A 57671-nucleotide genomic window follows, 5' to 3' on the forward strand; every position below is an offset into this window, starting at 1 on the left:
AGGATTACCAGATGGGCCTGCAGGTGGCTTTCGTGAGTGAGGGTGATATTTCATTCTACAGCACCTTTGCTTACCTGATGGAGCATATCCAGCAGTATAAGCTGGATGTGGAGGTGATTGCAGGTGTGCCATCTTTTTTGAATGGCGCAGCAGCGCACCAATTACCCTTAGGCGTGCTGAATGAGAAGATAGCGATTTTACCCAGGATGGAGGATGCAAGGCGGCTGGAACATTTACTGGATACTTTTGATACAGTGGTGCTGATTAAAGTGAGGAGTGTGATCAGGACTTTATTGCCCGTACTACATAACAAGGCTGTGCGGGTGATGTATTGTGAGCGATTGGGTACGCCGGATCAGTTCATCACAACAGATATAGAGGTGATTAAGGAGCGGGATGTGCCGTATTTTTCGCTAATTATATTAAAACGGTTATGATGGAGCCGCTTTCTAATACTGTTTATTGACCATTCTACAAAAATTATGAGATTAAGTGTAGTGGGCATAGGTCCCGGCGGCGCTGATTATATATTGCCTGTTGCGCAACAGGTATTGGCAGATGCAGATATTGTAATTGGATATAGTTATTATTTCCAGTTCATCGGTCATTTGCTTGCTGAGAAATGCGAATGCATTGGCAAAGACCTGACGGAAGAAGAAGCCCGTGCGGTACTGGCAGTGGATAGCTGTGCACCGGGAAGGCATGTGGTAGTCATCAGTTCCGGTGACGCAGGTATTTATGCCATGGCTTCACTGGTCTACCAGTATGCAAGCAGGCATCCTGAAAAAGAGATTGACCTGCAGACTATTCCAGGCGTCAGTGCATTTATAGCCGCTGCAGGAAAGCTGGGTGCGCCATTGGGCCATGATTTCTGTTGTATCTCTCTTTCTGATTTAATGACACCATGGACTACTATTGAGCAGCGAATTAAAGCAGCTGCCTTTGGTGACTTCGTCACTTCCTTATATAATCCAAGGAGTAAGAAACGGTTCTGGCAACTGGAGCGGTTTAAAGAAATCTTCCTGGAACATCGTTCTGCCGATACGCCGGTGGCCATCATCAGACAGGTGACACGCGCGGAAGAAAGCATTCTTATTACCACTTTAAAAGAACTGCCGGTTGAGGCAGTAGATATGTTCTCGCTGGTGATGGTGGGGAATTCACAGACCTACCAGTTTAAGAATTTCTTAGTCACCCCACGGGGGTACCTGGATAGAAAGCCGCAGAGCGGACAGGAGATCCAGGATGAAAGCTTCAGGCAGATAGCGGAACAAATGCAGCGTACGGATCTGTCAGCAGCTGATAAATGGGCGGTGATGAGGTGTATACATACGACTGCTGATTTTGAATATGAGGATTTGTATCATTCCAATGGTAATGCGATTGCCCGCTGGCAGACTTACCTGCAGGAAGGAGGTACGATTGTGACGGATGTGACAATGGTGCAATCTGGTATTACCCGTTCCTTTTTAGAAAAATACCAGGCGCAGGTACATTGTTACCTGAATGCGGAAGGCGTATTGGAACTGGCGGCCAGGGAAGGATTGACAAGGAGCCAGGCCGGTATGCGGCTGGCTATAACGAAACACCCTGAGGCTTTGTTTGTGGTAGGGAATGCACCAACTGCTTTATTTGAGTTGTGTGATCATTTGGGGAATGCGGATTTTAAACCAGCGGGAATCATTGGAGCACCGGTAGGTTTTGTGAATGTAGTGGAGTCTAAGTTGAAATTGCAGGCCATGAAGCATATCCCTTATGTAATTATCAAAGGGCGTAAGGGAGGAAGTAATGTAGCGGCGAGTATTGTGAATGCAGCATTTACTTATGAATAAATACGTAGTAATAGGGATTTCTGACCATGAACACTTTGTCTTGCCGGATGAGGTGCAAACCTTATTACCACAACACCAGTATTTCTCAGGTGGCCGGCGGCATCGCCACCGTATGCAGCAATACCTGCCTGCGGTGTATGAGTGGATTGATATTACAGGAGACATACCTGGATTGATTCAGCGATATAAGGAGCTGGAAGGTAGTGTGATCATCTTTGCCTCCGGCGATCCTTTATTTTATGGCTTTGCAAATAGCCTGCGCAGGTATGATCCGGAAGCATCGATGCGGGTATATCCTTATTTCAATAGTTTACAATTATTATGTCAGCGGTGTAATATTGCTTATGCTGGTTTGTATAACACTTCGGTGCATGGGCGTGGATGGGATGAATTGGATACTGCACTGATCAGAAGAGCGCAACTGATCGGGGTGCTGACAGATGGTACAAAGACACCTGCAGCGATCGCGAAAAGGCTGTTGGAATATGGGTATGACAACTATACGATGATTGTGGGCGAGGCTTTGGAAGGTGTGGATGAAAAAATCGGAACGTTCTCATTATCAACCGCTGCAACGGGGTTATTTCACGCATTGAATTGCGTATTATTAGTTGAAAATACCCCACGGCAGAAGTGGATGGGTATACCGGATACTTTATTTGAGGGTTTGCAGAACAGACCTAACATGATCACTAAGATGCCTATACGGTTATTAAGTTTAGGGCAGCTGGATTTGTTTCATCGGCAGGTACTTTGGGACATTGGTTTCTGTACCGGTTCGGTAGCTATAGAAGCAAAGAATAATTTTCCGGGGTTACAGGTAGTGGGTTTTGAGAAGCGGGAAGGGTGTGATGGATTGCTGGACAGGAATGCTGCAAAGTTTGGCGTGCCGGGAATAATAAAAGTGATGGGCGACATATTTGAGCAGGATCTATCTGCCTATCCCCTACCCGATGCAATCTTCATAGGAGGGCATGGAAACAGGTTAGGTGAATTGATGGAAGTCCTTGATCATTATTTGAAAGCAGGTGGCCGTGTGGTGATGAATGCAGTAAAGCCGGAAAGTAAAGTGCAATTTGAGCAGGCTGTGACAAGGCTGGAGTATCAATTGCATACACCTGTAGCAATTACAATAGACGAACATAATCAGATTACTGTCCTGACGGCAGAAAAAATAAAAACATGAATAAAACAGCGATCATTGCCAGTACAGACAGAGGCGTGGAATTAGGTTTGCGCGTCATGAAGGAGTTTCCCCATGCTGTAGTGGTGAGTACGCGGGTACATGAGCAGGCAACAACGATTTCTTCCATAGCGGGTTTCCTGCAGGACAATTACAGCAGGTTTGACAGCCTGGTATTTATAGGTGCATTGGGAATATGTGTGAGGAGTATTGCGCCTTTTTTACAGGACAAGCATACAGACCCGGCAGTGATCAATATGGATGACCATGGCAATTTTGTGCAGGCCGTAGTATCCGGGCATGAGGGAGGAGCGAATGAGCTGGCAACGAAACTGGCAAGGGCGATTGCAGGGCAGGCCGTGATTACCACCAGCAGTGACCTGCAACAGTTGTGGGCGCTGGATACGCTGGCGGCGCAATTCAACTGGAAGACGAATGTAAATAATGAACTGATTTCTTTATTTGTCAATAATAAGCCGACAGCCGTATTATTGGATCTTAAAGATAAAGGGACGTTATACCTGGAGCGAACAAAACCAGCGTTTGCAGATCTGTATTATGCTTATGAGGAGATTGATTTTTCTAAGTATGCGTTGCTGATTGCGGTGACCTATAAGGAATATGAGGCACCGGTACCTGTCTTGCATTACCATGCACCCGTTTTAAATATAGGGATGGGATGTTCACGGGATATCGAAACGGAGCTGCTGGAAGCATCTTTGCGTCAGCAGTTTCAGGTGCAGGGGCTCGCGATTGACTCTCTAAAAGCGATTGGCTCTATTGATATTAAGGCAGATGAAACGGCGTTTATAGAATTGGCGAAAAAGCTGGATGTGCCTTTTGTTACTTTCAGCGCTGACGCGTTGAATACCCAAACGGTACCGAATGCTTCGGAAGTGGTGTTGTCGAAATTAGGCGTGCATAGTGTATCAGAAGCATCTGCCATGTTGCTGAGTAGCAATACCAGTTTATTGCTGGAAAAACAAAAGATTACAGTTGCTTCCGGAAAGAAACATACATTGGCGATTGCTATAGATAAAAGTGCAGCACGCAAAGCGGAGGTGGTGATTGTTGGTGCAGGCCCTGGAGATGCGGAGTTAATCAGTATAAAAGGAAAGCAGTTGCTGGAAACAGCGGACCTGATCCTTTATGCGGGAAGCCTTGTTCCGGAGGAACTAACGCACTATGCAAAAGCAGGTGCAGTGGTACGCAACTCTGCGAGTATGACGCTGGAAGATCAGATCGCGCTGATGGAAGCACACTATGCGAAGGGACACCTGATTGTAAGATTGCAGAGTGGCGATCCTTCTATATACGGAGCCATCCAGGAACAGATGACTATCTTTGATGAGAAGGGAATGGACTATTCTATTGTGCCAGGGATCTCTTCGTTCCAGGCGGCAGCAGCTTATCTGAAATCGGAGTTCACTATTCCGGAGGTAGTACAGAGTATTATTCTCACCCGCGGTGCTGGTAAAACACCATTGCCGGAGCATGAGAAACTGAATGAGATGGCGAAGCATAAGGCAACGATGTGCATCTTCCTGAGTGCCACGATTGCTAAGTCTGTACAGGCACAGTTACTCGAACATTATGCGCCTGAAACACCCGTAGCAGTGTTGTACAGGGTGACCTGGAAAGACGAGGCGGTGTTTACCGGTCAACTGCAAGACCTGGCGCAAATTATCAGGGATAATAAACTGACCTTGACAACATTGGTGATTGTAGGCGATGCGATTGGTGCGAGGAAAAACCGGTCACATTTGTATAGTCCTGCGTGGAAGCATACATTCAGAACAGGGAAGACGATAAAAATTTAAAGAATGATACTCGTTTTTGGTGGAACTACAGAAGGAAGAAAAGTAATGGCCCTGTTGGAGCAGGCTGGTCTCCCCTATTGTTATTCCACTAAATCGGCCGTTGAGATACCCCCGCAGACTTATGGAGCGTACCGGTCCGGTGCGCTCACAACAACTGCATTACAGGAATTTTGTGCAGATAATAAAGTCCGGGTGATTGTGCATGCCAGCCATCCTTTTGCGACGGTGTTACATCAGACTATTGCGGATGCAGGATTACCGGTATTGCGGTTCGAAAGAGCATACCCGGCACGGACGGTGCATCCATTGGTGCATTATTTTGATAGTTATGATGCGGCGCTAGATTACCTGGCTGTACATCCGGTCGAAAAGTTATTGGCCTTGACTGGTGTGCAGACAATCAGTCAATTAAGTAATTACTGGTTAAAACATAAAACGCTGTTTAGGATCTTACCCAGAGAGAGTTCCCTTGAACAGGCCCTTGCAGCGGGATTTGTCCGGGAGGACCTGATTATGGAGATGCCTGGTAATGAAGCGGCATTGATCTCATTGCATGGCATCACAGGAATATTGACAAAGGAAAGTGGTGAATCAGGTTTATTATCAGTGAAGATCCATGAAGCATTGCAGGCAGGCATTCCTATTTTCATTATCTCCAGGCCAGCGCTGCCCGAAGGATTTATACCAGTGAATGAGCATGACTTATTAGATCACTTAAATGGGTACCTGGTATGTCACTGAGGACGGGATATACCACTGGTGCCTGCGCGACAGCCTGTACCAAGGCTGCCCTGACAGCCTTACTGACACAGCAGGCTGTGGGGGAGATAGAAATTACATTGCCATTAGGGCAAAAGGTATTATTCAAGGTAAGCTGTTCTTTCAATAAGCAGTATGCGACCTGTACAACGATAAAAGATGGTGGTGATGATCCGGATGCAACACATGGTGCTACGATAGGAAGTACTGTTTCATTAAATGCAGGTGATGATGTTGTGTTTCTCAGAGGTGAAGGTGTAGGAGTTGTCACTTTGCCTGGTTTAGCAATTGGTGTGGGTGAGCCGGCTATCAACCCGGTGCCGAGGAAGATGATGCGGGATGCGGTGAATTTTATCAGGCATCAGTATCAACTGGACCGGGGCGTGGATGTACAGGTATTTGTGGTGAATGGAGAAGAGATTGCCCGGAAGACGCTGAATGCCCGTATCGGTATTATAGGTGGCATTTCCATCTTAGGGACCACGGGCATTGTGAAGCCATTTAGTGCATCGGCATATATTGCCAGTATTACACAGGGAATCGATGTATCTATTGCGAATGGTTGTGATACGGTAGTTATTAACTCGGGAGGGCGCTCTGAGAATATATTGCGGAAGCGATTTGCAGAATTACCTGAATTTGCTTTTGTGCAATATGGAAACTGGATTGGTGAGACGCTGGGAAAAATCAAAACAACGCAGCTACAAAAAGTGACAATGGGGATTATGTTGGGCAAGGCCTGTAAACTGGCGCAGGGAGAGCTGGATACGCATAGTGGCAAATCCAGCTGGGATAAGCAGTTTATTTACGAACTGGCTATGAGTTGTGGGTATCCCGCAGCACAATGTGCCCCCATCCTGGAATTAAACCTCGCCCGCAGACTGACGGAGTTATTTCCTTTTAGAGCGGAGGAACCATTTTACAGGGAACTCAGGGCACGCTGTTATGCGGTATGTCATGCTATAATTCCGGCAGTGGTCCTGGAGATCTTATTGATTGATGCGAATGATAATATAATATGATTGGATTTTTATTAACGGATTCTATTTTATTAGGTGTACAACATTCCTTTGAACCGGACCACATGGCTGCCGTATCAGTATTGGCATCTGAAAAAGCGAACAATAAACTGAAATTGCGCAGGCTCATCTGGCGATCCTCGCAATGGGCATTAGGGCATTCTGCGTCTTTAATCCTGTTCAGCTTCTTTGCTTTATTACTGAAATCGGCATTGCCGGTAAATATATCTGCCTATGCGGAGATGGCAGTAGGACCTGTGATGATCTGGTTAGGTATTTCTGCTATCCGCAGGAACCACCAGTTAAAGAAACTAATGGCTACGCATAAGCAATTTGCAGCGCATGATCATCTAAACAATGCATTGCATATACATGGCAGGCAAGGGCAGGAAATCGCCATGAATCCCCTGAGCCGTAGTTTCTGGGTAGGCATGTTACATGGTCTGGCAGGTACAGGTGGTGCCTGTGCCATCGCCCTGATCCTGGCATCAAAAGATGCTGGTACCGCCATGTGGATCATTGTACTGCAAAGCCTGGGGATTGTAATTGCCATGACCACGTACAGCTGTGTACTGGCATTCTCCGTGTCCCGTTTTATTGAAAGAAATCAGGTTGCTTTCAAATCCATGAATGCGATCGTCGGCCTCTTCTCGATTGGAGTAGGCTGTGTATGGATTTATAATTGTTTTGTATGATCAGGTATCCTTTTACTGCTATCTGCGGACAGGAAGATTTTAAACTGGCGCTGACCTTGTGTATGATTGATCCCGGACTGGGTGGAGTGCTTGCGCTCGGTGACAAAGGTACTGGTAAGACGACCACGGTGAGGGGATTGAGTCATCTCCTGCAGGATCTTCCTTTTGTGAACCTGCCTATAGGTGCTACGGAAGATCGTGTATTGGGTACATTAAAACTGGATGTACTGCTGAATGAAAAGCGACTGGAAATACAAACCGGTTTGCTGGCAGCAGCGCATCAAGGCATCCTGTATATTGATGAAGTGAACCTGCTGAGCGATTACCTGATGGATGTATTGCTGGATGCAGCGGCAACGGGTGGTTATTACCTGGAAAGGGATACTATTTCTCAATGGGTGGAAAGCCGTTTTTGCCTGGTGGGAACGATGAATCCTGAAGAAGGGAATCTGCGCCCCCAGTTATTGGATAGGTTTGGATTGAGTGTACATATCAATACCCCTGCGGATAAAGCTTTGCGAATGGAAATTGTGCAGCGCAGGGTGGCTTTTGATATGGATGCCCCGGCATTCGTGAAACGTTTTAAAAACGAAGAGGAATTACTGGCAGCTAAAATTATTTCAGCACAGACCATGTTAGCTGCTGTAAAAATTCTTCCTGATATATATGAGGTGGTAGCAGAACTATGTATTCGACACCAGGTAGAGGGCATGCGTGCGGATATATTACTGGTGAAAGCCGCCAGGGCACATGCGGCCTATCATGGGCAGGTGAGGGTGACTGCCGCAGATGTTGAAGCAGTGCAGGGTTTTGTGCTCTCTCATCGTTCAAAGCAAACACCTCCCTCACAAAGTTCTTCCCGGGAAAACAAGCCTTCGGCTCCCGGCGAGAAGGAGGGCGAGCCGAAAAGGGTGAGAACAGTTTAAATAACTACTTATTACAGGCAGCGATAACAGATAAAAAGTTAGCACTTAAAGCGGCAGTCAAAGACCGTAAAAAAGGGCTGCCGGTACCGGTGAAGACCACGCCTGTAAATGGCAATGATTATAAGACACGCGATCTTCCTGGCACTGTGACGAATTATCTGCTCACAGGAGAAACTAAAATAAAATACCAGCGGAAAGCGTCTAAAGCCAGTTTGTCTTTGTTATTTTTAATTGATAGCAGTGGCAGTATGATCAGGGACAGGCAGATTGCTTATATTAAAGGTATCATTGCACAGACAATTGCGCAGCATCAACACAAGCGCTTACGTTATGGTGCAGTAGCACTAACGCAGGGCGATGCACAATTGGTATCGCATTATACTACAGACACTGATCTATTCATTCAAAGTATCAGCCGGCTGCCTTCAGGAGGGAAAACCAATTTGAAAGCAGGCTTGCAGCTGGCAGCACAAATGCAACCATCGGACAGGACACAGCTTTACATCTTTACCGATGGAAAGATCAATGCCGGCGGGAGTTTGCAGGAGTCGGCCCTCTATTTTAAACAACACCTTCGTGGTTTGGGTGCAACTACAGTTGTCAATATTGAAAGTGGCTTTGTGAAATTAGGCCGGGCAGCTGAACTGGCGAAAGTAATTGGTGCCACCTATTTGCATTTATAACCAGAGACACACCATCTAAATTTATAACAGATGATCCATTACATCTCAGGCGGACAAAGATCCGGCAAAACAAAATTTGCTATGCAGGCAGCCTCGCAACTGTCGTCAAACCCGGTGTACCTGGCCACCAGCCGGATCTGGGATACTGAGCACCAGGCAAGGATTGCCCTGCATAAACAGGAGCGTGATCATCAGTGGGAAAATATAGAGGAAGAAAAAGAGGTCAGCAGGTTGATATTACCCAACCGGACTGTCGTATTTGATTGTGTTACATTGTGGTTGACCAACTTCTTCTCCGATTCTCATTATAATATTGATATTGCGCTGAAAGAAGCGAAAGCAGAATTTGACCTTTTTGCCGCACAGGAATTTAATCTCATTATTATCTCAAATGAAATCGGTATGGGCGTGCATGCGGATACTGAAATCGGCCGGAAGTTCGTAGATCTTCAGGGATGGATGAACCAATATATTGCACAGAAAGCTGATAAGGCGACCCTGATGGTTTCAGGGCTTCCCATTACAATTAAATAGACATGACCGGATTTAACATTACACCACTGAACAGCAGCCTGGAACCTGCGCTGACTGAAAAGATCAACTTAAAGACTAAACCATTAGGAGCGCTCGGCAAACTGGAAAAACTGGCTTTGCAGATTGGTAAGATCCAAAACACGCTCTCGCCTGTATTGACAAAACCGACCATCGTAGTATTTGCCGGAGACCATGGTATTGCCAGGGAAGGCGTAAGCCCTTTCCCTCAGGAAGTCACCTGGCAGATGGTATATAACTTCCTGCAGGGCGGTGCGGGTATAAATGTATTTGCCCGTCAGCACCAGATCGTCATCAAAGTCGTGGATGCAGGCGTAAATTATACTTTTGCTCCACATCCTGATTTAATTGATCTGAAGGTAGCACCAGGTACGCAGAGTTACCTGCATTCGCCAGCGATGAGCGCTGCCGAATGTGACACCGCTATCAGCCGTGCAGCTGTATTGGTGGAACAACTGCATAAAGAGGGTTGTAATGTAATCGGGTTTGGCGAAATGGGTATTGGCAACACCTCTTCTGCTGCTATGTTGATGAGCCTTCTGTGCAATCTGCCATTAGAACAATGCATTGGCAGAGGTACGGGACTGGATGATAAAGGTCTGGAAAAGAAGAAAGCGATTTTAAGCGAAGCAATGCGTACACAAGCTCCTGCTGACAAGTCTCCGTTAGAAATATTAAGAACTTTCGGAGGTTTTGAAGTAGCCATGATCTGTGGTGCCATGCTGAAAGCTGCAGAGTTGAAAATGGTGTTACTGGTAGATGGATTTATTACTACAGCTGCCTTGCTGGTAGCATCAGCCTTACATCCTGCTATTTTGGATTACTGTGTATTTGCACATCAGTCCAACGAGCAGGGACATCAGCAATTATTAGCATATTTAAAAGCAGATCCGTTATTGCATTTAGGGATGCGTTTAGGAGAAGGTACCGGTGCAGCTGTAGCATATCCTGTGGTACAGTCAGCCGTAGCTTTCCTGAATGAGATGGCCAGCTTTGCATCAGCGGGTGTTTCAAATAAAGACTAACATGATCAAAAGGGAGATCCTGTACTTCAGGGCTGCATTGATGTTCTTCACCCGTCTGCCGGCGGGCCATAATATCAATGTAGGGTTACAAAGTGCCGCCAGGTACCTGCCAATGATAGGAATACTTGTAGGCGCTACAGGTGCTACTGTGTACTATCTGGGGCATCTGCTCTTCAAAGACCCCTATGTAGCCGTGGTACTCTCGATTGTGGCCACGCTGCTGATGACAGGTGGCTTTCATGAAGACGGCCTGGCAGACGTAGCAGATGGCTTTGGAGGTGGCTGGACGAAGGAAAAGATCCTGGAGATCATGAAGGATCCCCGTACAGGAGCTTATGGAGTGATGGCACTGGTTTGTAGTATAGGATTGAAGATTTTTGTGCTGGCGAAACTGGGGATGTTGCTACCGGATCAGTTCTTTTTGATTTATGTATGCGGACATACCATCAGCAGGGTGACACCGCTCTACCTGATGCGCTTTCTGGCGTATGCGAGACTGGATGGCACGAGTAAAATAGGTGCGGTGAATACGGCAGTGAGCATTAGCGCTTTGACATTTGCCACAATCATCGGCTTTATACCGCTGGCCATTTTAGGTGTGGAAGCAGCATGGATCAGTGCTATTCCCTGTGCGACCCTGACATTGTATCTGGGGTGGTATTTTCAGAAGTGGATAGACGGGTATACAGGAGATTGCCTGGGTGCTACGCAGCAACTGAATGAGCTTATTTTTTACCTGTGTTTGCTGGCGATATGGAATTATACTTTGTAAGGCATGTACAGCCAGCCATTGCGCCTGGCATCTGTTATGGACAACTGGATGTGCCCCTGGCCGATACACATGTTGCGCTTCATGACGAGATATCGGCAAGCCTTGGCGAGGCTGATAAAGTTTATACCAGTCCTTTGCAGCGCTGCCAGTTATTGGCAGCACGATTATCACCCGCATATGTAACAGACGATCGTCTGAAGGAATTGAATTTCGGCGAGTGGGAAGGCTTAAAATGGGATGAGATTGACAGGGACCTTATGGATTACTGGGGTGCCAATTATATTTTATCCGGCCCTCCCCACGGAGAGTCATTACAACAATTGGTAGACAGGCTGGCGGATTTTTTGAGGGACCTGCCTGCATATCATAAAATTGTGGTTGTTACACATGCCGGTGTTATCCGTGCAGCAAGACATTTACTGGAAGGCCGGCCACTGGAGGAGATCATGTCAGAGAAAATAAATTACGGAGGTATTTATACATTCAACTTATGAAGATTTATACAAAAAAAGGAGACCGGGGTACAACTGCTCTATTCGGCGGAAGCCGGGTAGACAAGGATGATGTGCGGGTGGAAAGCTATGGTACGCTGGATGAGGTAAATTCTACAATAGGGCTGTTACGTGCCAAGCTGGGACCTGAACATGAATGGCAACCCCGCTTACATAAGATCCAGAAAGACATGATGGACATGATGTCTCACCTGGCACGTCCTTCTGATTGTAAGAAGGAGAACCCGAATCCAAAGCCGGAAGATGGTGCCGCCTTTTGTGAGGAATGGATTGATGAACTGGAAGCTGCGATGACTTCCAAATCAGATTACTTCTTACTGCCGGGTGGCAATGAAATTTCTGCCCTGTGCCATGTAGTAAGAACACAACTGAGAAGAGGTGAGAGAAGACTGGTCTCCCTGATGAAGGTAGACACCATTGAAGATTATATACCTGCATATATTAACAGGCTTTCTGATTTGTTCTTTATTCTTGCAAGAGCGGAGATGGACAAAGCAGGCGTGGCGGAGGAGAAATGGCAGCTGTTTCTTTACAAGAGAAAGAAACAGCCTGAATGATTTATTCCAGCTCTACAAACATGCTTTGCAGCCTCTCCAGTGTTTCAGGGGCCGGGGCCTGCCACATTCCCCGCTGAATAGCTTCCAGCATCCGTTCTGTCATATCTTTTAGCGCCCATGGGTTTGCCTGTTCGATGAACTGACGATTCTCTTCATTAAACAGGTATTCCCGGGTAATACCTTCGTACATGAAGTCGTCAACCATATTGGTAGTGGCATCATAGGCAAAGAGATAATCCATTGTTGCCGCCATTTCGAACGCCCCTTTATAACCATGGCGCTTTACGCCGGCAATCCATTTTGGATTGATTACCCTGGAACGGTACACCTTTAACAATTCTTCTTTCAAACTTTTGACACGTGGTGTTTCCGGACGTGCATGGTCGCCAAAATAGATGGACGGCTGCTCTCCTTTAATGCTTTCTACAGCATTTGCAAGTCCTCCCTGGAACTGGTAGTAGTCGTCAGAGTCGAGAATATCATGCTCCCTGTTATCCTGGTTATGCATGACGATCTGCAGATCGGACAGGCGTTTTTCAAATACTTCATGCGCCGATTCACCGGTACGGTCAGCGCCGTATGCATAGCCACTCCAGTTGATATAAATCTTAGCCAGATCTTCCCTGGTCTGCCAGTTTTTTTCATCTATTACGGCCTGCAGGCCAGCGCCGTAAGCACCGGGTTTGGAACCGAATACGCGAAAGAGGGATCGCTTGTGTGCTTTAGTTTCATCCAGTCCTTTATTGATCCATTCCTGTTTTTCGGCAAGGTAGCGTTTGCGGATAGGGTTTTGTTCAGGCGGCTCATCCAACAAGGCGACCTTTTCTACGACTGCATTCAGCAAAGAGATCACATCCGGAAATGCATCGCGGAAAAAACCGGAGATGCGGAGCATGACATCGATGCGTGGCCGGCGCAATTGTATAAGAGGTATAATTTCAAAATCAGAGACTCTCCTGTTGGCCGCCTGCCATACAGGTTGTACACCCATGAGAGCTAAGGCCTGTGCAATATCATCACCGCCGGTACGCATGGTACTGGTTCCCCAGACAGACAAGCCTATAGATTCAGGATAGTCACCATGCTCCTGCATGTAGCGATTGATAATGAGGTTCGCGCTCTTTACGCCCAGGCTGTATGCGGCCTGCGTGGGAATGGCACGCACATCTACAGAGAAAAAATTCTTTCCTGTAGGCAGTACATCTATGCGACCACGGGTAGGTGCACCGGAGCTGCCACTCGGTACATAACCGGCATCTAAACCATGGAGGAGGTTAGATATTTCCGCAGTAGTGTTTTGAATTTTTGGTAGTGTATGGGTGAGGATCTGCTGACAATAAGCTGTTGTAACAGGCAGGTCCATCGCCCTTCCATTCAGGATGTCTTTGACAAGTAGTTCCAGTACTTCCACCGCATCGCCGTAATTGCGGCAATGTTGGAATAAAGGATGTTCGTTTTTAAAAGCTGTTTCGTATTCACCTGTTAAGGGATCGAATGCCAGTTTGAGCTCTTCAGCTGCCACCTGGGTAATCCCTTTTTGTCCGGAGACAGGCACACGATGCAAGGCAATCAACAGATCGGTGAGCTGTTCATTTTCAGGTGCCTTGCCTAAGATGTGCAGGCCATCACGGATCTGGGCTTCTTTTAGATCACAGAGATACGCATCCAGTTTCAACAGTAAGGTATCTATGTCTGATACGGCGGTCTGCAAGTCTGTTTCCAGGCTGGCTTCTTTTACCAGCTGTGTTATTTGTGTGCGGATCATAGCTGTACGCTTTGGATCCACACTGGAGGCTTCGTAATATTCATCGATCAGGTGCTCGAGCTTAGTGAGCGTACCGTAATTTTCCGCCCTGGTCATGGGAGGAATCAGGTGATCGATGATGATGGCGTGGGTACGGCGCTTGGCCTGTGTACCTTCTCCCGGATCGTTCACAATGAAGGGATAAAAATGCGGGACAGCACTCATCAGGACAGCAGGGAAACAACTTTCTTTGCTCAAAGCCACACTCTTGCCTGGCAACCATTCGAGGTTGCCATGCTTGCCACAATGGATGATAGCATCTGCCCTGAACACTTCATTTACCCAGCAGTAATAAGCAAGGTACCTGTACGCAGGGGCTAAATCGGGGGAGTGATAAATTGCTTTTTCATCCTGATTATAGCCACGGGCAGGCTGTATGCTTACGAAAATGTTGCCTAAGAGGCAGCCGGGGATGATGAGATCTTCTTCCTGTGGAAAGCCCCATTGACTAATAATTTTTTGCTGTAACCCGGGCGACAGTGTATTGAAATATTGATCAAACTGATTTTTTTCGATACTAATCTGGTATGGACGGTAGAGCGTGGTATCAGTATCGTTAGTAACGTAATGTGTGATGAGGTTAATTAGTTCTTCGCTGCTGCCGGGAATATAATCACCCGTATTATAGCCATTTGCTTTCAGCGCCTGTAAGATTCCAACAATACTTGCAGGAGTATCCAGTCCTACCCCATTTGCCAGGCGGCTATCCTTATTAGGATAGTTAGGCATGATGAGGGCAATGCGTTTTTCCTTTTCCTTTTTTCGTCCTAATTGGATCCAGTTATTTGCAAAGTCTACGACAAAATCACAGCCTTCTTCATGCGTGCTGTATTGAAGAAGATCTGAATCAGTCAGCGCATCTCTGCCTACAGCAGACTTGAATGAAATAGCGGTTGTAATAATGCGTCCGTCTATCTCGGGCAGTGCAATATTCATGGCTACATCTACGGGTGTGAGGCCAAAGAGGTGCTGCTCCCAGACTTCCCTGGTACAGGCCGCGAAAATAGCCTGTATAACAGGTATATCGAGATTATCGAAGATGAAACGTTCATCCTTGTCCATGGATTTGATAGAAAAGCTGGTGGTGTTGATGAGCACCTTTACTTTCCCTTTCAGTAGGGATTCCAGTTCCAGTAAACTATGCTGATCGCGAAGGTTGCTCACGAATGCAATGACGGGTTTTAAGCCTTTGGCGGCTATTGCATTTACCAGGTAATAAACGGGAGCAAGATTATCTGCCAGGTAATGTGTCTGGTATACAAGGATAGCTATGTCTGCCGAATAAGTGTCCGCCTGGATCATTCCCTGATCCGGATGGAATAAAAACAGGTCAGCAATTTTTTGAGGGGAAGCATAAGCTATGTCCAGCTTAAACAAATGGTGAAAGATATAGGCCAATCCATTTTTCAGATTGTGCTTACCGCCGGCGCAGCAATACTTCCAAACAGTGTCGGCAATGGTCACGTCAACAGTAGAGCTATTCAGCAATTCTACATCGGGGGCATCGTAACCGGGCAGGAAGAGTACGGGAATGTTGTTTTGCTCACAGGCAATGCTAATGGCTTCGAATAAATAAGGATAGTAATTCCTGCCGCCCAGCAAGCGGCATACCACCAGTTTTGCATGGCAGATCACTTCCTCTACATATTTATCGATCGTCAGTTCCTGCTTCAGGTAAACCAGGTTGGCAATTCGCAGGGATGGGAGCTGTGGGTGGGTCTGGTGCAGTTCCCGGTAAGCATTGTTCAGTGAATGGATCTCCGTATCGGCAGCAGAGAGAAATACGATGTCTCCTATTGATTGCTGTATGTGGAAGACCCCTTCCCCGTTGGGGTTCCACCCACCGGGGATTGTTGGGATCAGGTGCATATTAGTTTAACTTTTCGTGTAGCAATGCGGACAGGTCTTTCCCTACCAGCTCATCGCCAATGAATACCAGGCTGGTTTTGCGGGTTTCATTTTCTTTCCATTTCCGGTCAAAGTAATGGTCGAAACGATGGGACACGCCCTGCAATACCATGCGCATAGGTTTGTTTGGAATATCGATAAAGCCTTTGATGCGGTAGATCTCATGTTCAGCTACCATTTCTTTCAGGGCAGCTACCAGTGATTCCGGTGTATGCGGTGCCGTTACGGTAACCACGATGGAGTCGATATCGTCGTCGTGGTGGTGATCCAGGCCATTGGCATGATCCTCTTCGTGATGAGAGTGGCGGCTTTCCAGGTCGTCTTCGGCAGCAGCTTTTACACCCAGCAGTACGTCAGCAGGCAGTTCACCATTGGTAGCGGTTACCATCTTCACATTCGGACGGAGCCTGCTGCTGATGACACCTGTCACTTCTTCGAACTGCAAGCCTTCCAGCAGGTCTTTCTTAGTTAATACTACGAGGTCAGCACAGGAGAGCTGGTCTTCGAAAAGCTCTTCGATCGGAGTTTCATGGTCCAGAGAATCATCGGCCAGGCGCTGTGCCTGTACACGCTCGCGGTCACAGATTTCGCCGGTGGCCTGACCTACCAGGTCTACGACAGTTACTACCGCACCTACGGTGATCTGCGATTTCAGATCTGGCCAGTTAAATGCATGCAGCAGAGGTTTGGGCAATGCCAGACCGGATGTCTCTATGATAATATGATCGATGGTATCTTTTCTTTCCATTAACTGCAGCATTACCGGCAGGAATTCCTCCTGTACCGTGCAGCACAGGCAACCATTGTTCAGTTCCAGTACATCCTCTTCATTAGAGCAGCAGGATTTGATCAACTCACCGTCGATACCCATTTCTCCAAATTCATTTACAATCACTGCGAGACGACGACCATTGGCATGCTGAATCAGGTTACGGATAAGGGTAGTTTTTCCGGAGCCTAAGAACCCCGTAATGATGGTTACTGGTATTTTGGAAGTCATGTTATTGTTTTTGTGTAGGGCGCTAAATTACGGGATTTTTGTATACTTTTACCGGCCCCGTTTAAACCCATTCATACCATGACACATTTTCCAGTAGTTAGTTCCATTTTGTCGGCCCGGTACCTGGTCCCTTTATTCCAGGTAAAGTATAATTTTAGTCGTGACACGACCTGCAGATTGCTGAAAGCAGGTGTAAACCACACTTATCTCGTTACAGATGGTGATCATAAATATATCTTCAGGATTTATTGCATCAACTGGCGTACGAAACAGGATATTGCCGAAGAGATCCGGCTTTTAAATTTATTGCGCGCCCATGAATTGCCGGTGTCTTATCCGATCGCAGATTTTGACAATGATTATATGCAATTATTGCATGCACCGGAAGGTCTGCGTATTGGTGTCATGTTTTCCTTTGCTCAGGGAGAAAAGATTTTACAGTTTTCTGAAGAATTGCATTACAAAATGGGTGTTACAGTCGCTCGCATTCACCAGGTGACAGCAGGATTCAAACTGGACAGAGTGGAGTATACACCTTCTGTGATGGTAGTTGATTCATTCGAAAGAATAAAAGGCTATTTGCCCATTGAGACGGAGGAGATGCAATGGATGCAGCAGGCACAGGACTATTTACTGAGGTTGTATGCAGGCATCGATCATAGCAAAGTAAGACATGGTGCTGTGCATATGGATATGTGGTTTGACAACATCAATATTGACAAGGAGGATATCACCATTTTTGATTTTGATTTTTGTGGTAATGGCATGTTGTGCTATGACCTGGCTTATTATATTTTGCAGGTATATAGTACGGAAAAGGAAAATATGGATGTGTGTAAAACAAAGGTGGCAGCTTTCCTGGAAGGGTATGCATCTATAACAAGGATCTCTGACGAGGAAAAGGCATTGTTGCCGGCACTGGGAATAAGTATGTACTTCTTTTACCTGGGCATTCAGTGCCAGCGGTATGAAGACTATTCAAATATCTTCCTGAATGAAGTATACCTGAAACGGTATATTAAGGTGCTGGTGAAGAAATATGCGGAATTAAATGAGCTGGCAGTCTAAAATCATTCAATATTTTATAAAAAACTATCAGTTTCTGAATACTTTTCGGGCTATCTATGTAAAAAAGCGAGCATCTATGAAACGTGTGTTTTTTCTAATGGCGGGTTATTGTCTCATTGGCGGTACTGTTTTGGCACAGCAAAAGCTACCAAGGATTGCGATTGCAGGTCTGGCAATTGAGTCCAGCACCTTCTCTCCTGCTACCTCAGATGAAGCGGCTTTTAAGGCGCAGTATGGGAATGAGGTATTCAGGACATATCCATTTATGTCGGCAGATTCGCCTTTGCGCAAAGCAGCGGTATGGTTTCCCACTATTACCGGACATGCATTGCCCGGCGGGGCGGTAACGAAAGAGGCCTATGAGTCGCTGGTAAGAAAAACGCTGGATTCATTGAAAAAACACCTGCCCTATGATGGATTGTATTTTGACATTCACGGGGCAATGAGTGTGGTGGGGATGGAAGATCCCGAGGGAGATTTCATAGTGCGGATCCGTAAGGTAGTAGGGAGCAAAACGCTGATCAGTACATCCATGGACCTGCATGGGAATGTGAGTTGGAGACTGGCGGAGAATACAGACCTGATAACCTGTTACCGGATGGCACCACATGAGGATGCGCTGGATACGAAGGAAAGAGCGGTGCGGAACCTGATAGAGCGGCTGAAAAACGGGAAAGGCAAACCGGCTTATAAGGCATGGATTCCTGTGCCCATCTTATTGCCCGGAGAGAAGACTTCTACACGTATAGAACCGGGCAGGAGCCTGTATGCGCAGGTAGCCCCGGCTTCCAGACAAGCGGGTGTAATTGATGCAGCGATCTGGATTGGGTATGCCTGGGCTGATGAACCACGTAACCATGCGGTGGTGATGGTGACGGGTGATGATAAGACAGCTGTGACTACTGAAGCAGAGAAACTGGCAAAGAGTTTCTGGGATGTGCGAAATCAGTTTGAGTTTGTGGCACCTACAGCCAGTTTGCAGGAGGCGCTGGATGCGGCGGTGAAGAGTGATAAACATCCTTTCTATATCAGTGATTCAGGTGATAACCCAACTGCGGGTGGTGCGGGCGATGTGACGTGGACATTGACACAGATCCTGGCACGTCCTGAATTTAAATCAGAGAATGGGCCCAGTTTGATTTATGCGAGTATCCCGGGTCCCGATTTTGTGAAGAGGGCAATTGAGCTGGGTGTAGGTAAGCATATAGAAGCGGAGGCAGGTGCGAAGGTAGATGCGAGGTTTGCAGGGCCGGTGAAGTTGTCCGGAACAATAACATCTATTGAGTATGGTGATAAGGATGCGGCAGTGGAAGTGGTAGTAAAGGTGGGGAGTGTATATGTGATCGTGACGCAGAAGCGGAAACCCTATCATAAGGAAATTGATTTTACGAGGTTGGGATTGAATCCACGCAAGGCGGACATTGTGGTGGTGAAGATTGGGTACCTGGAGCCGGAACTGTATAATATGAGAGCGGATTGGCTACTGGCGCTGACACCGGGAGGCGTGGATCAGAACCTGGATCGATTGGGATATAAGCATATTACACATCCGATGTTCCCGGTGGATAAGGAGATGAAGGAGCCGGATCTGAAGGCGAGATTGGTACCGGCTGCGGATAAACTGAAGGATTAATTTTTAGAGAGTGTATCAAAAGTAATTTGAACGCATTGAGAATTTTAAAAACAGGAATTCTCTCCGCCAGGGACCCAGATTAAATCCGGGAAATTTACTTTTGATACATTCTCTTTTATAAACAATAAGATGCTTCATTTCAGGTAATCTGCCAGAATAGTAGCAATTTCATTGTCTACCTCTCCGGATGCACCACTGATGCCAACACCCCCTACCACATGGCCTCTGTGAATGACGGGCACACCGCCTTGTAAGGGCAGGATATTTGGCATAGACACCATGGAAGTAATTCCGGTATTGATAAAATCTTCAAACGTCTTGCTGGGAGCTTTTAGTAAGGCAGCGGAATGTGCTTTGCCAATAGCAACATCGATAGTTACTAAAGGAACATCGTCCATGCGCAGGAAAGCGAGTAAGGCCCCTGCCCTGTCCACGATGGCAATTGAGATTTTCACATTACGTTCGGTAGCAAGTTGAAGTCCAAAATCGATAAGTGTTTGTGCCGCTATAAATGTAAGGTCGTGCACGGTTTGTGTGTAGTCCATTTTATTATTTTATAAATCCTGTCTTTTTGTTTTTAACCATACACTTGCTGGATTAAACTGGTTAAGCATTTTTATTGAACCAGTCAATATAGGCATTCACTGCTTTGGCAATAAACTCCTTTGTATCTCCTGCTTTCAGATCTCCTTTCTCATCAAACAGCTCATTTGATTTCTGGATGTACACTTCAGGTTGTTGCATAACAGGGATGTTGAGGAAAACAAGGCATTGGCGAAGGTGATGATTGGCTCCGAAGCCACCGATATTACCTGGGGAGTTGCTGAATACGGCACCTGGTTTTCCTGTCCACACACTTTTGCCGTAAGGTCTCGAGCCTACATCGAGTGCGTTTTTAAGTGCCGCAGGGATGGACCTGTTGTGTTCGGGGGTGACGAAAATAATCCCGTTTACGGATTGTACTGCATTTCTGAATGTGAGGTAGGAAGCAGGTACCTTGTGATGATCATCAAAGTCCTGGTTGTAGATGGGCAGCTCATCAATGGGGATGATTTTGAACTCAAAGCCGGCGGGGGCCATTTGAAGGATGCCATTGGCAATTTTCTTTGAGAATGACTCTTTGCGCAGGCTGCCTGCGATAATGCCTATGATCTTGCTCATAATTTTGCTTTTTAGCTTATACCACGGCAATGATAGTGCCATGGGATGCTTTTACAAAGGTGGGGAATGTAAGAGGAGGAGGTTGGTACATTTTCACAATTTATTAGTATTTATTTTCGATGAGGGCAAAGGAGTCAATTAGCAGGGGAAAAAAGTTTTAAAAAAAATATCAAAAAGTGCAACCTTTTTTTCTAAAATGGGACTAATATATACAAACCAGGGTAAAACTTGACAGATAAGGAACTAATACAAGCGGTTTTAAATGGTAATAAACAGGCCTTTGGAGTAATCATTAAACAATCAGAAGGACTTGTTGCCCAGATCATGTTTAAAATGATCACGGATGCGCATGTTCGAAAAGATTTGGTGCAGGAGGTGTATATAAAGGTGTATACTTCACTGGGGGAGTTCAGGTATCAGTCGAAGTTAAATACCTGGATTGGTGGGATAGCGTATAAAACTTGTCTAAAGTATTTGGAGAGGCGGCCGGTGGAGGCTTTGGAGGTGATGGAGGGGGATTTTCCTATAATGGAGGCAGGCATGGCGGCAAAGGTGATGACACAGAAGGAGCTGGCGGGGATATTGCAGGAGGCGATAGATCAGTTGTCGCCGATATTCAGGACTTTAGTGACGCTGTATCATCAGGAGCAGATGAGTGTAGAGGAGATTGTGGGAGTGACGGCGTTGCCGGAGGGGACGGTAAAGAATTATTTGTATAGGGCGAGGAAGTTATTGCAGAAGAGTTTGTTGGAGAAATATAAAAAAGAAGATTTATGAGAACAGGGCATTTGACACATGAGGAGATGCAGGCGTGGGTGTTGAGGGAGAAGGAGGATGAGGTGAGGGATAAGGAGGATGAGATGAGGGACAAGGAGGATGAGGTAAGAGAGAAGGAGGATGAGGCGATTAAACATTTATTTGCTGACATAGGCTACCATTTATCATACTGTACGGCTTGTCAGGAGGAAGTTGCCGCCTATAGGTTAATGTTTCCGGTATTGGAAACAATGCCTGCTGCTGCCTTTGATTTTGACGTGGCAGAGATGGTACTGGCCAATTTGCCCGAAAGGCAGGTTGGAGTATCAATGGGAATGGTCATTGTGTATGGTATGGTGGGAGCAGGTGTATTGACCGGGTTGGGAGCTTTGTATGTGTTGACGAAATACCTGGCGTTTAACCTGGTAACCGGGTTTGGAACGTTTGTTATCATCAGTGTTTTAATCCTTCATTTGAGGGAAATGATAGGCCAATATCAGAAACAAATTCGGTTATTGGACCATTGGAACAATGGAACATTAGAACATTAGACAATTACACCACCAGACCATTAGCAGACATATTAAAGCTAACAAGATTTTTAAGCTATAAAACCTCTCGATAATGACATATATACTCGATGCGCAAATTCATTTAGACTCCGAAACAATTCATGCGATTCCAATTTTGTTACTTTTTGTTTTGATAGCTGTTTTTTTAGTGATCGTAATCAGAAGCATTTTGGATTACCGGTTCAAAATTAAGATGGTTGAAAAAGGAGTGTCCGAACATCTGGCAGGACAGTTATTAAGCAAACCTCAGCAGGCACGGCAGACGGCTATAAAATGGGCGATTTTGCTGGGCGGTACAGGTATTGGTGTCCTGCTGGTAGCGGTGAATGGAGGCTGGAATATCTATTCGCTGGCAATCATGTTATTTGCGTTGTCGGCGAGTTTTTTGGGGTACTATCTTTATATTATAAAGAGTGAATGAGAATATGTTCGTTAAAAAAAGAAAAAAGATTGAAAGGTCTTGCTATTTAAAGCCTTTCAATCTACCTCTTTGTTGCCCTCTTTTAAGAGAAAACACTTTTAATGAAGTCTCTACTTCAGAAGTATAATCGATCAATACCTGAATTTTCTCAAGCAAGAGCCGCTGCTCCTCGCTTTCCGTTATTGGCTCAAAACCTGCATTGTCATCCTCCTCGCCTTCCTTTGGCAGCTTCATTGCCAATCGCTCCAACTCCATGTCCCTGTTAATCTCCGCCTCTTCCAATAGTATGTCTATGATATAATCAGCAGCCCGGTAATCCACCTTTTTCTCCCGAAGAAATACGGCCAGGTCCTCCGGGCTCAAAGCATCAAAAAACGCTTTATTTCCGAACCTGGTGCCATTAAAGGCGACCCTGATTTCTTCAAGGGCTTTTGCGGGCTGGTCCTTTTTCCTGGCGATAATCGCTCTCATAGCCCTTCCCAGCTCCTCTATCATTTCTAAAATATAATCTACCGACATAATAACAGCGAATTTAACAATTTTAATAGGTTCTAAATAAAGCCTTTCCTGACAATGGCATAATTCTGGAAGTTAGTAAGACAAAGACGAAAAAACTTAGCAGTCACAACCGATTTTAAATAAATAGGAATTATTGTAAAAAGCCGCCCTGGTATTGCATATTATTAAAACTACAATGCCTGAATAAGATAATAAAACTGGTTTCTGTTAGAACAAGGATTACTTAAAAATAAGGGAGGTTTAACTGAAAACGGAAATAAATATATCGAAAAACAGAAATAGGGTTTGACCGAAAAACAGGAGTAACCTTTTGGAAAAGTAATTAGGTTTTACCGAAAACAGGAATAAGCTTTAGAAAAAGGAATTAGGTTTTACCGATAACAGGAATAAGCTACAGAAAAAGGAAATAGGTTCTACCGAAAAACAGGAATAAACTTTAGGAAATAAGCTTTACCAAAACAGAAATCAGCATTATTGAAATCAGACATACTTTATCGAAACTTAAATTCTTTATTGAAATAACCTAAATCATTAACGTCATGGAAACAACCATCCAATCTACCCGATACAAATATATTCATGAAATGCCTTGTGGAGATAGTGAAACAGAAGGCGGGCACGAGACAAACATATTTCCCTCTATTTTATACGATTCTGCAAAAGATGGATGCAACCGTCTTCTTGGCAAAGTCGCGCTGATAGAGGGCGGAGACACCGGTTTAGGTAGAGCAATTGCTGTTCAGTTTGCCAAAGAAGGCGCCGAAGTTGCTATCCTTTTTAATGATGATGGCAGCCATGCCAGAGAGACGGCAGGCATGATCAGGGAATATGGTAAACAGGCCCTCCTGCTTTCATGTGATGTGACAAGAGAAGATGGTTGCAAACTGGCAGTCGATAGAACGATTAGCAAGTTTGGGAAGATCGATATTCTTGTGAACAACGCAGCGCAGGAGAATATTGTGCCGCAATATTATCTTGTTAATCACGCTATTCCGCATCTGGCAGCAGGAAGTAGTATTATTAATACATCTACACATATTCCTCACCTGGCAGCAGGAAATAGTATTACTAATACATCTACCCAGGATGCTATTATCGATTTTACAAGGGCCTTGTCTTCCCTGTTGATTAAAAAGGGGATCAGGGTAAATGCAGTGGCACCAGGAGCCATGTGGAATGAAGCAATGAGCATTTGGAATGAAGTGAAGGACGGGACCGAATTGCCGCTTGATTCAATCAACGACTTTGGCAAAATCCACGACTTCCGCAAAATCCATAACTTTGGCAGAGACTCCCTCATGGGTTACGCCGCTCATCCTGCAGACATCGCACCCTGTTACATTTTTCTGGCATCAGAAGATGCCGCCTTTATCTCCGGTGAAGTATTACATCCGAACGGAGGTACGGTGATGACCAGTTAAAAATTAAACCCAATGAGCTTAGCTAAGTACAAGCAGAAGAGATCCTTTTCGAAAACACCTGAACCTACAGGTGGAAAGAGCGATACACAGGAATTGCATTTCGTAATACAAAAGCACGATGCATCGCACCTGCATTATGATTTCAGACTGGAAATGAAAGGGGTACTTAAAAGCTGGGCCGTGCCAAAAGGGCCTTCTATTGATCCGGCAGTAAAAAGGCTGGCCATGATGGTAGAAGACCATCCTTATGATTACAAGAATTTTGAAGGCATCATACCCGCAGGCAACTATGGGGCAGGAACCGTGATCGTTTGGGATGAAGGTACATACGTCCCACAATTAAGTGGGAGTACCAAAAAAGAATGGGAAAAGGGATTGTTGCAGGCTATTGATAGCGGGAAACTTCATTTTATTTTACAGGGAGAGAAGTTGAAAGGGGAATTTGCATTGGTCAAAACACATGGCAGAGGGGAGAATGCCTGGCTGTTAATGAAGATTAAGGATAAATATGCAGGTAAGGAGGATGTGACAAAAAAAGAGAAGTCTGTGATATCAGGGAGGACGCTGGCACAGGTGGAAAAAGCACCGGAGAAGGTTTGGAAGAGCAATAGGGAGGAAAAGGCGACATCAAAAGCTACTTCCAAAGCAACTTCTACTTCCAAAGCTACTTCTACTTCCAAAGCTACTTCTACTTCCAAAGCAGCTTCTACTTCCAAACCAGCTTCAAAAGCTACTTCCAAAAAATCATCCTCATCCCAGCCCCACGATGAAGCCCCTACCCATCCCGACAAAGACTTCTCAACCTTACTCGCCAGGGGCAAAAAATCCCCCATGCCCAAAGAAATCAAACCCATGCTGGCTACCCTCACCGAAAAACCCTTTGATAAAAAAGACTGGCTTTATGAAATCAAATGGGATGGCTACAGGGCGGTGAGCTACCTGAATAAAAAAAATGTAACCATACTTTCCAGAAACCAGCTCTCTTTCAATGAAAAATTTAATGTCATTGCCGATGCCCTGCAGGATTGGAATGCAAGGGCCGTAATTGATGGAGAAATTGTCGCTTTAAATGATGAAGGGAATCCTGATTTTCAGGCTTTGCAGAATTATTTAAAGACAGGAAAATCGGTTCAACTGGCTTATTATGTGTTCGACCTGTTATGGTATGATGGCAAGGATATTACCGAACTGCCATTAATAGAAAGAAAGGAAATTCTGCGACAGGTATTGCCACAGAATAATGACCTGATCCGCTTTAGCGAACATATCACCGGAGAGAATGGCCAGGGAACAGCCTTCTTTAATGCTGCATTAAAAAAAGGACTTGAAGGTGTAATGGCGAAAGATGCTGATAGCAGCTACGGTGTAGGAAGGCGATCTGATAGTTGGCTGAAAATAAAAAACAACCTGCAGACAGAAGCAATCATTTGCGGATATACCGCAGGAAGGAATAGCCGGAAACATTTTGGAGCAGTTATTTTAGGGAAGTACAAGAAGGGCGAGCTGCACTATATCGGGCATACTGGTGGAGGGTTTGATACCAAATTGCTGAAAGAGTTGTATGACAAGTTTCAGCCTTTGGTTACTAATAAGTCGCCATTTAAGGTAAAGCCTAAGACGAATATGCCGGCGACCTGGCTGAAGCCGGAATTGGTGTGTGAAGTGAAATTTGCGGAGGAAACAAGGGAAGGGATTTTAAGACAACCGATTTTCCTTGGCTTAAGGGAGGATAAAAGTGCAAAGAACGAGAAGAAGGAGAAAATAGTGGCGGCACCTGTCTCTGATAAAAAAGTAAAGACGATGAAAAAGACAACAATACCGGAAGAGGTCGTTGAAGAGGTAATGGGAAATACGAAGGTGGCTAAAAAAGCTTCACCTAAGAAAGCGGCTGTTAAAGAACCAACTTCCAGAGCCACTCCTAAGAAAGCTTCCGCAAAGAAAGCTACGCAACCAAAAACCGCTGCCCCAAAAACAACAAGCAGCAAAACTCCCTCCTTCTTCCCCGACGACCAAAAGGAAGTCGAACTAAAAATCAACAACAAACTCCTGAAATTTACCAATCTTGACAAAGTCTACTGGCCAGATGAAAACATCACCAAACGAGACATGCTCAACTATTACGCCGCCATTTCCGACACCATCCTCCCCTACCTCAAAGACCGCCCACAATCGCTGAACCGATTCCCCGATGGTATCAAAGGCTTCCACTTCTACCAAAAAAACGTAGAAGATAAAGTCGCCGACTGGATCGACACCTTCCCCTACGTCAGCGAATCAGACGGTGAAACCAAAGAATTCCTGGTCTGCAAAGACAAGGCCACCCTCCTCTACATGGCCAACCTGGGCTGCATCGAACTCAATCCATGGCACAGCCGGATCAGCAAACCAGACAATCCCGATTATTGTCTTATTGACCTCGATCCTGACACCAATGACTTTGACGAAGTCATCCAAACGGCGTTAGAAATAAAAAAACTGCTGGATGATGTAGGTGCTGATTCCTACATCAAAACATCCGGCTCTACCGGATTGCACATTCTCATCCCATTGGGTGCCAAATATACCTTCGATCAATCCCGCATGCTCGCGGAACTGATCGTTCAGATAATCAATAAAAGACTGCCAGACATTACCAGTATTGAACGCTCGCCTGCCAAAAGAAAAGGGAAAATCTACCTCGATTTTCTGCAAAACAGGCAAATTCAAACCATGGCCGTCGCATATTCCTTAAGACCCAAGCCAGGCGCAACCGTATCTGCACCACTCAAGTGGGAAGAAGTCAAAAAGGGGCTCTCTATCAAAAATTTTGACATCTTCAATATGGCTGATAGAATCGCAAAAGTAGGTGACCTGCTAAAAGGCGTATTAGGAAAAGGGATCAATATGCAACAGGTATTGAAAAAGCTGCAGAAATTCCTTTAATAGATTTCACATTTACATTCTAAATACAAAAAGCAAATTACCTTTCACCCATGCCCGAAGGCCCTTCCATTGTCATCCTCAAGCAGGAACTCGCTTCTTTCAAAGGGAAAAAAGTCCTTGCCGCCAGCGGCTATGCAAAAATTGATCTGAGCAGACTAAAAGACAAAAAAATCACTGCCATCAAAAGCTGGGGCAAACACCTCCTCATTTGCTTCCGTGGTTTTACCATCCGGATCCATCTTCTCCTTTTTGGTACCTATCGCATCAATGAACGCAAAAATTCTAACCCCACCCTCCGCCTGTCTTTCGAAAAAGAAGAACTCAACTTCTACACCTGCGCTGTCAGGATTATTGACGAGCCACTTGCGGAAGTTTATGACTGGGAAATTGACCTGCTCAGTGATGCATGGAATGCTGCCAAAGTCATGAAACAACTAAAAAAGGTGCCTGATATGCTCCTCTGCGATGCCCTCCTCAACCAGGACATCTTTGCCGGTTCAGGAAACATTATTAAAAACGAAGTTTTATTCCGGACTCACCTTCATCCCCTCAGCAAAGTGGGGAAATTACCCCTTAAAAAGAAGAAAGAACTCATACAGGAAGCCCGGCAATACAGCTTCGATTTCCTGGAATGGAAAAAAGCCTTTGTACTGAAACAACACTGGCTCGCACATACCCGCAAAACCTGTCCCCGCTGCCATATACCCTTCATTAAAGAATACCTGGGTACGACCCAACGGCGATCGTTTTTCTGTAATAATTGCCAGTTTTTATATGAATAACAAATGCCATGGCATGAATTTTACCGCTTTAGCCCTAGAACCAATTGCTTAATAATTAATGAATACCAGTCAACAGACCCTCGAATTACCAGCTCACATTACCCCTGGTAGTCCTTATCCATTAGGCGCAACTCCTGATGATCAAGGCGTAAATTTCGCCATTTATGCGGACTATGCCGATGGCGTAGAACTCTGCCTTTTCAACGACCTGACAGACACAAAAGAATCGCAACGCATTAAAATGACCGAAAGATTCCACCAGGTCTGGCATGTGCATGTGGCAGGCCTTAAACCCGGACAACTCTATGGTTACCGGGTAAGCGGCCCTTATAATCCCCAGGAAGGAAGCCGGTTCAATTCTAATAAATTACTGTTAGACCCATATGCAAAGGCCATTTCAGGTACTATCAACTGGCACGATTCCCTTTTTGGCTACCAGATCGGGCACCCGGACGAAGACCTGAGTTTCAGTGAAACAGACAGCGCCCCTTATATTCCAAAGTCCGTCGTAGTAGATGATACCTTTGACTGGGAAGACGATAAGTTTCCAAAAATCCCATATAATGACACAATCATTTATGAGATGCATGTCAAAGGCTTTACTAAAATGCATCCTGATATTCCCGAAGAAATCAGGGGCACTTACGCCGCTATCGGGCACCCGGTGACAATCGATTACCTGAAAAAACTAGGTATTACAGCTGTTGAACTGATGCCTGTTCACCACTTTGTGTCGGACAGACACCTGGTCGAAAAAGGCCTGAGCAATTACTGGGGTTATAATACCATCGGTTACTTTGCCCCTGATGCCAGGTACTCTTCCTCTGGAACCCAGGGCCAGCAGGTACACGAGTTCAAGGAAATGGTCAAAGCCCTCCATAAAGCCGGTATCGAAGTATTCCTGGATGTTGTTTATAACCATACTGCAGAAGGTAATCACCTGGGCCCGACCCTCAGCTTCAGAGGTGTCGATAACTGCTCCTACTACAGGCTGACGGAAGACAAGCGTTACTATATGGATTATACCGGTACCGGGAACACCCTGAATGCCCGCCTGCCCAATGTATTAAGATTAATCATGGATAGCCTTCGCTATTGGGTGGAGCAAATGCATATAGACGGATTCCGTTTTGATCTCGCCTCTGCACTGGCGCGGGAACTGCATGAGGTGAATAGCCTCAGTGCATTCTTCGAAATCATCTACCAGGATCCTGTGATCAGCCAGGTAAAGCTGATTGCTGAACCCTGGGATGTAGGTGAAGGCGGCTACCAGGTAGGTAAATTCCCTCCGGGATGGGCAGAATGGAATGGTATTTACAGGGACTGCATCCGTGGATACTGGAAAGGCGATGATAGTATGCTTGCTGAATTTGCGCTCAGGTTTACCGGAAGTCCCGATCTATACCAGTCCGACTATCGCCTGCCTACTGCCAGTATCAACTTTATTACCGCCCACGACGGCTTTACATTGCATGACCTTGTTTCGTACAATGAAAAACACAATGAGGCGAATGGAGAAGATAATAAAGATGGTGCCAATGATAATAATTCCTGTAACTGGGGTGCAGAGGGTGAAACCGATGATCCCGGCATCATCAGTATCCGTGAACAGATTAAACGGAACTTCCTGGCTACCCTGTTTCTTTCACAGGGTGTGCCTATGCTGGTGGCAGGTGATGAAATAGGCAATACACAGCATGGTAATAACAATGCTTACTGCCAGGATAATGAAATCAGCTGGCTGGACTGGTCAAAACAAGACCTGGAATTGCAGGAGTTTACACGCACGATGATCAAAATACGGCAAATGCATACCACCTTCGCCAGACCAGGTTGGTTCCAGGGAATGCCGATCAAAGGCGTAGAAGATATTGGCTGGTTCCTGCCGGATGCTACGGAAATGCAGGAAGATCACTGGAAGGAATATTATGCAAAATCCATTGGCATTTTCCTGAACGGAAAAGGATTGAGATGTGTGAATGAAAAAGGGGAAAAGATGGTGGATGATACCTTCTATGTTATCTTCAATGCACATCACGATACGATTGAATATACATTGCCCCCGGAAAAGTATGCGAAAGGATGGGAACGGATATTGGATACCAGCAAATGGAAAACGGAAGACAAAGAAGTATATACCGCAAGTGACAAGGTAAAAATACCAGGGCATTCCATTTCTTTATTTATTCATAAAGAGAATTTGAAACCGGTACCGGGCCTGCCTGTGCCGGAGGTGAAGAGTGAGAAATAGGTTATAAACAAGGCAGGTCATTCTTATTTTGTTTACACAAAGAAAGAATGACCTGCTTTGTTTATTTCATACCGCTATTGCCTAGTGCTTTTCATTTGACCGACCTGGTACGGGGCTTTTCGGGGCATTATTAGCCGCCATGACAGTCTTTTCCATCTTCGTCCTTATTTCAGGCTTATCACGCAGCGATAATGCCTTCCTGAAGCTCAAAATGGCATTTTGCAGATCGTTGACTTCCTTATAGTAATCCCCCATACTATCATAGACATTATAACTTTCGGGGTAATAGTCGATATTCAGCTGGAAACAGGTGGCTGATTTCGCATATCGCTTGTCCATCAGGTTCCAGTAGCCCATCTGGTTCAGGAACCATTCCGGCGGCCGTACCGTGTAGCCCATTTCTTTTGATAATAGTTTGTAATGATTCACTACAAGTGTTTTTAGTGAATCGGGAGAACTGTCATCGGTATAGAGATAAGTAGGAAAACGGTGGTGTGGAAAGATAAATCGCAGGCCGTCATAGACAGCGATGAATGGCACAGTGTGATGATCATCGTCCGGGTAGTATTTATAATCCCAGCGGAGATGGTTGTTTGCTTTTTTCAGCAGGTATGTCAGGTCCAGAATTGCACTGGTATGCCGGCCACCCAGGCTGGTATCGCTATGCACCTGGGAACTGTCTATTGCTGGATTGATTGTATGTGCCATCGCAATGAAGAGCTGCCTGTTGGAAAAATCCTGTTTCAATAATGGCGGCGCTTCTTTTAGGAAAGCGGCGTTGTTGTACCAGAAACTGGGATCGGAGGCGATGTAGGCGTTGAAGAGATCTCTGTGGTGTAATAAGGTATTGGTGGCGTACAGGCCGCCGAGAGAGTGGCCGATTAAAATGCGGTATGGGGCGGTGGGGTATTTTCCTTCAATGTAAGGAAAGAGTTCTTTTTCAAAGAAAGTGCTGAGCTCTTCTGGTTTTTCGGCCATGTTTTTAGTACGGTTGCCCGGGGTATTTAAGATGCCTACGATGATCATTTGAGGAAGAGCCATGTTGCCTTCGTTGACAGCCAGGGCCTGGATCATGGTCTGGAGGGTGGCGAATGGGGAGTTGCCGTCGAGCACGTAGATGACCGGGTAGGCGGCCCGCTGGAAGAAGGCGGTGTCGTCGATGCTTGTGGGGGTGTAGATCCACAGGGGACGGTTTTCTTTTAGCGTGTTTGAATAGAGGCTGTCCTGCTGGCCGAAGGAGATCAGTTGGGCATGGGTGATGAAAGGGATGAAAAGTAAGAGGAGAATGAGTCGTTTCATGGATGGAATTTTTTTTCACGAAGGTTAGTGAAAGGAGGAAGAAATTTTGAAGAGTGTGATGAAACGATCTTAATATGGGATAAAAAGCGGGAGCAAAAAAAACGGGCGGACTATATGCCCGCCCGTTTTTTAATTAATTTTAACGCTTAAATTGACTCCTCGTACACATTGCCGAACCGATCCGTCGCCCTCACCGTTATTTTCTTAGCCACTGGAGACGGCTTTGCAAAAAACATATGATCCGTCAATGTCGGCTCCACGAACTTATGCTTCTTCGGCAACTCCGGTCCCAAATACAACTCCACCGCCCAGGGATCAAACGCCACTCTCCGCTCCATCTCTCCCTTACTCACGCCATCCTCGAACCACTCCACTTTCCACTTATTATCCCAGTTCCATACATTCGCCGAAATCTCATCAGGCGAAGCCTGTACACGCCCCTTTTCGTAGATACGCAACTGTTTCTCTTTAGGCAATCCGGTTCCCTTGTACACCCATTTGATCTCCGAACCATTCACATCATAAATTCCATATCCACCCGGCGTGCCATCCCCACAAATCGGCCCGGTCCACCATGCGCCACACACCGTACCATGATTGTGCTCCATAATATTCCCCTCTTCCCAGTTATCATTGAAGTGCGTATGCCCACTCATGATATGCACCTTGTAAGGTGCCAGCATCTTATACAATTTCTTCCTGTTCGCCACCGTACCACCGCCCGGTTCCTCTTTTTTTCCTTCCCTGCGTGCCTGCCCGGTATAGGTTGGAATATGCAAACTCAATACGATCAGCGTACCCGGCTTCACCTGCGCCAGATCCTGGTCCAGCCATTGCAACTGGTTCTCCGTCAGGTAACCGATGTAGTTTTTTGCTTCTCCCAAAAAGAACACGTCATCCAGTACGATATAATGCACCTCTCCCCTGTTATAAGAATAATATGTAGGTCCAAAATGAGACTTAAATGTATTCGCTGAACCATCGTCCGTACGTGCCTCATTATCCATATCATGATTACCGATCACATTAAAAAATGGAATGCCACACAGCTCCACTGCCCTGCGATAACCATGGTATAATTCAAACGCGTCCCACACCAGGTCCCCACAGCCTATCCCATGAATCAGCGTATCTTTCGGATAAGACTTAATCACTTCCTGCAAATCGGGCACTGATTCCTTCAGCAACTGCTCCACATCTTTCTGCGACTTCATCTGCGGATCAGCCCACACCACAAAGGTGTGCCTGGTATCATCCACTTTCAGCTTTTCCAGCCTGAAATCAGCGGTGAAAGTAGCTTTGCTTTTCGGTATAGGTTGATAGAAGGCAGCAATGCTCCGCTCCTCCGGAAAAGCATATCCTTTCGGCACACTGATATACACGAACTCCGCCGTGCCATTTGATTGCAGGGCATATGCACCATTCTTGTCAGTCAATGTAATATTGATGCCATCCGTTACCGGCACTCCCGCCACTCCCTTTCCTTCACAAAGCACCTTCCCCCTGAGCGAGATGGTAGAAAGATCTATATTATTCCCGCCCAGCAATGGCGCTGCATTTGCAATCGCCGCCGGCAAGGCTAACAGGGACCCGGTTACGCCCACATTCTTTAAAAAGTTCCTTCTGTTAAGCATAAGTTTTATTTAATTGTTGTAGCGCCTTCACCTTCTATATCGGTTATCGCTGATGTAGTAGTCAGTTGTTTATTGTTCTGCGCGCGTGCCTGTACCCATTTGCCCAGCGATACATTATACACACCACCCAGCATATTGAAGATGCCCAGATCCGCTGTGTTGTATGACAATGCAAGTGTATTGGAACCCTGACGGTAATACGGCTGCTCTTCCAGTGTGATCGGGTTAATGATATCGTAAAAATCCGTATTCGCAATGCGATAACCTTTTGCCGGAGGGCCTGCTGTAAATAAGCTGCCACCCGTTGACACCCAGATCACATCTACCGGTTTTGTATCTGCTGTGACAACTGTATCCTGGAATACAGCCATACCAAAGGCATTGCCGCTATTCGCCATCAACCCCGTTGTAGCCGCACCAAAACCATCTCCGCCAATAGTAGTATAGTCAAATGTACGGACCCAGTTGGCACTGCTGATATCTGTTGATTTGGAACCATTGATCTTTTTACCAATACCACCTACATAGAAGAAACTACCTTTCGTTGCTTTACCTGTATACAAATTGAATTTGAAAGAACGCTTATCGCCGGTAGCCCAGCCCTTAGACGGATAACCAGTAGGGGTGCTGGCATTGGCATTGTTTGTTACTATTAAGGAGAAGGGTGTGGCCGCAAAGTCGATGTCCCTGGTCGCCATCATCTGCACATACTCATAGTTGCCATCTGCACCACTTGCATCAGACATAAAACCTGTAATGATCACCGGCGCGATGGTAATCTCTGAACTCAACACAGTTACATCTGCAGCTTTGCGCATCCTGAATACAGGTGCATTATCCTTATCTACAAAGACAATACCGTAGAAGTTGGCACTCACCGGTGCCCCAACCTCTGCGATGGCACTGGTGTCTTCCGTACGCAGATGCAGGTTCCCAAACCCATCATTCAGCACCTTATCTCCAGCCAATACATCCCCTTTTGCAGGCAATGGATCAAAGCCAGCTTTCACTACTATTGCAAGGGTACTTTCATAGTCACCGGGATTGGCGAGGATCGCAGCTGTTGTAACACGGTTCACAGGAATTGCATTTCCGGAAGAGATCTTCCTGATGCCGGTCAGCGATACATCCTTCAGTTCCAGCATACCATCTACCTTCTCCAGCACTGCTCCCTGCACATCGATAATCACGGAGTCTCCTGGTACATAACTATTTGCCACATCTCCAACTGGGATAGCGATACCTCTTAGTTTTGACAAACGGCGTGCGTCCTGCACAATCAGCAAGCCTACCGGCAGATTGCCTCCGCTGTGATCTGATACCACCATGGCTGCTATACTGGTAGAGCCGAGCATATTGTCCTGGGTGAGCTTAACGGGTTTTGATTTATACAGATTCCTGATATCGTAAATCGATATGTATGGGCTGATTCTGCCACCGGGATAGGTCTCACTTTTCTGACAAGCCCAGGCGCATAATATGAGTGGTAAGTATACTAAGAATTTCTTCATTGTAAAATGATTTTATTGTTATGGTTTCTGCCACCATACCTGTGTACTGATTTCGTCTGGCCCCTGACTGGCTATAGCCAGCTTGTAGTTCGTCGGATTGGTGGACTGCACATACACCGGGTAAGTCATTCTTGCAGGCATTACTCCATCATTCCGCAGGCCTGCACCTTTGGGTAAATAAGGGTGCCCCGTACGGCGGTATTCAAACCACTGCTGCATGTCTGTCAGGAACAGCGCATAATATTTCTGCCTGTGAATCTTTTCCATCTTCTGATCCAGCGTCTCATCATTCAGCCACTCAATATCTGCCGCTGCCAGCCAGGTAGTGATGGATACCGGCCAGGTGGGAATCCATTGCGTAATACTGTTCAGCGCACCTGTGTTATAATAGGTCTCCGCCGAACCACTGATCCACCCCTTTGCCGCGGCCTCTGCCAGTATAAACTGCAATTCTGCATAGTTCATCATCATCCCTGTCATGGGCTCCGTCATCAGGGACACTGCCGACGTATTGGAGTAGAAATAGCATTTCTTTACAGGATTCTCACCTGGCGCATAACCACTTGGTATGCCCTGGTATGACCCGGAATAAGGTGCTATGCCCCACCTGTTAAAACCATTGGTACCATAAGTAGGAATATCAATACGCGGATCATTCCACTGAGCAAGATTATCAATGAAGAAACTCGCTATACCCGGCGACCTGAAATCCTGCTCACGTACGGAGAGATAAGGCGATGAATAAGGTCCTACTCCCGTCCAGCGGAGAATGGCAGATTCGCTATTACTTGTCATGATAGGATAATTACCTTTATTCGTTTCTACAATGTCTTTGATTTTAAGCACCGCACTATCCGACTTCGCAGATACACGGAGCAATAATCGCAGGTACAGTGAGTTTCCGAACTTTCTCCATTTCGCTACATCACCATTATACACCGGATCGCTGGAAGCGTTGATAGCGGTACCTGCACTCAGCAAGGTATTGGCAGTATCCAGTTTTTTGAAGATATCAGAATAAATGTCACGCTGCGCATCGAAACGTGGCTCGTAAATGCCACTGTCCTTTGCGAGGTTTGACTGGAAATAAGGAATATCACCATAGGTGTCTGTGAGAATGGAATAGATCCATGACTGGCAGATCAGTGAGATCCCCATATAAGATTTATTGTAGTTCAGCTCATCACTGGCAGAGGTGTAAATATCCTTGAAGTTGGTCAGCTCAGAATACAAACCATTGTACAGGTAATCTGCCCAGGTAGAACGGAAATCATAACGGAACACCTGCCCTTCCGCATCACTTATGTTTACCGTCACCTGCATCAGTTCATTGTTGAAATTGCGGTTACGCAGCATGTTATAGCTCAGCGTACTCACCAGCGCCGGTGCCAGCAATTGCTGTGGCAATGCAGTTGGCGTACCGTTTGGATTCGTATTCGTCTCCTCGAAGTTTTTTGTACAGGAGCTCAAAAAGATGCCCAGTAATATTATGTATATAAGATGCTTCATCATGTCGAATATTAAAGTCCAATTACCAGATTAAAACCAAGGGTACGTGTAGAAGGGAACTGACCAATCTCAAAACCCTGCAGGATGTCAGAACCATAGAGCGTACCGAATTCAGGGTCGAACATAGGCCATGGAGACCAGATGAACAGATCACGGCCATACACCCCAACTGTTGCACGCTGGAAACCCAGGCGCTTTACCAGTCCTTTGCTGAATGTATAATCAATACGTGCTTCCCTGAATTTGATAAAGTCTGTACGGAACACACTCCCTTCTGCATTGTCTACGCCATAATGTGAACGGTAATATTCATCGATATCTGTTGCGATCACATCATTCTTACGGTACTTACCATCCCCGGTGGCGATCACTCCATTCCCGATGATCCCATTGTATCGGCCTGGCAGTGTTTCTTTCAGTTTACCCTGTTCCGCCATCTTATAGTGTGTGAGGGAGTGCGCGACTCCTCCATACTGTGCATCGAAGAGCAGGTGCAGGTTGAAGCCTTTATAATTAAAGTCGTTGGTCCAGCCGATCTTTGCTTTAGGCAGGATGTTGCCCAGGTATTTTACATCTTCAGTAAGCAGGGCTACGCCGGTAGTCGCATCATAAATGATCTGACCATCAGGAGCACGCTGGTATCCACGACCATACAGGTCACCCATGCTACCGCCTACTTTTGCTACGATCTGCCCACCACCTACAGGCCCTGTTCTCAGTACAACGGAACTATCTGCCAGGCTCATGATGCGGTTACGGTTCGCAGAGAATACAACGTTTGAACTCCAGCGGAAACCATTTTTTATACTGATGGGCGTTGCATTCAGTGCGATTTCTATTCCTTCATTTCTTACATCACCGGCGTTAATCAGGACCTGTGTAAAACCTGATGCACGGTCTACGATACGCTTCAGGTGCTGATCCTTGGTATTACCTCTGTACACGGCTACATCAATACCCAGCCTGTTGTTGTAGAACTGTACATTGGCTCCTAATTCATAAGTAATGGTACGCAATGGTTTCAGGTTCGGATTAGTCAGCAGGTCGGGGGCTGACAATCCACCATTGTACAAGCTCCCTGCAGACACATAATTGTAAGAGGTGAGGTAAGCTGTAGTACCACCACTCCCCACGCTGGATGCGGAGAAACGAAGTTTTGCAAAATTGATCACCTTCGGCATATGCAGTACATCCGATGCTACAAAACTCAGGTTGGCAGCCGGATAGAAGAAACCGGAATTGGATGTACGATATGGCGTAGCGAGTGTGCTGGTCCAGTCTTGTCTGGCTGTGAGGTCCAGGAATAAATAATCCCTGAAGCCGCCAGTTACCACCCCATAAAAGCTATTGATTGAATATTTACTCCTGAATGGCATGGTCACCAAAGGACCTGCAGCATTCGAAAATGAGAAGATGCCCGGGAAAGTCAGTGAGTCTGCACGGGTCTCGTCTTTGTTATAATTATTTGTCAGGGTACTACCGCCTGCGGTGGCAGTGAATTCAACATCTTCGCTGATACGTTTGTTGTATTTCAGCATGAAGTCACTGCTGGCTTCCATAGAAAAGATGTTTTGTGTACGATAGCTCCCCTTTGGCAGTTTCGCACCGGCATCGTATGGACGCTCCTGTGCACGCTGGTCGTAAGCAAAGTCAATGGATGTTCTCACCAGTAAACTTAGTTCTTTGCTGAAGTTGTAAGTAGCCTGCACGTTGCCTGTGATACCATTGCGATTTGTCTTGTTGATGAATTCATTTGCAACGGCAAAGGGGTTTTCAGGATAAGAGCTGAAAGGATATTTGATTGCACGGCCCTCCTGCCCTGTTACCCAATAGTCGCGCAGCCAGTCAATGCTTGCATTAGGTTGCCAGAAGATGTACCAGTACATCAGGGACTGGTTACCATAACCGGAACCGGGGAGGTTGTCACTCCATTTATTCGTATAGTTAACTTTGGAAGAGATGGTCAGTTTGTCGCTGATCTTTGAATTCACGGCCATTGAGATGGTGTTTCGTTTGTAGCCCGTGTTAGGTACAATCCAGTCATTGTTTACATTCGTGAATGAGAAGCGTGCAGTCGTTTTGTCCGTACCACCTTCTACACTGATACTGTTGGTGAAGGTCTTTCCTGTCTGGAAGAATTTCTGTAACTGGTTGGTGTAAGGTCTCCAGAGGGTTCTTTCTGTACCTGCTTTCTGTGTAACAGGATCGTATTGAAAGAACATTTGACCATCGAACTTAGGACCGTAGGCAGAGCTGGTACCGCTTGTACTTGCACCATCTGCAGAAGCGCCGTAGGAATAATAGGCAGCGCCATCCAGCCCCTGACCATATTCATATTGTAATTCCGGCCAGCGGTTTACCTGTTCGATAGATTCGTTGGAATTAAAGGTAACGCCTAAACCTTTTTTGCGTGGCGTACCTGCTTTGGTAGTGATGATCACTGCACCGTTCGCCCCACGCTGACCGTACAATGCGGCAGCACCGGGTCCTTTCAGGATGGTTACTGATTCAATATCTTCGGAGTTCAGGTCGTTCAGCCCGGTGCCATAGTCAGCCGGCATGTTGTCAGAACCAGTGCCATATGGCGTTTCACCATCGATACCTGTACGGCGGCCGCTGCCATTATTGATCACTACCCCATCTACGACGATGAGGGCTTCGTTATCACCCGTCAGGTTATTTTCACCACGAAGAATAATTTTGTTGGAACCGGTAGGACCTGCATTGGAACGCACCAGGTTCAGACCGGCAACCTTACCTGAAAGTGCATCCGTCCAGTTATTAGACAGTGCATTGGTAAGCTGTTCGCCTTTTACAACGGTCGTAGCATACCCTAATCCTTTCTCTTCGCGCTGGATCCCGAGTGCGGTGGTTACCACGAATTCATTCAGGGCTTTGGCATCAGGTGCCATCTGTACATCCAGTTTCTGGGTGCCATTCACAGTGATCTGGCGGGTCAGGTAACCGATGAAAGAGAAAACGATGGTCGGGGTATTGCCAGGTACTTTCAGGAAATAGTTACCATCAGGACCGGAGATGGTGCCGATATTGCCGCTTTTGATACGAACGTTTACGCCGACGAGGGCCTCTCCTTTTTCGTCTGAGATATGACCCCGGATGATAATATCCTCGGGCTTGCGGGTGACGATAAATGTATTCCCGCTTTGTGTGAAGATGTAGCCGGTATTGCCCAGGGCCGCCCGCATTACTTCCTGCGCAGTGGCATCATAGATCTTAATGCTGACGCGTATATTGGCATCTATATCATTAGGACTATAGTTGACGAGAAAACGGCTATTTTTCTGAATATATTGAAATACGTCTTTCAGTGGCTGGTTGCTCACCGTAAGGTCCAGCTTCTTTTCATTAGTTTGTGCATTGATGTAGGGCAGCCATGCTACAAAGAAGAATAATACCCATACCGAAAGTTTGGGGTAGGAAATCCCTAACGGGCATCCCCGCTTTTTTGTACATTTGTCCATTCATTTAAAAATTTAGCTTGTACTGAATTTTGGCACCCTGTTAGCGCAGGGTGCTTTTTTTACCTGATAACTATTTGCTTGTCTGTGATTGTGTACTGGAAACTGCTCATCAATTTTAACTGTTGCATGATGTTTTCGATCGTATTGTTACGGAATGTGGCAGTGTACTTTCTTTTAAATAATGCGGTATCTTTCACATCGAAGTGAACAGCGTATTTATGCTGTAATACCTTTAAGACCTGTTGAAGACCGGCATCCTGGAAGATCAGTTCTCCCCTGATCCAGGCCGTTGTAGTAGCTGTGTCAATTTCCTCTCTTGTGAATGTCCCATTTTCCTTGTCTGCGGTCAATCCCATACCGGCACTCAGCACGAGCCCTTTTAAGCCGATTTTACCGCTATTTACGTTTACTGAAGCTGTTTGTTCATCTTTGTAGTCTCTTACGGTAAAAGAGGTTCCTAATACCTTTACGTTGAGTTGCGGGGAGCGAACGAAGAACGGCCGCTTCGCATCTTTGGCAATTTCGAAATAAGCCTCCCCTTCTTCTACATATACAATCCGTGCGCTGTCATCGAATTCCTCCGGAAAATAAAGTGTAGATCCGCCATTAATTGTCACCCGGCTGCCATCGGACAAAGTGATGGCACCATGTCTGCCATCCGCAATCCGCATGGTACGAAAGCGGCGTTCCGGCTTGCGGTCCAGGTTCATTTTCCTCAGTAAAAAGGTGCTGCCTAATAACAATACGAACACCGCCGCATACCTTGTCAACTTGATCAGCCTGATCCCCGGCTTCCTGTTCTTCCTGAATTGCTCCAGTGCAGCATCAATCTCCGCTTCGGGTAGTTGATGCTCCTTATTATTCACAAATTCATCCACAGGGAAAAGTTCCGACAACTCCTCTTCGGACAGGCGGTCTATTGCCTGCTGCAATTGTTGGGTGCCGGCAGCATCCAGTCTGCCTGCCTGATAATCTTCCAGTCTTTTCCTGATGTCGGGGATCTTCATTCTAAGAACGTCGTTTTGTAATATAACGGCCAATTAAAATGGTCACCGACAGGAATGTAGGTTAAGGAATTGTTACCAGATAGGATAAGACGAGGTTAAAAGGTGTGAGAGATCAGAATAGTTGCGGCAGGATTAAAAACCAGGTGAATAATTCCTTTGACAAATAGCTCTTAACTTCAATAACTCACCACATAAATAAGATGGTAGCAAGGCGGGAACGGAGAGAACGAAGTACCCGGCCAATATAGCGTTCTACAGTTTTTTCAGAAACGCCCTCCCGGAGGGCAATTTCCTTGTAAGTGAGGCCGTATTCCCGGTTGAGGAGGTAATAACGACGCACGGTTTCTTCATGGTTATTGATCGTATGATTAACGATCTGTTGTTGTTCTTTGGCTTCTATCACCGACATGGCGGGGGAAAAATGCCCGGCATCCGGGAAACTGAGGGTGTAGGCATCATGTTGTTTGCGTTCACGCAGGGCGGCTTTCAGGTGATCAAGAAAACAATTGCGGGCGATGACGAGGATATAACGGGCAATTTCAGTTTCTTCGCCAGGAAGCAGGTGGAGCTTCTGCCAGGCTTTCAGGTAGGCTTCCTGGGCCAGGTCTTCGGCGAGTTCTTTATTATTGCTTATTTTTATCAGATACGCAACAGTGCCCGACCAGGTTTCTTTGAAGATCCTGTCGAATATTGCAGCAGTATTTTCAGAATTGGAACGCATCATATAAATTGACCGCACAAAATTACGCGGTCAGTTTAAAATGAGTGTTAAGTTTAGGTAAACAAAACCGGTGTGAATTTTGTAATGGTTTGCATAAATTTTTAATAACATGGCTGAGACAGGGCATATTTTAGGGATTGACGTAGGAGGATCGCATATTAAGTGTACGATCCTGAATAAGGCAGGAGAATGGCAGATGGATTATAAACGGGTAAAGACACCTGAGGCACCTACACCAGATAAGGTACTGGCTACCATCCAGGACCTGGTAAAGGATATACCTGCGTATGATAAAGTATCCGTGGGATTTCCGGGCTATGTGAGGAATGGAATTGTGTATACAGCACCGAACCTGGGCAATCCGAACTGGAAGAATATTGACCTGGGACAGCGTATTGCGGATTTACTTGATAAGCCGGTAAGGCTGGTGAACGATGCGGATCAGCTGGGCCTGGGTGTGGTGAGTGGTAAGGGCTATGAGCTGGCGGTGACACTTGGTACAGGCTTTGGCACGGCTGTGCTGATTGACGGATATTTGCTGCCGCACCTGGAGCTGGCGCATCACCCGGTTACGAAGGAACATGATTATGATGAGTATATCGGGAACAAGGCGCTGGAGAAAGAGGGACTGGAAAAGTGGAATAAGCGGATGGAGCGGGTGATGGATATACTGAAGGTGGTGTTCAATTATGACAGGTTGTATTTGGGAGGTGGAAATGCGGATAAGATTAGTTTTAAGCTGGATAAAAATGTGATCCTGTTTACGAATAAAGATGGAATCAAGGGGGGAGCAAGATTATGGGATATGGAGGATAAGTATCACATCAGTACGAATTTTCCTAAGAAATAAAATAAGGAGATTGCGACGCAATCTCCTTATTTTTTGTGGATACAGCTACCTTACAAAATAATGTTAAAATGCCACTGACCCCTCATTACACATAAAAAATATCTCTATATTGATTCCTATGCTTCAACTCACCCAACTTCGTAAAGTTTACCAGGGGAAGGTCGTATTGGATATTCCCTCTCTCCTGCTGGACCCGGGCATCTTTTGGATCCAGGGAGCCAACGGTTCAGGTAAATCCACGCTCTTAAAAATCATAGCCGGTATGGTGCCTTTCGAAGGGGATATCACCTTCAAAGGCAGCAGCCTGAGACATTCACCCCTCATTTACAGGCAACATATTGGCTGGGCCGCCGCAGAACCCCTCTACCCGCCGTTTATGACCGGTATGGATCTCATCACCCTATACCAGCGCATCAGGAAGGTACCACAAAAAGAAATCGACCAGCTGATAGAACGATTTAATGTTGGCAACTTTATCAAAGGACAGGCTTCTGCCTACTCTGCCGGGATGACGAAAAGACTGTCCCTGCTATTGGCTTTTATGGGCGATCCTGCACTCATCATATTAGATGAACCACTGACCACGCTGGACACGAATTCATTTACCCTGATCTCCGACCTGATCCTGGAAGCCTGGCAGAAAAAAGGCACTTCCTTCCTCATGAGCTCTCACCAGGAACTAGATACCAACTTACTAAATGCACAGCGGGTATTGACTGTTATTAACCAAAGCATCGTACTCTAAATGACAAGATATTTACTCCGTTCATTGGTTTCACCATTCTTCAGGGAGAATGGCGGTCTGATAATTTTCATTTACACCATGACGGTGTTTATTGTCAACTCCCAGTCCGGCGCAGGTGTGTATGAGTATCATCTATTCCTCGTACTGGGTACATTCAGGCATGCAGGTATGATGGCCACTGTATTCCTCCTCTGGCTGCTGTATACCCGGAAATTCACCGCCTTTGTCGTCAATGAAATTTATAAACCTGAGAATGCGTTCCTGAATGTATTCAACTACCTGAGCAGGAAAAGGAAAACAGGCATACTATTCATCGCTACCTTTTTATTGATGATCCCTGTATGGGCCTATGTTGTATTTATGGTTATCACAGGTGTGCAATATGGATACATTGGCGGCGTGCTGCTCATCATCGGGTATTTATTATTGCTGTGCTTTTTATCTGCCCTATGGCTGGAGCAAAGACTGCGATACATTGCTGATGGGAAAACACCGGTAATCCGGTCCATAAAATTCACTTCATTTACCGGTACACTGCTACGTTATGTGGCCACCAAACAACTGGTTACTTGGGCAGGTTTGAAGATCTTTACCTGTGGGTTATTGTTCCTTATCGCTGTCAATAATCCCATGCGCTATTATGATGGGCAAACCATTTTTATTGTAGTCAGTCTGGGCATCTTAGGTAATGGCGTACTGGTATACAGGTGCAGGGAGTTCGAAGATGTATACCTGAATTTTTACAGGACCATGCCTGTGGGCCTCAATACCCGTTTGCTGGAATATGCTTTACTGGATTTAATTTTAATCATTCCTGAAATTATCCTCCTGGTATTGTTTGTGCCGAAGCATATGCCCCTTTATGATGCGGTCACTTTTAGTTTGTGCGGTTACGGTAGTATGCTGCTCATGACCAGCCTTACATTCTACAGGCATTTCACGAAATCACAGTTCTATAAATTGTTGTCCATCGTACTTTGTATACAGTACATCTTTTTAATGACGGTAGGTTTGCCTGCTTTATACATTGCACTAACATTATTGGCCATCATTATATTCCGGTGGAGATATTATAAATACGAAACGCTTCTGCCATAAACGGCAGAAGCGTTCCTGGAATATTACTGATTACTTTCGCTTTGTGGTAATGGGAAATGACTCCATACATCATCATCCGCCCTGTCTTTAGGCAGTGTATTCAATAAACCGTAACGACGCATATCTATCCAGCGATGTCCTTCCATGAACAGTGAATAACGCCTGTTGTACAATAACTCATTCATCAACGCGGCATTGGTAACAGCGCCTGCATAAGCCGGCAGGTTGTGTGCTGTACGGATACGGTTCAGGGCCACGATCGCATTCGGGAAGTTGCCATTTTGAATATTTGCTTCTGCATAGATCAATACCAGCTCTTCGTTACGAATGATGCTTACCGGTGCATTCAGCGATGTCCAGATGATCACGTCCCTGTTGCCCGTCAGGCCATTCTGACTGGCCGATGAATTACGTACCTGTGTTTTATTGATCCGGTCATCGCCGGGAACAATATCGCTGGCATAGGCAGGATGCGCGATCCTCACTTCGCCATTACTGTTTGGTGCGATATAAGACAGGTTCACCATATCGCCCCCGCTGGTAGAAAAATAATGCCATACCCCGGTACTGAGGTCACCATTCAGGTCAAAGAAAGATTCATTCAAAGCTGTCAGCGCTTCCGCCCAATGCTTACGATATACATGCACTCTTGCCGCCAATGCCCTGTTGAATTTCAGCAGACCTGCCGCATCTTTAAATCCTGCAAATCCATCTGATAAGGGGAAGATAATTTCTGCACCTGTCAGGTCCGCCTTTCCTTCATCCAGGAATTTTAATACTGAATCCAGTACAATACCCGGATCAGTGACCACGGGCCCTTGTACCACACCATTTGCTACAGGAATACGGGCACCGCTGGAATCGGTCAGGTTGATATTGAGCAATAACTGGTAACCTATCAGGGTCTTTGCATAACCGGAGAAACCTTTTTTCTGTGCATCGGAGGCAACGGTCTCACTGGTATGACTAATGGCTTCCAGCAGGATAAAGCATTGCCGGATCACCTGGTAGCGGGAGACCCAGGGATTAGTGAGATAAAATGTATTGTTGTCAAGCACCTTGGTGCCACCTCCCAGCAGATCTGTAGTAAAGCGTGGTTCTGAACTGGAGAAACGGTAGATTTCACGGCCTATAATGCCTTCTGCATCCAGGTAGGTAGTGAGACTATTGCGCATGCCTGATTCTGCACCAGTAGCCAGGTTGAACAAGTCACTACGTGTCGGATTGCCTGTAATACCAGTTACCACCGGTGTATTCAAACTGTTGATCTCCCCTTTCTGACAGGCACTGAGCAATACCAGGGCACAAAGGGCTGCTATAATGTGTTTCATGTGTCAATGTTTTTATTAAAGGATCAGAAATCTACGCCAATATGAAAACTGGCTCTCTTTGATGCAGGGAAAGGCATTACGTCCACACCGGTAGACAAACCATTGCTGCCGCGGCTGGAAGAGGTGCTGATGGTATTACTACCGAAGTTGGATACTTCCGGATCATAACCTACATAATGCGTCCATGTAAAGAAGTTATTTGCTGATACACCCAGGCGCACGCCGGAAATGGCTTTGGTATTTTTCAAGGGAATATTGTAATACAGGCCTATTTCCCTGACACGCACATAACTTGCATCCTGTACATAAATGCTGGCATCGCCGGCACCTAAGCGGTAGACACCTGCCTTCTGCCCGTTGATGATATCATCGTAGTCAAATGAAGTAGCACCGGCATCGGTGAGCAACTGGGTCAGGTTGATATTATCACCTCCTTTCTTCCAATGCACGAGGAAACGCAGTGACCAGTTCTTATACAGCGTCACTTCATTGAAGAAGCTCATCTGGAATTTAGGTTCTGAATTTCCGATTAGTCTCAGGTCACTCCCTACGGTACCTTTGATCTGTGTGGCAGGCTGCCCTTCTTCGAGGTAGAATGTACCGAGTGAGTTACCAAATGCACCGATGGCATAAGGGGGTATCACCAGCCTTGTCACCTTGCTGCGGTTGAACCACCAGTTGATAGCAGCTGTCCATTTAATATTCGCTTTATTGATTGGTACCAGGTTCAGTCCTAATTCCACGCCCTGGTTTTTCAGGTCACCACTGTTTTTCCATTCTGCGGCATAACCGGAAGATCCTGGCAGGGAATGGCGGAGCAGTACATCCTGGATTCTTTTATTGTAATAAGTTGCCTCCAGGCTGATACGGCCATTGAGCACACTGATGTCCAGACCTGTTTCAAACTCCTCCTGTGTTTCAGGTTTGATATCGGGATTCCCCTGCAGGTTATCGACGAGTACCCCGGGGAGACCGCCGATATTGCTGCCCAGCATGCCGGTGAATTTACTGCTGTAGGGCGGTACATTACCTGATTGTCCATAGGCAGCCCTGATCTTCAGGTTGTCGATGTTGTCAAATGACCAGCCTTTTAGTTTGGCGAAGTTGAAAGAGAAAGCGCCTTTGGGATATACATAATACTTCTTGTAATCACCATTATTAGTAGAGCGGTCAAAACGCACACCGCCGCTCAGGGTCAGGGCATCTATGAGAGACAGGTCTTCCTGGATGAAGATCCCGTTGTCCCTGAATTTGGAGCGGAACTGGCGGGTGGTGGTATTGGCACTGGCATCGACATTACTTTGGCCTGCAACGATGTTGGTCGCCACGGTGACGATGTTGTCAAAGTAACCGGTTTCCAGGGTGGCTCCTACGGTACTGGTCAGGCTCACTGCCGGAGAGGGTGTAAAGGTATTGGCGAGGAATCCGCCCAGGTTTGTATTGGTATTATTGGTATTGCCCTGGATGCTATGGCCTTTGTTTGAGTTTTCTTCAAACTGCAGGTCACGTGGAAAGAGGGCCATGGTTTTATAGTTAAAGAAATCTATTCCGCCCCGGCCGATGAAACGGGTATGGGATCGCTCGCTTTGCTGCAGGTGCACTTCCAGGTTTCCACCACCTACAAAACGGTTCGTGGTTTCATTATTGGTCATTTTGTCACGGGTCTCCAGTGGATTGGAGGCCGCGAAAGGATTGCGGGGATATTCTCCTAATGCATTGGGATGCAGGTCAACGAAACTGGGTGTAGACGACAGCGCAACGCCGTAGCTTACGCCATTGTTATCGTTGTTGGTCAGGCCCCTGACGGATGAAGAATAAATATAGTTGGTCGTGACCCCAAATGATACCCGGTCACTGAGTTTATGGTCTATATTGAGGCGAACGGAGTTGTTGAAGTACCCGGTACCTTTGACGATTCCATCTTCCTGGCGGCGGTTGCCGGAGAGGTAGAAGGTGGTTTTGTCGCCACCACCGCTAATAGCCAGGTTTGTGTTCAGCACCTGCCCTGTCTGGCCAAACAATTCCTTTTCGTAGTCGAAGATCTTACCGGCATTTTGAGCTTCGGTAAACTGTGTTTTATAGGCCTCTCTTTTGGCTATAACTGCCGGATCAGTATTATCCGCACTCCCTGCAAGATCGGCTGCCGTTTCGGCTGTAAATGACCTTACGCCCATGAGGTGGCGTACCTTCACGAAGCCCAGTTCCTGGTTCAGGCTCACCTTTGTCTTGCCCGATTTCCCTTTTTTGGTGGTAATGATTACTACACCTGCGGCGGCTTTGGCACCGTACATGGCGGCGGCGGAAGCTCCTTTCAGGATTTCGATATTTTCGATATCAGTTGGATTCAGATCGGCGATACGGCTGGAAGGGTTGTCCTGGTTATTGGGGTTGCCGGCAGTAGCAGCGCCGGTTACATCATTGAGGCCTGCGGGGATACTGCTGTTATTGAAGAAGATCCCGTCTACCACATACAAAGGCTGCGAGTTGCCAAATACGGAAGTGATGCCTCTGAGTTTGACGGTGAAACCACCACCGGGGGCACCGGAATTAGCGGAGACCAGGGCACCCGGGACCTTGCCGCTAAGGGCTGCGTCGAAGGTTTGTGCCGGGGCGACCCCACTGAGTTGATTGGCGGAGATGGTGGCAACGGCATTGGCCAGGTTGCTCCTTTTGATACTGGTAGCCGCACCGGTCACGACGACTTCATCGAGATGTGCCAGGTCTTCTTCCAGCGTAAGATTAAACACAGCCTGATTGGCCGTGAGCCGGATTGATTGGGTTTTGTACCCTGTAGAGCTGATTACTAACGTGGTGGTGCCGGGGGGAACGGCGATGGAATATTTACCGTTTGCATCGGACATGGTACCCCTGCTGGTGTTGGGGACCCGGATGGTAACTCCGGGTACTACCTGACCCGTTTTTGCATCTCTGATTTGTCCGGTCACATTTTGCTGCGCGAATAATGCATAAGTACTGAATAGGCAAAACAGTAGCAGCAAGCTAAATTTTTGCAAATGCATAGCTTGTAGGATTTAGATGTGAGTTGAAATTTGACTGGTTACAGACTTTTAGGTTTTCTTGATAATTTTGGTTGTTAAATAATGTGGTGCTTCCTGCAAAATGGGTTCAACACTGGATCGGGGCTGCAGGGGATTATTACTCAGGCATCGAATCAATGCAGCAGATTACGTAATTTTTCAGGGTTTTCGTTTTTTTTATTTGAGGGGATTGAGTTATTTTTTATAAAGTGTGCGCTGGTACTCTAATTAAAAAAGGCTAACCAATTGGTCAGCCCTTTTTGGGTATTGTGTTGTGATTGGGACCTTGATTATTCTTCTTTTTTTGTTTCCTCGTCTTTCTCTTCCTTTTGCTGTTCCTCTTCCTTTACTTCCGTTACTTCCTGTTCTTCCTTTTCTTCCTGCTCTCCCTTTTCCGGGTTTGCCGTTTCTCCTTTTTCAACCGGTTCACTATAAGGACCTTTTGATTTTTTACCGGTAAATAATTTCCGTAAAAATCCGCCGGCAGCTGCCAGGCCTAAGAGAATGAATTTCCAGAACACGGCTGCATACTTGGCAATGATGGCAAAGAATCCCACCTTGGCCAGCACTTTCCCGGCTATCAGGCCACCGATTGTCCAGGCTGCGATTTTATCGATTTTCGGATCGAAATCAGCATAGGCGTTTCCTTTGGTGAAATGAGCGAGTTTAAGGATTTTATCTATATCCGCCTTTACCTTTGGCAATTCGTTCATGGTACACACAGCATTCATATTCAGTACGCCATATCGGCCCAATACTCTTACTTCGTAGTTGAGAGTATGCGGGGTTTCATTACCGAATTGCAGCTCTTTGGCCCAGTGCAGTACTTTATTTTCTTTGTCATAAAATGGTGTGGATGCCCAACCTATCATTTGAATAGGCTCATAGCCATTCTTCGTTCTCTCAGCGTTATAGTCGGACTGTTCTTTCTGCATTGTTTTCAGCAGGTCGTCGTAGTTGATTTTTTCCGCATCGTGGTCTTTTACATAGCCGATAGAATCAAATCGTACAATGAAAGCATACACAGAACTATCGAAAGCATCCATATTTGCGGGGAAGATCATTCCAAGGATGCTATCTGATACGCTTGCCGGATTGCCCCAGAGATCAGTTAATACAAACTTGCTCTGTTCTGCATCCAGGAATTTGAATCCTGTTGGTATATTCAGTTCGATTTTGCCACCTGGCAGGTGAATGAGTCCTGTTTCAAACTTTGTTGCATGCCGGACGGAATCTACATATTGAAGATATAGTTCGTGAGACAGGACAGTAGAATCTTCTTCGGGGTTGGCTGCCTTCAGGCCAAGAGACATCATCAGTAATCCGGCCAGGTACAGGAATTTACGCATATACAGTGATATAATTAAGCGGTGTAAAAGTGAGCATAATTTTTATCCTGAAGGAAAATATTGGACGGAAAATGAGTTTCTGGGGATGGATTTAATATTTTCAATTATAGATTATACATGGCTTTAGCCGAAGCGCTTATTTCAGCACCACGTTGTTGAAGTATTTATTAAAGGTATGTACAGCTGCCTTTTTGCCCTCGAGCGTAGGACCTTCCAAACCTTTCAATGGATAATTCATTTTCAATAAATCCCATTTATGGCTGCCTAACTGGTGGAAGGGAATGATTTCAACCCTGTCTACGGTTTTATACCGGGTGAAGTGTTTGGCCCATTCTTCCAGGAATTCCGGTTGGTCCGTCCAGCCGGGAACGAGTACATACCTTAACCACATGCGTTTACCGGTAGATTCACGGTGAGCGGCGAGATCCAGGGTATTTTTGTTGGTTAGACCGGTGAGTTTATGGTGCCATTCATCATTGATGTGCTTCACATCTAATAATAAGAGGTCGGTGTGTTCGAGTAATTCGTGGGTAGCAGCATCGTTGAGTCGTCCGTTGGAATCCAGGCAGGTATTGATGCCAATGGCATGCAATGCTTTAAAGAAGGTAGTAAGTTTGTTGCGTTGCAGGAGTGGTTCTCCCCCGGAAACGGTGACACCGCCGTCTTTTCCAAAATAACTGCGCTGCCTGTCGGCTCTTTTTACAAGTTCATCGATGCCGATTAACATTCCGCCATGTACATCGAGTGTATCGGGATTCTGGCAATACACGCAGCGGAACTGGCATCCCTGTACGAATACTACCATTCTTACTCCTGGTCCGTCGTGTGTGCCGAATGTTTCAAGTGAATGAATGCGAAGGTGCTCCGGATCATCGAGGTTTAGCGCGGCGGCCTCAAGGTCCTGCAGTGGAAAGTACAACATAGTCTTAAAAAGGAAGGTGCGATAGATGACGAGAGACATAACAGCGGACCGCAGGTGCGATCCGCTGTTGTCTTACTTAGTCCCAATTGATCACATACTCTCGTGGAAAGTACGTGTTATCACTTCAAGCTGATGCGCCCTGGATAAGCGCACGAAGTTTACAGCATAGCCGGATACGCGGATGGTCAACTGAGGATAATTCTCAGGGTGCTCGTAAGCGTCCATCAGTGTTTCGCGGTTCAGCACATTTACGTTCAGGTGATGCGCCATTTTGTTAAAGTAGCCATTCATGGTAGTCACCAGGTTGTTGACCTGTTCTTCTCTTGTATCACCCAGTGATTTAGGGATCATGGAGAAGGTGTTGGAAATACCATCCTGAGCATCTCTATAGTCCAGTTTACAAACAGAGTTCAGGGAAGCAATAGCCCCGCTACAGTCTCTGCCGTGCATTGGATTGGCACCTGGTGCAAAGGGTTCGCCTTTCTTACGTCCATCAGGAGTAGCACCTGTGTTACTACCGTACATTACGTTTGAAGTAATGGTGAGCAGTGACAGGGTTGGTTTAGAACCTTTGTAGGTGTTGTGTTTACGCAGTTCTGTGATGAAGAAGTGAGTGATTTCTTTTGCAATGTTATCTACTCTGTCATCATCGTTACCGTATTTAGGATATTCTCCTTCGATCTTGTAATCTACGGTCAGGCCACGTTCATCCCTGATAGGTGTAACCTTTGCATATTTAATAGCGGAGAGTGAGTCAGCGATGATAGAGATACCGGCAGCACCGTAAGCGATATCGATACGTGGATCGGTATCAACCAGGGCCATCTGGGCTCTTTCATAATAGTATTTATCATGCATGTAGTGGATGATAAACATTGCTTTTGCATACACTCTCGCCAGTTCAGTCAATGTTTGTTTGAACACGCCCATTACCTGGTTGTATTCCAGTGGACCTTCAGGCAGTGCAGGGATATTTTTGATCACTTCCACCCCATCGATTTCTTCTTTACCACCATTCAGGGCAATCAGCAATGCCTTAGGCAGGTTTGCTCTTGCACCAAAGTGCTGGATAGATTTACCGATTTCCTGGTAAGATACGCAACAAGCGATACCATAGTCGTCAGAACCACGGGTACCTCTCATCAGGTCATCATTTTCGTACTGGATGGAGGAAGTATCGATAGATACCTGTGCACAGAAGCGTTTGAAGCCTTCTGGTAAACCATCAGCCCACAGTACGGTCAGGTTTGGTTCTGGTGAAGAGCCCAGGTTGTACAGGGTCTGCAGGAAGCGGAAAGAAGTCTTGGTTACTTTCGTACGGCCATCATGCAGGGTACCACCGATAGCTTCAGTTACCCAGGTAGGGTCACCACCAAAGATTTCATCGTAGCTGCCTGGGCGCAGGTGACGTACCAGTCTCAGTTTCATTACGAACTGGTCGATGATTTCCTGTGCTTCTTCTTCAGTAATCAAACCAGCTTTCAGATCTCTTTCGATAAATATGTCGAGGAAGGAGGACACATTACCCAGGGACATAGCAGCACCATCCTGTTCTTTCACGGCTGCCAGGTAAGCGAAATAAACCCATTGTACAGCTTCGCGGGCATTTTCAGCAGGGCGGGATACGTCGCAACCGTAGGCTGCAGCCATGGTGATCATGTCTTTCAGTGCACTGATCTGGGAATTGATTTCTTCACGCAGACGAACTTTGTGTTCGGTCATTTCACCACCCACTTTGTTCAGGTCAGCTTTTTTGAATTTAATCAGCTGATCAGCACCATACAGGGCCAGGCGGCGGAAGTCACCAATGATACGGCCACGTGCATAGTTGTCTGGTAAACCTGTCAATACGTGTTTGGAACGGAAAGCCCTGATTTCGCTGTCATAGGCATTGAATACACCTTCATTATGGTTTTTAGCATAATTGAAAATGTCAATCACCCTTTCAGAAACGGTCAGGCCTTTTTCTTTAACAGCAGATTCAACCAGCTTGATACCACCGAAAGGTTTCATGGCACGTTTGAGCAGCTGATCGGTTTGCAGGCCAACAATTACTTCATCTTCCTTCTTAATATAGCCCGGCGCAAAGGCGGTCATATTGGAGATGGTTTCTGTGTCGATGGCTAAAACGCCACCTTTTGCTCTTTCTTTGAGCAGTTCTTTTTTAACGACATCCCACAGGCGGTTAGTTTTTGCAGAAATGCCGGACAGGAATGAAGCATCACCCTGGTAAGGTCTGATGTTTTTTACAACGAAATCATATACGTTCATTGTAGTATTCCAATCACCTGATTTGAAAGGAACAGCGGTCACATCTTTTATCATATCCTTGAATTTTTATTCTCTAGATAATGATACAAAGTTAAATTGCGGGGAGTGGGGAAATAGTGTTCGTGGTCAGCCGAATGAGTGATTATAGTTGCAGAAATTGCGTTTTGTTTCAAATTTGATTGCAGGTACTTTCATTTGGGCGTATTTCCCGGAGAATTTAACTAAAGGTTACACTCCCTTTTAGCACCCTTATGGATGTTCCTTTTTCCACTGTGTAGCAAAGTAGGATCCCCAGCCCTTGATATATTCATAGAACTGGTATTCATTTTCAAAGTCCAGCAGCATCTCGTAGCTGGGCCGGTACCTGACCATAAAGGTATCCAGTGCAGGCGATTCAAGGCCTGTCAGTTGCCTTACCAGCGGCATATTAAATCGATGCGTAATATATTTATCCTGTTCAATGGCAAGCAGTTGCTGACGGAAGTGTTCCATCCGTTTAGCCTTACGCATGCTCAGCAGGAGATCCAGGTTCACACCAACACCTCCCATGCCTGTGGCCAGATAGTCCTGTGAGAAATTGAAGACCTTTTTATATTCTTCCCTGAATTCGGTGGAGTCTTCCTTATAACTTTTGTGTTGTACTTCTACGGTCGGGAGTACTTTGATATCTACATGCAACCCGATATCGAAGGGTCGGTTCGCGTTGATTTCTGTTACCGGAAATTTCATGGTCGCTTTGCCCTGGTAAGAGAAACTAAGGGAGTCTTTCATGGTGAGGCGGATGGCATAATGCCCCAGGGAATCGGTGACTGTACCGCCACCTGCAGAGCTCATTACACTTACGCCTGCCATGCCATAGCGTTCCGTACGTTCATACACGGTACCCCTGATCTGCACTGTCTGAGCAATGGACAGTGATGTAAGTGCGACCAGGAAAATAAATAAACCGAATGTTTTGTGTAGAATTCTAATACTCATCAGGGCACAATCTATTACAGCCGGGAAAAACAAACAAGAAACTGATAAATATTAACAAACAATTGTATAAGAAACCCCGCGATTTTCTCGCGGGGTTGCAGGTTTTATGAGGCGGAAATGAATAGTTGAGTATAAGGTAGCCAGTGTGAAAATAGTACGCTAAATCGGTACTATAAGGTCACCAAAAGGGCACCTGTATATCCCCGGGATATTGAGGTGACCTTTTGGTGACCTTTTGGTGATGTTATAATGTAAAAGAGGTAATAATGATTCACTATAGCCAGGCTGGATTTATGCATTCTCCAACTCAGCGTAAATGAGCTTTTTCATCTTCATCAGGGTATTCAGCACCCTTTGGAACTTTGCAGGTTCTGACATCCACTGGCCCAGTTTATCAGGCACAATCTGCCAGCTTACGCCGTATTTATCGACCAGCCAGCCGCACGCTACCTCGTGGCCACCGTCGGCAATGAGACCATCCCAGTACCTGTCTATTTCAGCCTGGTCTTTACAGTTCACCACCAGGGAGATGGCATCTACGAAACCAAATCCATGCTCCGCGGAGCTATCCATTGCCATTGCAACGAAATGCTTGATTTTGAACTGGGAATGCTTTACAAAATTAGTATTGTCTTCTCCTTCGCTGTATTTCAGGATGCCCTGAAGGGTTGAATCATGGAATAAACCGGTATAGAAATGCACCGCTTCCTCTGCCTTGCCGGCTTTCGCACCGGTGAACATGAGGGTTGGGCAGAATTTCTGGTTTGCATCGTTCATGGCTCCGGTATAGAGTTGCCAGGAGACACCGTACTGGTCCTGCACCCAGGCGTATTTGGGGCTCCAGGGGTATTTGTCCAGTGGCATGAGAGTACTTCCCCCCTTGCTCAGTTTATAATAATAAGCTTCAGTTTCTGCTTCAGTTTCACTCACAACCATGAAGGAAATAGACGGATTGGGGGTAGATGAAGGCCCGTCGTTGAGTAACATGAATTGCTGGCCGCTCAGTTTGAGGGTGATGACGATTGGGTTGGAGCTGGTAATGGAACCATCTCCGAAGGTCTCCAGGTAAAAGTCAGCCGCCTCCGCAATTTTTCCTTTGATGGTGAGGCATGGATAGATGGAATTATTCATGAGTGTTGGATTTTAAGGAATAGTTTATTTAACGATGGAATACTTTTTCAGGAGGCTATTCTGACCATACAGCGACATACATCCATTCCCTTATACCATTCAATGCAAAAACCGGCAGGGTCAATCCGGCTATCATGTATTAACTGCTGGAAGGCATTGCCAATAGCGGGAATGTCTTTCATAAAATCATGTACGTCAATAAACAGGTACTCTCCTTTTGAGATTACTTTGGTTTCCAGGTGGTGTTTGGAAAACTCGCCCTGATGAAGTTCTGCTGCTGCCGCCTGGTAAAGAATACGACCATCGGCTGCCGGCCAGGAAAGCCCGAAATACTTCCTCTTTTCATCAAAAGGCGTGAGACTATGCAATGTTTCATGGGCCTGCTTTACTCCTTCAGGAAATGAGCTGGCAGTAACACAATACACAAGCAGATCGTTTTGTAATGTCGTTGTTTCCATAGAGTAAACATACGATCATTAAAAACGGTTCAAGGGGGGTAAAAAAGACAATTAACAGGTAAAATGCGACACTACGACATGATTCAACATGACTGATTTTATTGTTTAGCTGCCGACACTACGACACCATTCTTCATAACCATGACAACCTGCTTCAACACTGAGATATCGCTTAGGGGATCTCCCTTTACTGCAAGGAGATCTGCCAGGTAAGCAGGTTTGATATTCCCCAGCAATGGCAAACCAAACACACCTGCATTTACTGCGGTGGCAGCGTGCAATACATCAAGGGGCTTCATGCCATATTCAACCATCAGGATCATTTCACGACTATTATCCCCGTGGGAAAAAACGCCCACATCACCACCCATACAAATAGTAACACCCGCCTGCATCGCATCCGTAAAAATCTTATGCTTCTGTTTGACAGCCGGCGTTTCAGGATCCACTCCTTTGCGCCAGCCTTTATAAGCGGCAATAGATTCGGTTGCCGTCAGCGTAGGACAAAGTGCTATATTCTTCTCCTTCATTAACTTAAACAATTCAGGCGTGCCACCATCTCCATGTTCAATTGTGCGTACGCCTGCTTCTATTGCACGCCGCATGCCTTCTTCAGTACCTGAATGCACTACTACATACCGCCCGCTGCTGGCCGCTACTTCCACGGCCAGTTTAAGTTCATTCGTCGTAAAAGTAGCTGCGGGGGCTTTATTGAGTCCCCAGCGGTAATCAGCATAGAGCTTGATTACATCTGCACCATGGCCGATCTGGGAGCGGATTGCCTTTGTAAGGCCATCGGTACCGTCGGCTTCTTCGGCACCCAATGGGATCTCACCATTGTATCCTTTAGGACCATAACTGCCCGTAGCAACAATTGCCCTGGTAGCTACCAGCAAGCGTGGCCCGGGAATGATTCCCTTGTTGATCGCTTCTTTTAAACCTGCATCGTCATACATGGCACCTTCCGTACCGAGGTCACGTGCAGTGGTAAAGCCCGCCATTAGAGTGGCACGGGCATGTACTACGGCACGGGCTGTACGTTCTGCAGGTGATTCAGTCAGTACCTGGTCATTCCAGCTGGTTTCGTTGTAAGGATGTAAGAAAAGGTGTGAGTGACCTTCGATTAAACCAGGCATCAGCGTCATGCCTTTCAGGTCAATAATCCTTGTGTTTTGTGGGACCTGGATGGTGTTTGGCGCTCCTGTTGCCACGATCAGGCTATCTTTTACCAATACCCACCAGTTGGCATGCATCGCGGTGCCATCAAACACACGGTCCGGTTTGAAGAGGATAATGGATTGAGCATTTACAAATAAGGAAAGTAATAAGAATAAGGAGGTGGCGGCCGTTTTCATAGCTACCTAAGTTAATGCACTTTTATATAGGTTTTCTGGTAATTTCTTAAAATGCTGGTAATCCTCGAAGGATTTTTCAACTCAAACAGATGAATAATAAGTACAGTGAGTTTGATAAATCCTTGTGTGGTGACGATGCTCCCTCCCAGTTTATGAATATCCTGATCGCGGGAGGCAATGGTATTGCCATTATTATAAAGGTCTTCAGCAAAACACCAGGCACCATCCCGCGCATTGCTGAGGGCGAACTGTATTAATAAGGAGTTGTTGCCGGAGTGTTTTCCCAATAATGATAATAAAGGAGAGATGCGGTTCAGCTCATTGATCACCTCGTAACTCAGTGCAGCCAGAATGGTATTAATGCTGTTGAAATCCTGGTGGATCTGTTGTAAGGGTGTGTTCAGTTCCTTTGCGATTTCTACGACGGCA

At 46.1% G+C, this 57671-nt stretch carries 48 protein-coding genes (2 of these 48 running past the window's edge); 26 read left to right on the top strand and 22 right to left on the bottom strand.

Going from position 1 to position 57671, the window contains the following annotated elements; translation table 11 throughout:
* The 14 genes from cobI to DXN04_RS21225 form a co-directional block, all read left to right on the top strand.
* Positions 1-437: the 3' portion of a precorrin-2 C(20)-methyltransferase gene (gene cobI, locus DXN04_RS21160; RefSeq protein ID WP_116855386.1), read on the top strand. 271 nt of this gene lie to the left of the window's left edge; 437 of the gene's 708 nt are visible here — the last part of the coding sequence; the start codon falls outside the window, past its left edge; its stop codon occupies positions 435-437.
* Between the two features lie 45 nt (positions 438-482).
* Complete coding sequence (gene cobJ, locus DXN04_RS21165; protein WP_116855387.1) at positions 483-1832, top strand: precorrin-3B C(17)-methyltransferase; 1350 nt, start codon at positions 483-485, stop codon at positions 1830-1832.
* Positions 1825-3018: a precorrin-6y C5,15-methyltransferase (decarboxylating) subunit CbiE gene (gene cbiE / locus DXN04_RS21170; protein ID WP_116855388.1), complete on the top strand. Its 1194-nt coding sequence runs from the start codon at positions 1825-1827 to the stop codon at positions 3016-3018. The genes cobJ and cbiE overlap by 8 nt, the downstream gene beginning before the upstream one ends.
* Positions 3015-4835, top strand: a complete 1821-nt coding sequence (cobM, locus tag DXN04_RS21175) for a precorrin-4 C(11)-methyltransferase (RefSeq protein ID WP_116855389.1) — start codon at positions 3015-3017, stop codon at positions 4833-4835. Before cbiE ends, cobM begins: the two co-directional genes overlap by 4 nt.
* 3 nt (positions 4836-4838) lie before the next feature.
* The gene (locus tag DXN04_RS21180; RefSeq protein ID WP_116855390.1) at positions 4839-5576 is read left to right on the top strand and encodes a precorrin-6A/cobalt-precorrin-6A reductase; all 738 of its coding nucleotides are present in this window, start codon (positions 4839-4841) and stop codon (positions 5574-5576) included.
* The gene (locus DXN04_RS21185) at positions 5567-6616 is read left to right on the top strand and encodes a cobalt-precorrin-5B (C(1))-methyltransferase (protein ID WP_116855391.1); all 1050 of its coding nucleotides are present in this window, start codon (positions 5567-5569) and stop codon (positions 6614-6616) included. Before DXN04_RS21180 ends, DXN04_RS21185 begins: the two co-directional genes overlap by 10 nt.
* Positions 6613-7308: a hypothetical protein gene (locus tag DXN04_RS21190; RefSeq protein ID WP_116855392.1), complete on the top strand. Its 696-nt coding sequence runs from the start codon at positions 6613-6615 to the stop codon at positions 7306-7308. The genes DXN04_RS21185 and DXN04_RS21190 overlap by 4 nt, the downstream gene beginning before the upstream one ends.
* On the top strand, positions 7305-8234 hold the full coding sequence (locus DXN04_RS21195) for an ATP-binding protein (protein WP_116855393.1): 930 nt from the start codon (positions 7305-7307) through the stop codon (positions 8232-8234). Before DXN04_RS21190 ends, DXN04_RS21195 begins: the two co-directional genes overlap by 4 nt.
* 89 nt (positions 8235-8323) lie before the next feature.
* Positions 8324-8917 (top strand): vWA domain-containing protein, encoded by a 594-nt coding sequence (locus tag DXN04_RS21200; protein WP_147320012.1) that lies wholly within the window; start codon positions 8324-8326, stop codon positions 8915-8917.
* A 30-nt stretch (positions 8918-8947) separates the two neighbouring features.
* Positions 8948-9451, top strand: coding sequence for a bifunctional adenosylcobinamide kinase/adenosylcobinamide-phosphate guanylyltransferase (locus DXN04_RS21205; protein WP_116855395.1), 504 nt, complete (start codon positions 8948-8950; stop codon positions 9449-9451).
* Between the two features lie 2 nt (positions 9452-9453).
* Positions 9454-10494, top strand: coding sequence for a nicotinate-nucleotide--dimethylbenzimidazole phosphoribosyltransferase (gene cobT, locus DXN04_RS21210; RefSeq protein WP_116855396.1), 1041 nt, complete (start codon positions 9454-9456; stop codon positions 10492-10494).
* A gap of 1 nt (position 10495) precedes the next feature.
* On the top strand, positions 10496-11266 hold the full coding sequence (gene cobS, locus DXN04_RS21215) for an adenosylcobinamide-GDP ribazoletransferase (RefSeq protein ID WP_158569098.1): 771 nt from the start codon (positions 10496-10498) through the stop codon (positions 11264-11266).
* Complete coding sequence (locus tag DXN04_RS21220; protein ID WP_116855398.1) at positions 11248-11760, top strand: histidine phosphatase family protein; 513 nt, start codon at positions 11248-11250, stop codon at positions 11758-11760. Before cobS ends, DXN04_RS21220 begins: the two co-directional genes overlap by 19 nt.
* On the top strand, positions 11757-12335 hold the full coding sequence (locus tag DXN04_RS21225) for a cob(I)yrinic acid a,c-diamide adenosyltransferase (protein WP_116855399.1): 579 nt from the start codon (positions 11757-11759) through the stop codon (positions 12333-12335). The genes DXN04_RS21220 and DXN04_RS21225 overlap by 4 nt, the downstream gene beginning before the upstream one ends.
* A gap of 1 nt (position 12336) precedes the next feature.
* On the opposite strand, the gene cobN is transcribed toward DXN04_RS21225, so the two are convergent.
* Together cobN and cobW are read right to left on the bottom strand one after the other, a co-directional pair.
* Positions 12337-16008, bottom strand: a complete 3672-nt coding sequence (gene cobN / locus DXN04_RS21230; protein WP_116855400.1) for a cobaltochelatase subunit CobN — start codon at positions 16006-16008, stop codon at positions 12337-12339.
* 1 nt (position 16009) lies between these two features.
* Entirely contained in the window at positions 16010-17047 is a 1038-nt protein-coding gene (gene cobW / locus DXN04_RS21235; protein ID WP_116855401.1) for a cobalamin biosynthesis protein CobW, read from the bottom strand.
* Positions 17048-17125: 78 nt separating this feature from the next.
* On the opposite strand from cobW, the gene DXN04_RS21240 reads away from it, so the two are divergent.
* Positions 17126-18115: a phosphotransferase enzyme family protein gene (locus DXN04_RS21240; protein WP_116855402.1), complete on the top strand. Its 990-nt coding sequence runs from the start codon at positions 17126-17128 to the stop codon at positions 18113-18115.
* Positions 18116-18191: 76 nt separating this feature from the next.
* On the top strand, positions 18192-19748 hold the full coding sequence (locus DXN04_RS21245; protein ID WP_116855504.1) for a M81 family metallopeptidase: 1557 nt from the start codon (positions 18192-18194) through the stop codon (positions 19746-19748).
* Between the two features lie 134 nt (positions 19749-19882).
* Here the strand turns inward: DXN04_RS21245 and DXN04_RS21250 are convergent, their stop codons facing one another.
* Positions 19883-20293, bottom strand: a complete 411-nt coding sequence (locus DXN04_RS21250; RefSeq protein ID WP_116855403.1) for a GlcG/HbpS family heme-binding protein — start codon at positions 20291-20293, stop codon at positions 19883-19885.
* Between the two features lie 61 nt (positions 20294-20354).
* Complete coding sequence (locus tag DXN04_RS21255) at positions 20355-20909, bottom strand: NADPH-dependent FMN reductase (protein ID WP_116855404.1); 555 nt, start codon at positions 20907-20909, stop codon at positions 20355-20357.
* A 228-nt stretch (positions 20910-21137) separates the two neighbouring features.
* Between DXN04_RS21255 and DXN04_RS21260 the strand changes: the two genes are divergently transcribed.
* From DXN04_RS21260 to DXN04_RS21270, 3 genes are all read left to right on the top strand, one after another.
* The gene (locus tag DXN04_RS21260; protein ID WP_199415099.1) at positions 21138-21686 is read left to right on the top strand and encodes an RNA polymerase sigma factor; all 549 of its coding nucleotides are present in this window, start codon (positions 21138-21140) and stop codon (positions 21684-21686) included.
* Positions 21683-22216, top strand: a complete 534-nt coding sequence (locus DXN04_RS21265) for a hypothetical protein (protein ID WP_116855405.1) — start codon at positions 21683-21685, stop codon at positions 22214-22216. Before DXN04_RS21260 ends, DXN04_RS21265 begins: the two co-directional genes overlap by 4 nt.
* 73 nt (positions 22217-22289) lie before the next feature.
* Complete coding sequence (locus DXN04_RS21270) at positions 22290-22658, top strand: hypothetical protein (protein ID WP_116855406.1); 369 nt, start codon at positions 22290-22292, stop codon at positions 22656-22658.
* Between the two features lie 42 nt (positions 22659-22700).
* Here the strand turns inward: DXN04_RS21270 and DXN04_RS21275 are convergent, their stop codons facing one another.
* Complete coding sequence (locus tag DXN04_RS21275; protein ID WP_116855407.1) at positions 22701-23177, bottom strand: hypothetical protein; 477 nt, start codon at positions 23175-23177, stop codon at positions 22701-22703.
* Positions 23178-23716: 539 nt separating this feature from the next.
* On the opposite strand from DXN04_RS21275, the gene DXN04_RS21280 reads away from it, so the two are divergent.
* The 4 genes from DXN04_RS21280 to glgX are packed head-to-tail and all read left to right on the top strand — an operon-like array spanning position 23717 to position 30553.
* Complete coding sequence (locus DXN04_RS21280) at positions 23717-24598, top strand: SDR family oxidoreductase (RefSeq protein ID WP_116855408.1); 882 nt, start codon at positions 23717-23719, stop codon at positions 24596-24598.
* 12 nt (positions 24599-24610) lie between these two features.
* Complete coding sequence (gene ligD / locus DXN04_RS21285; RefSeq protein WP_116855409.1) at positions 24611-27520, top strand: DNA ligase D; 2910 nt, start codon at positions 24611-24613, stop codon at positions 27518-27520.
* Between the two features lie 50 nt (positions 27521-27570).
* On the top strand, positions 27571-28302 hold the full coding sequence (locus DXN04_RS21290) for a DNA-formamidopyrimidine glycosylase family protein (protein WP_116855410.1): 732 nt from the start codon (positions 27571-27573) through the stop codon (positions 28300-28302).
* Positions 28303-28360: 58 nt separating this feature from the next.
* Positions 28361-30553: a glycogen debranching protein GlgX gene (gene glgX, locus DXN04_RS21295; protein WP_116855411.1), complete on the top strand. Its 2193-nt coding sequence runs from the start codon at positions 28361-28363 to the stop codon at positions 30551-30553.
* An 81-nt stretch (positions 30554-30634) separates the two neighbouring features.
* On the opposite strand, the gene DXN04_RS21300 is transcribed toward glgX, so the two are convergent.
* The 7 genes from DXN04_RS21300 to DXN04_RS21330 form a co-directional block, all read right to left on the bottom strand.
* Positions 30635-31852 (bottom strand): alpha/beta hydrolase-fold protein, encoded by a 1218-nt coding sequence (locus DXN04_RS21300; protein ID WP_116855412.1) that lies wholly within the window; start codon positions 31850-31852, stop codon positions 30635-30637.
* A gap of 146 nt (positions 31853-31998) precedes the next feature.
* Entirely contained in the window at positions 31999-33486 is a 1488-nt protein-coding gene (locus DXN04_RS21305) for a calcineurin-like phosphoesterase C-terminal domain-containing protein (RefSeq protein WP_116855413.1), read from the bottom strand.
* A gap of 5 nt (positions 33487-33491) precedes the next feature.
* Positions 33492-34997 (bottom strand): DUF5689 domain-containing protein, encoded by a 1506-nt coding sequence (locus DXN04_RS21310; RefSeq protein WP_116855414.1) that lies wholly within the window; start codon positions 34995-34997, stop codon positions 33492-33494.
* Between the two features lie 18 nt (positions 34998-35015).
* A complete protein-coding gene (locus DXN04_RS21315; protein ID WP_116855415.1) occupies positions 35016-36509 on the bottom strand; it encodes a SusD/RagB family nutrient-binding outer membrane lipoprotein in 1494 nt (497 codons plus the stop codon).
* 8 nt (positions 36510-36517) lie between these two features.
* On the bottom strand, positions 36518-39988 hold the full coding sequence (locus DXN04_RS21320) for a SusC/RagA family TonB-linked outer membrane protein (protein ID WP_116855416.1): 3471 nt from the start codon (positions 39986-39988) through the stop codon (positions 36518-36520).
* A 59-nt stretch (positions 39989-40047) separates the two neighbouring features.
* Complete coding sequence (locus tag DXN04_RS21325) at positions 40048-40995, bottom strand: FecR family protein (RefSeq protein ID WP_116855417.1); 948 nt, start codon at positions 40993-40995, stop codon at positions 40048-40050.
* Positions 40996-41179: 184 nt separating this feature from the next.
* On the bottom strand, positions 41180-41734 hold the full coding sequence (locus DXN04_RS21330) for a sigma-70 family RNA polymerase sigma factor (protein ID WP_147320013.1): 555 nt from the start codon (positions 41732-41734) through the stop codon (positions 41180-41182).
* Positions 41735-41825: 91 nt separating this feature from the next.
* Between DXN04_RS21330 and DXN04_RS21335 the strand changes: the two genes are divergently transcribed.
* The 3 genes from DXN04_RS21335 (at position 41826) to DXN04_RS21345 (ending at position 44409) form a co-directional block, all read left to right on the top strand.
* Positions 41826-42566: an ROK family protein gene (locus tag DXN04_RS21335; protein WP_116855419.1), complete on the top strand. Its 741-nt coding sequence runs from the start codon at positions 41826-41828 to the stop codon at positions 42564-42566.
* Between the two features lie 118 nt (positions 42567-42684).
* Complete coding sequence (locus tag DXN04_RS21340; RefSeq protein ID WP_116855420.1) at positions 42685-43311, top strand: ABC transporter ATP-binding protein; 627 nt, start codon at positions 42685-42687, stop codon at positions 43309-43311.
* Positions 43312-44409: a hypothetical protein gene (locus DXN04_RS21345; RefSeq protein ID WP_116855421.1), complete on the top strand. Its 1098-nt coding sequence runs from the start codon at positions 43312-43314 to the stop codon at positions 44407-44409.
* A gap of 23 nt (positions 44410-44432) precedes the next feature.
* Here the strand turns inward: DXN04_RS21345 and DXN04_RS21350 are convergent, their stop codons facing one another.
* From DXN04_RS21350 to DXN04_RS21395, 10 genes are all read right to left on the bottom strand, one after another.
* The gene (locus DXN04_RS21350) at positions 44433-45740 is read right to left on the bottom strand and encodes a RagB/SusD family nutrient uptake outer membrane protein (RefSeq protein WP_116855422.1); all 1308 of its coding nucleotides are present in this window, start codon (positions 45738-45740) and stop codon (positions 44433-44435) included.
* Positions 45741-45763: 23 nt separating this feature from the next.
* A complete protein-coding gene (locus tag DXN04_RS21355; protein ID WP_116855423.1) occupies positions 45764-48760 on the bottom strand; it encodes a SusC/RagA family TonB-linked outer membrane protein in 2997 nt (998 codons plus the stop codon).
* A gap of 308 nt (positions 48761-49068) precedes the next feature.
* Positions 49069-50127: a DUF2167 domain-containing protein gene (locus DXN04_RS21360; protein ID WP_116855424.1), complete on the bottom strand. Its 1059-nt coding sequence runs from the start codon at positions 50125-50127 to the stop codon at positions 49069-49071.
* Positions 50128-50263: 136 nt separating this feature from the next.
* Complete coding sequence (pflA, locus tag DXN04_RS21365; protein WP_116855425.1) at positions 50264-51049, bottom strand: pyruvate formate-lyase-activating protein; 786 nt, start codon at positions 51047-51049, stop codon at positions 50264-50266.
* Positions 51050-51139: 90 nt separating this feature from the next.
* A complete protein-coding gene (gene pflB / locus DXN04_RS21370; RefSeq protein ID WP_116855426.1) occupies positions 51140-53374 on the bottom strand; it encodes a formate C-acetyltransferase in 2235 nt (744 codons plus the stop codon).
* Between the two features lie 195 nt (positions 53375-53569).
* Entirely contained in the window at positions 53570-54298 is a 729-nt protein-coding gene (locus DXN04_RS21375) for a peptidase associated/transthyretin-like domain-containing protein (RefSeq protein WP_116855427.1), read from the bottom strand.
* A 291-nt stretch (positions 54299-54589) separates the two neighbouring features.
* Positions 54590-55429 carry a VOC family protein gene (locus DXN04_RS21380; protein WP_116855428.1) on the bottom strand — a complete coding sequence of 280 codons (840 nt, stop codon included), beginning with the start codon at positions 55427-55429 and terminating at the stop codon, positions 54590-54592.
* Positions 55430-55476: 47 nt separating this feature from the next.
* A complete protein-coding gene (locus DXN04_RS21385; protein ID WP_116855429.1) occupies positions 55477-55887 on the bottom strand; it encodes a transcriptional regulator in 411 nt (136 codons plus the stop codon).
* Positions 55888-55985: 98 nt separating this feature from the next.
* Positions 55986-57242: a metal-dependent hydrolase family protein gene (locus DXN04_RS21390; RefSeq protein WP_116855430.1), complete on the bottom strand. Its 1257-nt coding sequence runs from the start codon at positions 57240-57242 to the stop codon at positions 55986-55988.
* An 11-nt stretch (positions 57243-57253) separates the two neighbouring features.
* Positions 57254-57671 carry the 3' portion of a DUF5995 family protein gene (locus DXN04_RS21395; RefSeq protein WP_116855431.1) on the bottom strand. It continues 353 nt past the right edge of the window, so only the last 418 of its 771 coding nucleotides appear in the window; its start codon lies off the right edge, out of view; its stop codon occupies positions 57254-57256.

Source organism: Chitinophaga silvisoli (genome assembly GCF_003412465.1).
Taxonomy (GTDB): Bacteria; Bacteroidota; Bacteroidia; order Chitinophagales; family Chitinophagaceae; genus Chitinophaga; species Chitinophaga silvisoli.

Bases quoted from the DNA above. Each gene is read 5' to 3' on its own strand.
- cobJ (WP_116855387.1), top strand. From the start codon at position 483: ATGAGATTAAGTGTAGTGGGCATAGGTCCCGGCGGCGCTGATTATATA.
- cbiE (WP_116855388.1), top strand. From the start codon at position 1,825: ATGAATAAATACGTAGTAATAGGGATTTCTGACCATGAACACTTTGTC.
- cobM (WP_116855389.1), top strand. From the start codon at position 3,015: ATGAATAAAACAGCGATCATTGCCAGTACAGACAGAGGCGTGGAATTA.
- DXN04_RS21180 (WP_116855390.1), top strand. From the start codon at position 4,839: ATGATACTCGTTTTTGGTGGAACTACAGAAGGAAGAAAAGTAATGGCC.
- DXN04_RS21185 (WP_116855391.1), top strand. From the start codon at position 5,567: ATGTCACTGAGGACGGGATATACCACTGGTGCCTGCGCGACAGCCTGT.
- DXN04_RS21190 (WP_116855392.1), top strand. From the start codon at position 6,613: ATGATTGGATTTTTATTAACGGATTCTATTTTATTAGGTGTACAACAT.
- DXN04_RS21195 (WP_116855393.1), top strand. From the start codon at position 7,305: ATGATCAGGTATCCTTTTACTGCTATCTGCGGACAGGAAGATTTTAAA.
- DXN04_RS21205 (WP_116855395.1), top strand. From the start codon at position 8,948: ATGATCCATTACATCTCAGGCGGACAAAGATCCGGCAAAACAAAATTT.
- cobT (WP_116855396.1), top strand. From the start codon at position 9,454: ATGACCGGATTTAACATTACACCACTGAACAGCAGCCTGGAACCTGCG.
- cobS (WP_158569098.1), top strand. From the start codon at position 10,496: ATGATCAAAAGGGAGATCCTGTACTTCAGGGCTGCATTGATGTTCTTC.
- DXN04_RS21220 (WP_116855398.1), top strand. From the start codon at position 11,248: ATGGAATTATACTTTGTAAGGCATGTACAGCCAGCCATTGCGCCTGGC.
- DXN04_RS21225 (WP_116855399.1), top strand. From the start codon at position 11,757: ATGAAGATTTATACAAAAAAAGGAGACCGGGGTACAACTGCTCTATTC.
- cobN (WP_116855400.1), bottom strand. From the start codon at position 16,008: ATGCACCTGATCCCAACAATCCCCGGTGGGTGGAACCCCAACGGGGAA.
- cobW (WP_116855401.1), bottom strand. From the start codon at position 17,047: ATGACTTCCAAAATACCAGTAACCATCATTACGGGGTTCTTAGGCTCC.
- DXN04_RS21240 (WP_116855402.1), top strand. From the start codon at position 17,126: ATGACACATTTTCCAGTAGTTAGTTCCATTTTGTCGGCCCGGTACCTG.
- DXN04_RS21245 (WP_116855504.1), top strand. From the start codon at position 18,192: ATGAAACGTGTGTTTTTTCTAATGGCGGGTTATTGTCTCATTGGCGGT.
- DXN04_RS21250 (WP_116855403.1), bottom strand. From the start codon at position 20,293: ATGGACTACACACAAACCGTGCACGACCTTACATTTATAGCGGCACAA.
- DXN04_RS21255 (WP_116855404.1), bottom strand. From the start codon at position 20,909: ATGAGCAAGATCATAGGCATTATCGCAGGCAGCCTGCGCAAAGAGTCA.
- DXN04_RS21265 (WP_116855405.1), top strand. From the start codon at position 21,683: ATGAGAACAGGGCATTTGACACATGAGGAGATGCAGGCGTGGGTGTTG.
- DXN04_RS21270 (WP_116855406.1), top strand. From the start codon at position 22,290: ATGACATATATACTCGATGCGCAAATTCATTTAGACTCCGAAACAATT.
- DXN04_RS21275 (WP_116855407.1), bottom strand. From the start codon at position 23,177: ATGTCGGTAGATTATATTTTAGAAATGATAGAGGAGCTGGGAAGGGCT.
- DXN04_RS21280 (WP_116855408.1), top strand. From the start codon at position 23,717: ATGGAAACAACCATCCAATCTACCCGATACAAATATATTCATGAAATG.
- ligD (WP_116855409.1), top strand. From the start codon at position 24,611: ATGAGCTTAGCTAAGTACAAGCAGAAGAGATCCTTTTCGAAAACACCT.
- DXN04_RS21290 (WP_116855410.1), top strand. From the start codon at position 27,571: ATGCCCGAAGGCCCTTCCATTGTCATCCTCAAGCAGGAACTCGCTTCT.
- glgX (WP_116855411.1), top strand. From the start codon at position 28,361: ATGAATACCAGTCAACAGACCCTCGAATTACCAGCTCACATTACCCCT.
- DXN04_RS21300 (WP_116855412.1), bottom strand. From the start codon at position 31,852: ATGAAACGACTCATTCTCCTCTTACTTTTCATCCCTTTCATCACCCAT.
- DXN04_RS21305 (WP_116855413.1), bottom strand. From the start codon at position 33,486: ATGCTTAACAGAAGGAACTTTTTAAAGAATGTGGGCGTAACCGGGTCC.
- DXN04_RS21310 (WP_116855414.1), bottom strand. From the start codon at position 34,997: ATGAAGAAATTCTTAGTATACTTACCACTCATATTATGCGCCTGGGCT.
- DXN04_RS21315 (WP_116855415.1), bottom strand. From the start codon at position 36,509: ATGATGAAGCATCTTATATACATAATATTACTGGGCATCTTTTTGAGC.
- DXN04_RS21320 (WP_116855416.1), bottom strand. From the start codon at position 39,988: ATGGACAAATGTACAAAAAAGCGGGGATGCCCGTTAGGGATTTCCTAC.
- DXN04_RS21325 (WP_116855417.1), bottom strand. From the start codon at position 40,995: ATGAAGATCCCCGACATCAGGAAAAGACTGGAAGATTATCAGGCAGGC.
- DXN04_RS21335 (WP_116855419.1), top strand. From the start codon at position 41,826: ATGGCTGAGACAGGGCATATTTTAGGGATTGACGTAGGAGGATCGCAT.
- DXN04_RS21340 (WP_116855420.1), top strand. From the start codon at position 42,685: ATGCTTCAACTCACCCAACTTCGTAAAGTTTACCAGGGGAAGGTCGTA.
- DXN04_RS21345 (WP_116855421.1), top strand. From the start codon at position 43,312: ATGACAAGATATTTACTCCGTTCATTGGTTTCACCATTCTTCAGGGAG.
- DXN04_RS21350 (WP_116855422.1), bottom strand. From the start codon at position 45,740: ATGAAACACATTATAGCAGCCCTTTGTGCCCTGGTATTGCTCAGTGCC.
- DXN04_RS21355 (WP_116855423.1), bottom strand. From the start codon at position 48,760: ATGCATTTGCAAAAATTTAGCTTGCTGCTACTGTTTTGCCTATTCAGT.
- DXN04_RS21360 (WP_116855424.1), bottom strand. From the start codon at position 50,127: ATGCGTAAATTCCTGTACCTGGCCGGATTACTGATGATGTCTCTTGGC.
- pflA (WP_116855425.1), bottom strand. From the start codon at position 51,049: ATGTTGTACTTTCCACTGCAGGACCTTGAGGCCGCCGCGCTAAACCTC.
- pflB (WP_116855426.1), bottom strand. From the start codon at position 53,374: ATGATAAAAGATGTGACCGCTGTTCCTTTCAAATCAGGTGATTGGAAT.
- DXN04_RS21375 (WP_116855427.1), bottom strand. From the start codon at position 54,298: ATGAGTATTAGAATTCTACACAAAACATTCGGTTTATTTATTTTCCTG.
- DXN04_RS21380 (WP_116855428.1), bottom strand. From the start codon at position 55,429: ATGAATAATTCCATCTATCCATGCCTCACCATCAAAGGAAAAATTGCG.
- DXN04_RS21385 (WP_116855429.1), bottom strand. From the start codon at position 55,887: ATGGAAACAACGACATTACAAAACGATCTGCTTGTGTATTGTGTTACT.
- DXN04_RS21390 (WP_116855430.1), bottom strand. From the start codon at position 57,242: ATGAAAACGGCCGCCACCTCCTTATTCTTATTACTTTCCTTATTTGTA.